Raw genomic sequence first — 57671 nt, 5'->3', positions numbered from 1 at the left:
TACACCGCAGCACGTCAAAAATACGACGGGTTCCAATGAATTCGGAACCGAGCTCGTTGTAGAAACAGATTCTGCAATTAAGTCTACTCACTACGGACAAAAAACGCAGGGGAAAGTCGTGCAAGTCCGTGGCTATGGAGAGAAGGCGCCAATTAAGATCCCTTCCAACGGCTTTGTCATTTCTGTCCACGGCAAGAAAGGTCTGGATCGCTTTAAGTCAGTAAATGTCGGAGATGCAGTTTCATTGAATCTATCAATCGATGACAAATGGAAAGATTCCGAGTTCATGATGGCGAGCGGACCAATGCTGGTAAAAGACGGAAAGCGTCATATTACAATGGACACAAATAACTGGCGTGCAACGGCTAGAACAGCCAGAACCGCGATCGCCATCAGTAAAGATAAGAAGCAGGTTCATTTGGTGACTGTAGATTCACGTTCAGGCTACAGTAATGGCATGACATTAACACAGTTCGCCAACTACCTGGTTTCTCAAGGGTACGACCGCGCATTGAATTTTGACGGCGGCGGATCCACGACGATGGGCATCCGTAATTACGGCAGCAATCAAGTGGTCCTGGCCAACCGTACTTCAAATGCGAGTCAGCGCAATATCTCTGCAATTGTAGAAGCAGTGAGCACCGCGCCGACCGGTGAACCGGCTATTGTCAGTGTATCACGTTCGAAAATTGGTGATATGCTGGTTGGCGCAACGGCAGATTTTAAAATTAATCATGTGCTGGATGCCCACTACAATCCTATTACACCGATCGCGTCTCAGGCGAAAACGACTTCCACTAAAGGAACTGTCGAAGGTACAGGTCTGACTTATAAAGCAGTAAAAGCAGGCGATGACCGAATCATTGTGAATTACGGTACCGCAAAGCAATCATTCCCTGTTAAAGTGGTTGCAGAGCCGGCTAGACTGACGGTGAAATCATCTGCCACAAGCGTTAAGCCTGGAGGTAAGATTAATTTTACAGCTACACCGGCTGACGCAGCGGGCAAACCGATCATCTATAATGCCAATCAATTAACTTGGAGTGTGACAGGTGATATCGGATCTGTTACAGCAAATGGCATCTTCACTGCCAGCAAGGCTGGCAAGGGCCAGGTTAATGCAACGCTTGGAACCAAAACGATTGCAGTGCCGGTCGAAGTGAAGTCCAATGCGACAACTAATCCAACGCCTAATCCGACACCGCCGTCAGGTAATGAAAAGCCGGACGTAACAAAACTATTTAAAGACGTACCATTATCGTACGCTTATGCAACAGAGATCTATTATTTACGCGACCAGAGTGTCATTAACGGAGACATCGACGGCAAATTTAATCCCGGCGATACGTTATCCAGAGAGCATGCAGCTGTCATTTTAAGCCGTGCTTTTAACTTGGAACCGACAGAAAATGCGAAACACAGCTTCAGTGATGTGCCGAAAAGCCATCGTTATTATAATGAAATCAATGCCATCGCAAATGCGAATATAGTAGGCGGCCATGCAAATGGAACTTTTGATCCGAAAGGCGAGCTTACCCGTTCTCAAATGGCAATGATTTTGGTAAAAGCTTATAAGCTGGAAGGGGAGTCTGCCAAGAAATTTAACGACGTATCCCCTCAGCACGGTGCATATAAACAGATTCATATTCTGGCGAACCACGGAATTACAACGGGGAATGAAAAAGGGAAATTCATGCCTGGTCTTCCGGTCAACCGTGCACAATTCAGTGCCTTCCTTTATAGAAGCATGAATTTGTAAATGAAGTATGAAGCCTCTAGATCAATGGGATATATGTTGATTTGGAGGCTTCTCTTTCATTTGGATACAATAAAAAAGAAGGCTCTGCTATACTTAAAGCAAATGATCTGAAAAGGATGTATGAAAGTGAAAATAGGAATCGTAGGCAACTATGGGAATGACAATAACGGAGATGAAGCAATTTTACTGAGCATCATTACTCAAGTGAAGAAAGTGTTCCAGGTTCCAAGCGACGTCATTACGGTGTTCAGTAATAATCCGAAACAAACAGCGAAACGCTATCAGGTGATGAGTGCACCGCTATATTATAAAAAGGGCAATGCGGTGAAAACATTCGGTGCGACTTATATGAACAACAGGAAAGTCGTGAAGACATTTGATCTTCTCATTATCGGCGGCGGCGGGATTCTGATGGATCTGTATAAGCGGGAAGCACCTTTATACGGATCGTATGCGATGATGGCGAAAAATGCCGGTGTGCCTTATGTCATTTATGGCTGCGGCGCCGGTCCGCTGAGCAGCGATTTAGGGAAATGGTTTATTCGGTATATGAGCAGGCATGCGCACAGCATTTCCGTGCGCGATCCGGAATCTGCAGATTTATTGAAGTCTGTAGGTGTAAAGAAAGAAGTACAGGTAATCGGAGATCCGGCATTTTCTTTGAAAAGAGAACGGAAAGAGTCATCGGAGAAACCGATAAAAATCGGGGTAACCGCAGTTCCGTATTATCATGGCGGCTATTGGCCGGAGAGTAAAGAAGAAATCTATCAACAGTATATAGAAGGAATGGCCAGGAATCTTGACGCGCTCGCTGCTGCACGTCCGGTTGAGATTACTTTTTTTGCTACAAAATTCCCGCAGGACGCGGACGTAACGAAGGATATTCAAGCTTTAATGAAGGAAGCCGATCATACAACCGTCATCGACCAAAATCTCCTGCCTGATGATTTGCTGGATATTACGGCATCTCAGGACTTGGTGATCGGGACAAGACTGCATTCACTAATCTTAGCGACATGTACGGCAACACCGGTAATCGCGGTCTGCTACCATCACAAAGTGACGGACTTCATGAAGCTTGCGAATTTGGGGAATGTGGCGGTTCCGATCGGAGACATGCATCAATCGGATGAACACTTCACCAAGGCATACGAATATTTAGCGGGAGACTGGAAGAAAACTTGTGAAGAGACGGCGCAACTTTCTGAGAAATTATATGAAGAAGCAATGAGCGGTACACGTCAATTTACCGAAGCAATCAAAAAAAACGTATGAAACTGAAATTCAGTTTCATACGTTTTTTCTTTACTCAAAATCCCAGCATGGAGCGCACTTCATTTATATAAGTCTGACTGACGGGAAGTTCTGTGCCGTCTACCAATGTAATGACGAGGTTGGAAGAAAAATCCCTTGAAATTTTTTCAATACCGTTCATGTTGATAATATAAGAGCGGTGGATCCGTAAAAAGAATCTTGGCAGACGGAGCTGCAGGTCTTTTAAAGTAAAACTAATATTATAATGATCGGCATTCGTATAGAACCAAGTTTTTTTATGCAGGCTCTCCACATATGTTACCTGTTCTATAGGAATCGGATACCATTCATCTTCCCGTTTGCCGGTCAAAAATTGAAGCTGATCCCTCTTCAGCACATGGAAGTTCGGCGGGAGGATAATGATCAGTGCACCCGGTTCCCCTTTGACATCAATGGGGTAGCCCATCCCGAAATAAGACATTCCGTAAAGTGTATTATCCATTACTACCTCTACTTTACGTCTTTCTTTAATCGTCACTTCTGCAATGCTGCCTGCCTGGATATCCTGTCCTTCTTTTAAATGAATGTCATGCATGCCTGGATCATAATAGATGTAACGATCCTTGATCGCGATCGCAATAGAGGCATCTTTAGGCACCCAATCATCTAAAATCGTTGCGTATTGATTCAGAATTTTCTTTGGGATATCAACATTTTCCATAGATTCACATAAACCCCTTTGTTTATAGTTTCAACCCATTCTCTTTCCTTTTCATCCATTCTACCATTCTTTCATCCGCTAAAAAAGCCTTTTTGTCGAAATGAACTGACAATTCTGATGCGCTGTTATATAGTAATACATAACGAAGATAACTGTTATGAAACAGTTGTAACGGTTACACGTTTAAAAAAGGGGAAGGTGTGAAGAATATGTCAACAAGACAAGAACAAATTGCACAACTGGAGAAAAGCTGGGCTGAGGATAGCCGTTGGAAAGGGATCAAACGCAACTATACTGCTGAGGACGTCGTAAAGCTTCGCGGATCACTGCTGATTCAAAATACACTGGCTGAAAAAGGAGCTGCACGCCTTTGGAAATCTCTTCATGAAGAAGATTTCGTCAATGCACTGGGGGCTTTGACAGGGAATCAGGCAGTACAGCAGGTTAAAGCCGGTCTGCAGGCAATTTATCTGAGCGGATGGCAAGTTGCGGCTGATGCAAACCTTGCAGGACAAATGTATCCTGACCAAAGTTTATATCCGGCAAACTCTGTACCTGCAGTTGTTAAACGCATCAACCAGGCACTTCAGCGTGCTGACCAGATCGACCATGCAGAAGGCCGTGAAGACGGATTTGACTGGTTCGCACCGATCGTAGCGGATATGGAAGCTGGTTTTGGGGGACCGCTTAACGTATTCGAATTAATGAAAGGCATGATCGAATCAGGTGCTGCAGGTGTTCACTTGGAAGACCAATTGGCTTCTGAAAAGAAATGCGGACACTTGGGCGGTAAAGTACTTCTTCCGACTCAAAACGCAGTCCGCAACCTGTCTGCTGCACGTTTAGCTGCTGACGTACTGGGTGTTGATACAGTAATCATCGCTCGTACAGATGCTGATGCTGCTGATATGGTTACTAGCGATATCGATCCAGTAGATGCAGAGTTCTTGACGGGAGAGCGTACGCCTGAAGGATTCTATAAATCTAAGCCGGGTATCAAACAAGCAATCGCACGCGGACTTGCTTATGCAGAATACGCTGACCTGGTATGGTGTGAAACTTCTCACCCGTCACTTGAAGAAGCACAGGAATTCGCAGATGCAATCCACGCGAAGTTCCCTGAAAAAATGTTGGCATACAACTGTTCACCTTCATTCAACTGGAAAGCGAACCTGGATGATGCAACAATTGAAAAGTATCAGGTTGAGCTTGGTAAAATGGGATACAAGTTCCAGTTCGTTACACTTGCAGGTTTCCACACATTGAACCACAGCATGTTCGAATTGGCACACGGCTACAAAACTCGCGGCATGGGCGCTTACTCAGAGCTTCAGCAGGCGGAGTTTGATAATGAAGTAAAAGGCTACACAGCTACTCGTCACCAGCGCGAAGTGGGCACGGGCTACTTTGACGAAGTTGCACAAGTAATCTCTGAAGGTCAATCTTCAACAACTGCTATGTCTGGTTCTACTGAAACAGCACAGTTTTAATTGACTGAAGGAACCGCCGAATGTGACTTTGGGGAATTTCACGTTCGTTTAAATAAAAGGGGTATTTATATGATAACGGGGTCACCTCATCTTCCAGTAGATGTCGTGAGAGGGGGAGGGAATTGGATGCGAGTCCAATTCTCTTCTTTTAATTCGTTTGAAAAATTCTGTTAGTTTGCTATTATTAAAGGCAGGTACTTGATGAGGAGGAACTAGATGATGAGAAATGAAGAAATGCTGTTAATCCCGGGGCCGACGCCCGTAGTAGATTCCATTTATGATGCAATGACGAGAGAAACACGATCGCATACAGATCCGCGTTTCGTCCAGATCTATAAACATACGATTGACCAGACTCGAAAAGTTTTCAATACCGGCGGAGAAGTCTTCGTCGTAGCGGGCTCAGGCACGATTGCAATGGAAATGGCCATCGTCAACACGATTGCAGAAGGAGAAAAACTCCTCGTGGTTAGTCAGGGCTATTTTGGTGACCGTTTTATTAAGCTGGGACAGGCTTTCGGTATTGCAGTCGAGGTATTGCAGTCGGAATGGGGACAGCAGGTTTCTCCTGAAGAGATTGATCGAAAACTGGGAGAAGGGAATTACAAGGCCGTTACGGTCACGCATGCTGACACTTCTACTGGTGTAGCAGCTGACTTGGAAGCGATCGTACCGGTCATCAAGAAGCACGGCGCGTTAGTAATTGTCGACGGTGTCTGTGCGACAACGGCGATGGATGAAGATATGAGCAGGGAATATGGCGGAGCGGGCAATACACTGGATATTGTCTTAACGGGATCACAAAAAGCGATCGGCGTGCCTCCGGGTCTCGCGCTCGTTGCCTTTAATCAGTCTGCTTTGGACGCGCGTGCGGCAATGAAAAGAGTGCAGGCGTATTACTGTGATATCTATAACTGGATTCCTGTTATGCATGACCCGTCTAAATATTTTGCGACACCTGCCGTGAATCTGATTTATGGGTTGGAAGAAGGGCTGCGCATCGTACTAGACGAAGGCATGGAAGAGCGCATCAAGCGCCATAAAGCATTCGGCCGTGCAGTGCGACAAAGTTTGGCTGTGTATGGCATGAAAGCACTGGCATCTGAAGAAGTGGCAGCACCGACATTAAGCTGTATTCAATATCCGGAAGGCGTGGACGATGCGAAATTCCGTGCAGCCATGGCGGATAAGGGCACGATCCTTTCCGGTTCATTGGCACATCTGGCAGGCAAAGCGTTCCGTATCGGGCATATGGGTAACACCACTGCGGATATGCTGGAGAAAGCCGTCATGCAGATTGGCGAGACGCTGAATGAAATGGGGCACACAGTGGATATCGCCAAGGCCCAGCAAGTGTTTGCGAATGAAATCAGTCAGGTAACTGCATGAGAAAAAGCCGGAAAGGGAGAAAAAATCTCTCTTCCGGATTTTTTTGTAATTCAGCTTTCATTGCCAGAGAATCTTAAGGCAGTTTAAAGATAGGTAATTGGGTAGAAGACCGTTCCCCTGCGTTCCAGGCGGACGCGTGTCTTACGGGCCCGCGGTGAGCCAAGCGAACAGCGAAGGGTTCGCTTTGCCGTATTTCTGCGCTCTTTGCAGAAATTAAGGCAATACAGAGTTCCTTCTGCACGCTATTTTCGCTTCGCTCCCTTTATTTGTCTCACCTGTCGGGCTGATCCTCCCCGAGTGGTATTAGCCGCGGGCTCACACGAAGTGAGTCATGCAACCGTTGCCGCAGGACGCGGCGTACTTAGGTTGCCTTCCACTCCGGTACACTGGCTGGTGTTTTAATACTATTTGTGCAAGAAGGTAGTATGAGCATAATATCTGAGACTATTACGATAGGTAAGGCGTTTCATGCAATACTTAGCATTCTGCAAAGGCTTAGATTTTTGTGATCAATGCGTTTGCTAAGTAGAGACGAAACTACGCCAACTTAACTCACACTCTGCCAAAAAGCAGCATGACATACATTCTCCACGCCAGCGAAGGCGCAACTGCGGGGTAGGCCGTTGTGATGAGACTGGTGGCACGCTCTTTGCCAGTAGGCTCATCACCTAAGGCAATCCCCCAGCGCCGGAGCGAGCTTAAACTGCAAACACACACTCCATTTAATCTACCTGCAAAGTCGAGCAACGGAAACTACGCCAACTATGTCGAAGGACCTTGATTAGGGTAACTTTTCATTTCATAAAAAAACTCTCAAGCAGAGGCTTGAGAGGGAAACTGAATTAGTTTTTGCTGTAATACTGGTGAAGACCAGTGTAGATCGCATCTGCGTAAATGTCTGCATACTTGTCGCTTGTCAGTTTTGCATAATCAGCTGAATTCGTCAGGAATCCAAGCTCAACAAGAACTGCCGCCACGTTGTTGTTGCGAATAACATAGAAACGATTATTCTTCACACCGCGGTCGACCATATTGGCTTTCTGCACAATATTGCGCTGAATGAAAGTAGCTAAATCACGGCTTTCTGTCGCATTCGGGTTTGCGGAAGAATCATAATAGGTTTCAGCACCGCTTGCAGAAGAACCTGCAGAGTTGACGTGAATGGCGACAAACGCTTCGGCGTAATTCTTTTTCGCAAATTCCGTTCTTGCTTCCAATGAATAATACTTATCAGTTGAACGTGTCATCAAAACTTTAGCGCCGGCATTTTTCAGCTTCGCTTCCAGCTTCTTTGAAACTTTTAAGGTAATTGCTTTTTCTGTTTGACCGTTCTTGCCGGTACCAGGGTCATGTCCGCCATGTCCTGCATCTACGACAATGACCCGGTCACGCAATGGGTTGCCAGTTTGATTCAAGAGTTTCAAATAAGACTTGTGTACATAGCCCACTTTGCCATCGTAATTGATTTTTGCCCAGTATCCGGAAACAGATAAGACTTGTACTTTTTTTCCGGTACTCAGCTTATCGATTGTTGCAGCACTTGAATTACCTGCTGAACGAACGTTAAGATTGTTTACTGTTACTTTACCCATTAATTTAGCCGTCGGGGCAGGGTCAGGCTTGCTGACAGGGGGAGCCGGTTCGCTTGGCTTCGATTCTTCCAAATTGCCTGTAGTATAATTTTCGCTGATATAGCCAACCTTGCCATTCAGGCTCACTTTCAACCAAGTACCTGTGCTTCCTGTTACTTCAACAACCACTCCGTTAGCCAGAGTACCGATGATAGAAGAGGTAGCTGATGGAGATGAACGAACATTTAAAGGATCTTTGTCATTGCCAGTATCCACTTTTACATATCGGACACTGGATTGCTGATCCGGTGTTTTTACTGTTAAAGCGAATTGCTTATCCATTGCACGTGCAATGAAAAGGGCAAATTGAGAACGTGTTAATTTGTCGCTTGGCAGGAACTTTTTATTGTCGCCCTGTGTGATGCCCGCGTAGTACAGGCCGTTGATGCGTTCTACATATTTGTGTTTGGTTACATCTGTTAATACTAAAGGTTTCTGACTGGTTACCTTTTCTGATAAATTGAATGCTTCAGAGAGAGCGTATGCCATTTCGTCGCGTTTGATTTCTTCATTCGGATTGAAGCGGCTGCCATCTGAGAACTGAAAATATCCTTTTTGAATCGCGATGTTTGCAAATTTGTATTGCTCATCGCTGGGATCTAAACCGTCAATCTTCATGTCTTCTTTGACTGGTGTATTTTGCTCGCCTTTCGCAATAACCAGCATTTTTGCAACGTGAGCACGTTTTAAGTTATCTTTTGGATTAAATTTAGCAGATTGATTAACAATTCCTTTTTCGGCTATGTAATGAACCTCTTTAAAATATTCGCGTTCGGCGGGTACGTCGGAAAACTTGAAACTTGCCAAGGACTGAAGAGGTGAGAGAACTAAGATGGTAAGTAGCAGCACGGTTGTTGCTGCCCATTTAAACTGATTCATGGAATCCTCCTTAAATATACTAGCTTGATAGACTCAGTGTAACAGCGGTGGAAAATAATTACTAGATGTTTTCGACAGTGTTCGGAAAATAGTAACTTTGCCCGGGATGTTTCGTCTTAATTAGACAAAACCGAATGTCCTCTAATAGAACATCCGGCGTGTTACTTACTTATTAATACGATCAATGAATTTGTTCAATTGTGCAGCAGTCACTTTATCTTCTAAACCGAATGTGCCGTCTCCATAACCAGTTGTGATGTTGTGATGATAGAGAATGTTGATATATTCAGTTGCCCAGTGGCCAGCAGGAACATCTTTAAAGTTTGCCTGCGCAGATCCGTGAAGGTCGAAAGCTTGTACTAAAACTTTCGCCATTTGAGCACGGGTCAATTCGCCGTCCGGCATGAAATTACCTTGGTCGCCTGAGAAGATATTCGCTTCTGCAACCGCTGCGATTGCAGCATAGTTTGGATTTGATTCATCGACATCATTAAATGTTACGTTTGCTGAAGCTGTATCGAGCTGGAGCGTCTCGGCAAGTTCTTTCGCGACTTCAGCGCGGCTTGCGTAAACTACTTCTTTCACAGGAGCTGCAGCAGCAACCATTTTCTCGTCATCGAAACTTGCTACCCGGCGTGCGCCGATATAACGGCTGCCCCAGTAGTATGGATCGTTCAATGAAGTGACCGTGACGCCTTTACTTGTAGAAGCGTGGATAAAGTTATTCGAACCGGCGTATACACCAACGTGGGAAACACCGCGTCCTGTCGTATTGAAGAAAACTAAATCTCCAACTTGCAGATTGTTTTTTGAAACGGAAGTACCTGTAGAGAATTGCTGTCCCGTTGTGCGTGGAACAGAATGCCCTTCTTTTTTAAATACATATTGTATGTAACCTGAGCAGTCAAATCCCGATGGAGTCGTTCCTCCATAAACATACGGAGTTCCCATATGTGTGCGCAAAGAGCTGATTAGTGACGTAGATGAGTTTGCAGAAGCAAATTCTGGTGCAAGTGAAAAGAAAAGTAGACTCGCAAAAACCAGAGACAAAAGACGTTTCATGCTATTCTCGTATTCCCCTTTCGCACAATCAACTGTTGTGCTTTGTAATCTACGAATATATTAGCACGGATAAACGTGTTTTTTGTTACATTTACATTACAAGAGCATTACATATGAGAGAGTAGTTGAAATGTTAGTAGATTCCCGCCTGGCGTTTTCATGTAAATAGAAGAAGCAGAAAAGTGTCAATGATGATCATAACTCTCTTACTGCCTCAGTTGTGGTATAATCATTCAACGAATAAAAGAGCTGATATCCGGTCAAACGGAAAGCGACAAAGGATGAGTATTTAGTGAAGAAAGCAGTAATATTTAGCAATATGTATCCATCTGCAGAACATCTTACATATGGGATTTTTGTGAAAAACCAAGTTGAACTATTACAAAACAACGGTTTTGATGTCAAAGTCATCGCCATTCATGAACCGGGGAAAGGTCCGATTGAAAAGATTTCCAAATATATCTCCTGGGGATTACAATCCTTCACCTACTTACTCACAAATAAAAAGAAGATTGGTATTACGCACGCGCATTACGCGTTTCCGACAGGGATTCTTTCATATATAGGCAAGAAACTATTCGGCCTTCCTTATATTGTGACTGTCCACGGCGGAGATCTGGATAAGATGGCGAAAAAAAGCAGCCGGATTGCAGGCTTTACCCGGATAATATTGGAAGAAGCTTCACATATCATCACAGTCGGTGAAAAGTTACGGCAGGATGTAATTGAAGATTACGGAATTGCACCTTCCAACGTAGAGGTCATGAGCATGGGCGTGGACACGAATATCTTTAAGCCGATGGGTCGGGAAGAGGCACGTCTTCTCTTGAATGTTCCGTTGAATGAACATGTCCTGATTTTTGTAGGAAATGTTATAGAATCGAAAGGCGTAATGGAACTGCTGGAAGCCTATCGGCAAGTGAAAGCATCTCATCCAGATCTCCTTCTTTATATAATAGGCTCTCAAAAAGATCAGCGTTTCACTGAAACAGTTACGCAGAAAATTCAAGAGACAGGAGCTGCAGGTATCGAGTTTAAAGAACCTGTCAGCCAGACTGAACTCGCTAAATGGATGTCTGCGGCCGATATACTGGCCCTCCCTTCTTATCATGAAGGATTCGGTTTGGTCGTACTCGAAGCATTGGCTTCAGGCGCTAAAGTAGTAGCAACGAATGTTGGCGGACTTCCCTATCTGCTGCAGGACGGGGCGGGTATTCTGGTCGAACCGCGCAGCGCGGATTCATTGGCGGAAGGTCTCGATCAAGCGCTTTCCAATGAAGTGACCCGGGCGCAGCAGGAAGTCATACAGCAGGCAGTCCAGCAACATTCCTTTGAGGTGATCGTCAAGAGACTGAATGATATCTACTCACGGTACGGGAAGGGATTCTGATATGAGCAAATTATTTAAGATTATCGGAGCTGTGGCGATTATTAATATTGTCGCCAGACTGTTTGGCTTCGGGCGGGAAATGGTGATTGGTTTCCAGTACGGTACCAGTAAAGTCGCCGATGCGATTGCAACAGCCTATACGATTCCGAACTTTATTTACTTAGTGCTTGGCGGCGCATTGACGACAGCTTTCATTTCCGTCTATCACTCTTCTAAAATGGATAAAGAGCTGTACGTCCGTAAGGCATTCACGACAGTTGTCCTGTCCGCCGTGCTGATTACTGGGCTGATTCTTTTGTTGACTGATCCGATTCTGCATCTGTTTTTCAAAGATCTGAGCGAAGAAGACTATGCGCTGACGAAAAAGTTGTTTTTCTGGATGATGCCGTCTTCTATTCTTCTGGTGATGTCCACGTGGATGAGTGGTTTATTAAATATCAATGACCGCTTTCAGATGTCGAGCCTGGCAATTCTTCTTTATAATGCCGCGTTCGTCATCATCGGTGTGCTGCTTACCGGATGGATCGGGCCTCAATCTTACGGAGCCGGCGCAATGATCAGTGCCGTTCTGATGGCCTTGTTTTTATATTGGGGAATTAAGAGGGCAGACCTGTCATCGCTGAAGCCGTCGTTCGGCATGACGCCGGATATTAAAAAGCTATGGTGGCTCGCATTGCCAATATTATTTGGTGGTGCTTCGTTGCAGTTTTACTTTATTATTCATCGATTTGCAGCAGGAGGACTGGGAGAAGGGGCGATTTCCTCTGTCAACTATGCATCAAAGCTGGCCAGTTTTCCTCAGGCCATTTTGATGACCGCCGTTACGACAGTTATCTATCCGATGCTCGCTAAAAAGGAAGGCGAAGGGGACACGCAGACGATTAAGATGCTCTATAAAAAGGGTATGCTCTATATGGTTACGCTGCTGGTGCCTGCCAGCGCCTTCTGTTATTTTTTTGCTGAGCCGCTCGTCCGCCTGATCTTCGGCTATAGAAACTTTGGGGAAGAAGATATTATGCTCGTAGTGCCAGTTTTTAAAATATTTGCGATCTCCATGTTCTTCCTGGCCGCGAATACGTATGTGACACGTTTTTATTATGCCAAAGGAAACTCTATCATGCCAATCATTTTCAGCTTGATCAGCGTGTTTGGAATAAATATTGCAATCATATTCGCGTTTGTGGACCAGCTTGGTACGCAGGCAATTGCTTACGGCACGGTCATAAGTGCAGCAGTAAACTTTGCTTTACTCGCTGGTTATGCAAGATTTAAATGGAAGTTATAAAAAAGAGCTGTCCTGGAAGACGACATTCCAAGGCAGCTTTTTCTAATGAATTCCGTTCGATGGAACAAGACGCCGTGCCGAAAAAGAATGGGATCGCACCAAACGCCCGCGCCTCCGCACCAAATAGCGTTTGTCAAAAAAATATCCGAAAAGTCAGATGAAGATGACTTTCCGGATATTTTATTGTCAGAGCATAAAGAAGTTTTCTTCGCCGATTTTCTCGAATAACCCGCTGCGTTTGAACAAATTCACTTTACTCTGAGGTACTTTTTTGAAGATAAGACGCTTATTCAGCCTCTTTGCTTCATCGAGCAAAGCAGAAAGCGCCGCTTCGCCTGTTGCGTCTAGTGCAGTCAGGTTCTTCATATCCAGAATAATGACAGACTGTTCGATTTCCAGCAGCTTGGGATAGCGGTCTTCAAAATTTTTGGCGGTTCCGAAAAATAAGGGGCCGGAAAGTTTGTATTTAATCAGTTCACTTCCCGAAACAGCCCCTAACTTGAATATTTCAACCTCTGTCAACTTGCTCTCTTTAATATCCAGCGCACCGCTCATTTTTCGAAGGAATGACAGCGCCGCGAGCAGAATGCCGACTTCTACGGCAATCGTCAAGTTCAGGAAGATTGTCAGGAGAAATGTTGTCAATAAAACGAGGGAATCTCCTGAACGCAGCGAGACGATTTGCACGAATGCTTTTCTTGCGCTCATATTCCAGGCGACATACATCAGAATCGGTGCCATGGCGGCTAACGGAATATAGGATGCATAAGGTGCGAATACGAGCAAAAATGCCAAGACGAATAAACTTTGGATGATACCGGACACCGGACTGACCGCACCTGACCGGATATTGGTGGCGGTACGGGCGATGGCACCTGTTGCCGGTATCCCGCCGAACAGCGGAGTCACCATGTTCGCGATGCCCTGACCAAACAGCTCTCTTTTTGAGTCATGTTTCGGCACATCGCTTTTCATTCCGTCTGCTACAACTGCTGACAATAGCGATTCGATGGCACCAAGCGCCGCGATGATAAGAGCAGGCTGCCACAAGGCAACGAGTTTAGATAAAGTGATTTCAGGAAAGTGGAAACTGGGCAGATGCTGTGGAATTCCGCCGAATGAAGTCCCGATTGTTTCGACTTTTCCGGGAAAAAATAGAATAGAACAAATTGTCGGGATTAATAAGGCCACTAATAACAACGGAATTCTTGGTGCAATCTTCGGCAAAATAAAAATGACCAGCAAACCAATAACTGCTGTTAAAATACTGAATATGTTCACGGTGTCAGAATTTCTTGCGATTTCGATCATGCTTTCATGGAAGAACTCTTTCTTTTCAACACCTGTCAGACCGAAAAAGTTCTGAAACTGTCCAGTGAAGATAATGACGGCAATTCCGGTAGTAAAACCAATCGTCACGGACCTGGGCACGAAATGAATTAAATTACTGACACCGAGGAACCCCATAATAACCAGGAAAATACCTGCTAAAAATCCGGCGATCAATAGATCCTCGTAACCATACTGCAGAACAATTGCCAATAAAATTGGAATGAACGCGCCCGTCGGTCCTGCAATCTGAAAGCGCGAGCCTCCAAACAGCGCGACGAGCAGTCCGGCAATGATGGTTGTGTATAATCCATACTCCGGCTTGACGCCCGAGGCAATTGCAAAAGCCATCCCAAGTGGAATGGCTACAATTCCAACAGTAATTCCTGCAATTAAATCCTGCCGGAACCCTGCTGCATTATATTGAAGATAGCGCTGGTCTTTGAACATAATTGTTCACTTCTTCCACTTATAGTATATTTCTTACAATTCTAATTATATCGCAGTCTATTTGATTATACAAGGAGTGTATAATTATAGAGACGGTTTTTCTTCTTGAAAGTATGGAGCTATTTATGCTTATTTGTATCGGTGCATGTACAACATGATATGCATTGGAAGTTGGCGTTGTTCTCGTTTCTCGATTTTGCAGGAGGTTTGAATGGGGTATGTGTTTGCAGTTTAAATCCGCTTCGGCGCTGGGGGATTGCCTTACGCTGTGAGCCAGCTGGCAAAGACCACGCCAGTTGTCTCACAGCACCGGCTAACCCCGCAGTTGCGCCTTCGCTGGTGTGGGGAATGTATGACATGCTGCATTTTTACAGAGTGTGAGCTAAGTTAGTTTTGTTCCCGTTTCTCGACTATGCAAATGCATTGATCACAAAAATCTTAGCCTCTTTAGAATGATAAGTAATGCATGAAAACAGTACTTATTATAACAATCTAAGACGGTATGCTCATATTGTCACTCACATAAAAAGTTCTGAAACATCAGCCTAGTGTACCGGAGTGGAAGGCAACCTAAGTACACCGCGTCCTGCGGCAACGGTTGCATGACTCACTTCGTGTGAGCCCGCGGCTAAAAGCACTCGGGGAGGATCAGCCCGATAGGATGAGACAACTAAAGGGAGCGAAGCGAAGGAAGATGGTAGAAGGCACCCTGTATTGCCTTAATTTTTGCAAAGAGCGCAAAAATTAAGGCAAAGCGAACCCTTCGCTGTTCGCTTGGCTCACCGCGGGCCCGCAAGACACGCGTCCGCCTGGAACGCAGGGAAACGGTATCTTTTCACTTACAATTATTACCACTACAGAGAATAGCATCAAATCAAGTGTATAAATAAACCCCTCGAAAAATTGATTAAAAGGTATTTTAATGTTAAAATATATACATACAGTTCGAAAAGGAGAGATGAATGATGGAGCGATTACAAGACAAAGTAGCATTCATTACTGGCGGGGCGTCCGGCATGGGCGAAATGATGGTGAAGCAGTTCGTAGCTGAAGGTGCAAAAGTTATCGCAGCGGATATTAACGAAACAGCTTTGGAAGAAAAGTGGGGCGGGCAAGACAACATTTTTACAATTAAACTAAACGTTACGGAAGATGCAGAATGGAAAGACGCAATGAAAAAGGCAGTCGATCACTTCGGCAAACTGGACATCCTTGTCAACAACGCAGGCATCTCTACCGAAAAAGCGGTGGATCAAATCACAATTGAAGACTGGCGCAAACTGTCCGATATCAACAGCTTCGGCGCGTTTCTTGGCATGAAGCATGCGGCAGGCTATATGACTGAAGCGAAAAAAGGATCCATCGTGAATATATCATCGTATACAGCTTTAATTGGAATGGGCTTAAATCCATATACGGCTTCAAAAGGTGCGGTACGTGCCATTTCGAAAGCGGCTGCGGCTGAATATGGTCAAAACGGGATCCGTGTCAATGCGATTTTCCCGGGTGTTATCGAAACTCCAATGACACAAGGTTTGGAAGAATCCAAGGAATTATTAGGAATGCTCATTAAGATGACACCGTTAGAACGTCTTGGGCAGCCCGAAGACGTCAGCAATGCAGTGTTATTCTTAGCATCAGACGAATCTGCTTACATTACAGGTGCAGAACTTGTTATTGACGGCGGTTATTCTGCAAGATAATCAATCTCCAGATAAAAAAGCGGACATCCCTGTAAGGCATTGCACTCAGGGATGTCCGCTTTTCTGTTATTTAATATCTTTAAATCGCTTATAGCCAAGGAAGCGCTGGTTCCAATAAGGAGATTCAACAGATGAAATTTCAATTCCGTTATTTCCTGCATGGATGAATTTACCGTTCCCTAAGTTAATTCCAATATGGGAAATTCCTGGACGATATGTATTTTCGAAAAATAGCAGATCGCCTTCGACAGGATCTTTAATGAATATGGAGCGATCATGCATGCCGATTGTATCTAATCTCGGAACTTTTACGCCCGCCTGATTGAAGACGTAATAGATGAATCCGCTGCAGTCAAATCCCGATGGCGTTACGCCGGCCCAAACATACGGAATACCTTGAAGAGGCATCGCTTTATTTACGATTTTATTCGACAATGCAGTAGAAGGCGCCGCAGTATTCGTCCCTGCAGAAGGCTTCGTTGATGCAACAGGCTTGTCCACTGAAGGAGCTTTTCCGCTATGCAATGAGTTAATGGAGGATACGGTCTTCGCATTTGCTGCTTTATTTTCGACAATTAATTTCTGGTTTGCTTTAATGGAATCTGTTGCAAGTGCATTTAAACTTTTCAACTCGTTTACGGTCAGCTTATGCTGATTAGCAACTTTCCAAAGAGTATCTCCGGGCTGGACTGTATACGTCTTTGTCGAAGCGTCTGCGCTGCCTGCGGAAATACTTGCCGCAAGTGCGATAGAAGCAATAGTTGCTAGAACTGTTTTCTTCATTCTGATTATCCCCTTTTGAAATATCTTTAGCTATTTCTACTAAGTTAGCAACTTACTAAATTCAACCAATAAACCTAGTATACCGAAGAAAAATTTGAAAATATACATAACTAAAGACTGATATTAAATGATTTTTAGTAGGTATAATTACTTTTTGGCAATTTTCACTATAAATTTGCGCGAAAATTGCTATAATAGAATTATTCACGATGTGTCAAAATACTATAACTTTATAGTGAAAAGGTGGTGCATTTTTGCAGAAACATGACGATATGACTCAAACCTTGCAAAAAATTGATGCAATACGCAAACAGCAAGAACAAGTATTCAAGATGGCTAAATACTACGCAGTAAGTGAAGAGACGATCAATAGTTTATTGGAGCAGATTTGCTTTGAAGTTTCGCATATTATGAAATGTCAGCGAGTCAGTATTTGGCTTTTCAATGAAGATCGCACGTGTCTCCTCCCGCAAAACGCCTATAATGAAGAAACAAAAGAGCACTACATCGATCGTGATTTTTGCATAGAGGAATTTCCTCTTTATTTTGAAGCAATTCAAAGTCAGCGGACGCTGGCTGCGGATGATGTCGGAAGCTGCCCTGCGACTAAAGAAATAGCGGAGAAGTATTTCAAATCTCCTGATCAGTTCGCCTCTTTGCTGGATGCCTGCATTATCCTCGGTTCAGGAATCGGCGGATTGCTCTGCTGCGAATCGAGAGAACGCCGCGAGTGGAATTCATTTGACCGCATGGTAGTATCAAGTATTGCGGATATGCTTTCTTTCCTTTTCGATCGCTTAAGCCGGATTGACTTTGAAGAGAATCTGCACCGCCTTGCTTTCGTTGATCCATTGACGGAGATGGAGAACTATAATGCATTTCTGGCTAAAACAGAAGCCCGTATTGCAGAAGTGGATAAGGGCCAAGAAGGTATTTTTGTCTATATGAATATCGATCAATTCATTGAAATCCACAGTGTGCTGGGTCCGGAACTGGCAGACAAAATCATTCGTGTAGTTGCTGATCGTTTTCTGCTGCATTTTGAAAAGCCGTATCATGCTGCGAGAATTGCATTTGATCACTTTGTTATTTTCATACCATACGGCGAAGGTGGAACGATATTTAAAAGGAAGATGGACAAGCTTATCGAGAAACTGCGGGAGCCGATCCTTGTCGCCAGCCAGGAGGTCTATCTAACCGTCAGTTACGGTGTCGCGTATTATCCCAAAGACGTTCTGACACCGATCGAAGGAGTACAGGCCGCCCGTTTTGCGCTCGAAACGAGCAAGCGCCAGTCTTCGAGAAAAAGCGTTGGTGTCTATAATGCCGATACCCATCAGCATATGAAGCAGACTATGATGTCCGAAATGAACTTGCGCAGAGGTCTGGATATGAATGAATTCAGACTCTTCTATCAGCCGCAAGTGTTATGTGAAACGGGCGAAGTGATCGGGTTTGAAGCGTTGATCCGCTGGCAGCATCCTGAACTGGGATTGATTTATCCTGCTGACTTCATCGAATTGGCGGAATCAACCGGATTTATTATATCTATTGGTGAATGGGTCATCCGCCAAGCGCTCGTGCAGCTGAAGCAATTCAAAGAATTAGGGCTGCATGATTTGACCGTTTCCATTAATTTATCGCCAAGGCATTTCCTGCAGCAGAGTCTGCCTGTTTATTTGGATACATGCATTCAAGAGGCACAGATCAATCCTCGAAATCTGCTGCTGGAAATAACGGAAAGCGTCGCGATGGAACGGCATGAAATTGTGCAGCAGCGAATTCATGAGCTTGCTGAGAAAGGCTTCTCCATTGCGATAGATGATTTTGGTACAGGATACTCTGCTTTTATTTATCTGCAGTCGTTCCCGATCAAACAGCTGAAAATTGACCGTTCATTCATTATGAATATCGCCCATAATGATAAAAGTCGTGCAATTGTCAATGCGATTATCCAGCTGGGCAAGACACTGGAGATCCGTACTGTAGCAGAAGGTATTGAAACAGAGGAACAATGGGACATCCTGAAAAGGAAAAACTGTGATGAACTGCAAGGTTTCTACTTCGCGAGACCTCTGAATGAAGCGGATATGCAGTCCCTGCTGACACAGATGCAAACGAAGCCGCAGCTGAGCCTGCCTGTAGTCAGTGTGTAAAAAAGGCCTTAAAAATCCACTATCGGATTTTTAAGGCTTTTGATTGTTTAAGAGCGTCCTATCGGCCAATCAAATGGAATCGATCCGGGAGGCGAGTGCTTAATAATATCAATCATTGGTATAGTATAAGCGAATAGAATCAAGGCGATGGTGATGCCAATCCACAAGTACCAGTTCTCCAGGATTTTCGGTGTTTTTTCAGCATCCATATCTTCTTCAGCGATCGGATAGTCTTCATAACCGCGCGGGGCGAAGAATGCCAGCTGAATAAAAATGTATACCATCAATATAATACCGGCGAATAAAATGATACCGCCTACCGCTTGTGCCACTTGATAGCTGATCCAAGTAGCAACCTGATCTCCGCCTGCATATTCAGAGAAGTTCGAACGGCGCGGACCGCCAAGCAGACCTTGAATGTGCATAGAAGTAGACATAATCATCATACCGACTGTCCAGATAATCGTTTGAATGATCCCTAATTTATTTAATTTAGGAGTCAGACGGCGGCCGGTCAAATGCGGAACCAGCCAGTAGGCAATACCGAAATACGTCAAGATGACAGTAGTTGCAACTGTTAAATGGAAGTGACCTGTAATCCAGATCGTGTTGTGCACAAGAGAGTTCATTTGGTGAGACGCGTTTATGATACCGCCGGCCCCGCCTGGAATGAACGCAACCATACCGACAAACGGCGCGAAGAAACGAACATCGCCCCAAGGAAGATTCTTGAACCATCCGAATAAAGAAGTGTAGCCTTTATTTCTGCCCGTTGTTTCAAAAGTTGCAAATAAAGAGAATGCAGTCATTAAGGAAGGAATGACTACCATGAAAGTCAAAACAACCTGAATGAACTTCCAAGTAGGGTCAATCCCCGGCTCAGTTAATTGGTGGTGGAAACCTACAGGAATCGAGAACATCAGCAGCAAGATGAACGCCAGTCTTGCCAATGAATCACTGAATAGTTTTCCGCCGATAATTTTCGGCAGCACTGCATACCAAGCCATATAAGCCGGAAGCAGCCAGAAATAAACAAGCGGGTGACCGAAATACCAAAATAGAGTACGAGTCAGCAAGACGTTGACTGTCGCCACGTAACCGAGTGACCAAGGCAAGATCAGGACGACTACAGAGTAAGCGACACCCAGTGATGCGACAACCCACATGATCATGTTAATGACAACCATGAACGCAAGCAAAGGAGACTTTTCACCTTTATGTGCTTTCTTCCATACATATAATTGACGGAAGTTTACGATAGCGGCGATCCAGCTGCCTATAATAACAAGTGCTAACCCAATATAGAAAACAGGATGTGCACGAAGAGGTGTATAGAATGTATATAATACGGAAGCTTCTCCTGTTAAGATCATCCATGCAGCCAAAACGGTACCGACCAGCATGACCCAGAATGATACCCAGCCCCACATAATCTGTTTATCAGAAATTCCTACAGTTTTCCCCATGAGAGAGAACTGGAATCCAATAATAAAGAAGGTCGTTAACACAAGGCCGAGAACTACGCCGTGTGTGGTTAAGATTGTATAGTAATCAATGTTAAACGGTAACTTGTATTTTCCTGAACGTACCAAAGTCTGGAGCAGTCCCATCATGCCGCCGACTAACAGCGAGACAAACGTGACATACATGAAGGACATATATAATCTTGATTCTTTTTTTGAGAATTTGAATAGTTCCATTGGTTAGTACACCTCCACTGTGCCGAACATTAAGTGGTGACCGATACCGCAATATTCATTGCAGACTACGGTGAATTCACCATCGTTTTTCATAACTGTTTCAAGCCGGCTGATATGTCCGGGCTCTACCATCATATTGACGTTCGTTCCGGCAACCTGGAAGCCGTGAACTACATCCTTGCTTGTAATCTGGAACAGAACAGTGGAACCTTTTGGCACTCGAATCGTCTTAGTAGGGCTGCCGTCCTCTTCTTTACCAAAGTCGTAGTTGAAAGCGGAAGCGACCATATTCACAACATATTTGCCATCGGCTACTTCAGTCAGACCAAGATTATCGGGCTGGAATGCTTCATTCGCTTCCACGTTTTGGGGATCAATTATTTCTATATGACTTTGCGGGTGAGTTCCTTTCCAGAACGCTGCAAAGCCGATGATGATTAAGAATAAGACCAATGACCCTAAACCAAACGCGAGCCATACTTTTTCAAATTTATGCAGATGCATAGTATTTCCTCCTCAAATGCTTTTGATTATCTAGATAAGAATAGACCGTAACTTGCGAACCACATGACCAGAATAGCAACGCCGACAATCATTACCATGATCAGCGTGCCTTTTAAATTCACATCTTCCTTCGTTTGTTTTTTCGAAGATACATCTTTTTTGCTCAATGCAGCCACCTCCTTGCTGAAGATTTAATCTTACGTTTATCTTAATCCTGGACGGTGAATAAAGAATTAGGGAAAACCCTATGATTTCCAAACCTCATCAAAAGTTCACAATATGTTCAACCACTTAACATCTATTTGACATACAAAAAGGCCTGCATTTATGCTTTAGACAGGCAGATGTATTGTCACATTACATAGTCAACTGCCTATCGTTTTCTGTCGAAGAGGTTTTTAAAAAGGGAAGCAGGGGAATGATAACTCAGACAAGTATTCTGCGTGAGGTAATTCTTGACCAGAAGTTTATTTAAAACTAAAATAAATAAGTAAAACTTAGGAAAGCCGGTGTATGTTTGATGGAAAATTTACAATGGATTACAGTAAGCAGCCCTGAAGAAGGCGCAAAAGAAGTCTACAGTATAATAGAAGAAGAGCTCCGCAATAACCGCCTGCAGGTTCTGGGACTGGCAACAGGCAGCACGATGATCCCGGTTTATGAGGAATGGACTGATTCAAATCTGGATTTTTCACAAGTGACAGCATTCAATCTGGATGAATATGTCGGCATCGATGCAGATAATCCGAACAGCTATGCTTATTTTATGAAAGAGCATTTATTCAATAAGAAGCAATTCAAAGAAACACATATACCAAACGGGATGGCGGACGATCTGGACAAAGAGTGCCAGCGTTATGAAGAGGAGCTGAACGCACACCCTCTTGATATTCAGCTGCTCGGAGTAGGGGAGAACGGCCACATCGCCTTCAACGAACCCGGCACATCGCCGGAGTCCGTGACGCATGTCGCGACACTCACGGATTCTACCCTGGGCGTCAACAGCCAGTACTTCGAAAACGACGATAAAATCCCGAACATTGCCTTGACGATGGGAATCTCTTCTATCATGAAGTCAAAAAAACTCATAATGGTCGCATTCGGCGAGAAAAAACGCGCGGCAATGGAAAAGCTCAAGTCCGGCGAAGTCACCACCGACTGGCCGATTACTAAATTATTGCGCCACAATGATGTAGTAGTCATTACAGATCTGAAAGTTGACTGACTACCATAATAAAACTGCCTCTTTCACATTTATTTGTGAAAGAGGCAGTTTTTTGTTTGTTTGTAGAAGGGATGTTGTAAGTGGATAATATACCGTTCCCCTGCGTTTCAGGCGGTCGCTTTCGGAAGGGCCTTCGGTGAGCCAAGCGAACAGCGAAGGGTTCGCTTTGCCGTATTTTTGCGCTCTTTGCAGAAATTAAGGCAATACATGGTTCCTTCTGCACAATATTTTCGTTCGCTCCCTTTAGTTGTCTCATCCTATCGGGCTGATCCTTCCCGAGTCGCCGCCTTCCACTCCGGTACACTAGTTTAGTTATAAACATATTTTAAGTAGTTTATCTTTGAAAAGTTCTGGTGTTTTCAATAATGAAGTTTCAGTTAATGCCCTAGCAGTGTAATTCTTTTAACAGCGTTAAGCTGAAATTTGCACAGTGTGGGACTAAGCAGTTCAACTCTCTATGAATTTTAAAGTATACTATTTATCTGACATTATGATTTTAAACATACGTCAAAGACTCTAACTTTGTTGAATACTGTCAGATATGTAGTAGTAGAAATTATGTAATAGTATTAAACAATTTGCCAGTGTACCGAAGTGCAGGGCGGCGACTCCCGGAGGATTAGCGTGACAGGTGAGACCCTGGACTGAGCGTAGCGAAGGAAGCGGCTCACCGCACGCCCTCGGGAACGCGTCCGCCCGGAACGCAGGGAAACGGTATCCTTTCTGCTCGCTCAATCTTTATCCCGGGAAACAGTCTTTCCGCATACAGTAAAATGTAAAAAAATGAATGTAATATTGCAAAGTGTTTCAAAAGTAACAGATATTACGTCTTCGACATAATTCTGTTACATAACTGTAATATAACTAGAGTTTGATAAATGATAAAGTTAATTCAACATAAGAGGTTAGCAAGTTACTAAAAAATACATATAATTATCGGAGGAACACATGAAGTTATTGAAGAAAACGTTTTCAGTTTTGGCAATGTCTATTTTATTACTCGTCGCTCCTTTCGCTGGACAAGCAGATGCATCTGCACATGCTACCAACATTACAAAAACTGCAACAAGCCTTACAGGAATCAAGTACCGTTACGGCGGCACAACAAAAGCCGGCTTTGACTGCTCAGGTTACGTCGGTTATGTATTTGCACAAAACGGACTGAAAGTAGCACGCACGTCAGGCGGCATGTACGCATCTGGACAAGCAGTGAAGAAATCCAACCTCACATCGGGTGATCTAGTATTCTTTAATACTGGCGGCCGCGGTGTATCGCACGTAGGTATTTATGTAGGGAACGGAAAATTCGCACATGCTTCCACATCTAAAGGGGTACGCGTAGACAAATTAAACGACCCATATTACTGGGGCAAGCGCTATGTTGGTGCGAAACGCATTGCAGGCGTGAACGCGGTAGCAGCTAAATAAAACAAACTACAGTTGGTCTTCCATTAAGGGAGGCCGATTTTTTTTGTCCTGTTATATATAGTTAACGCGCCAAACTCAAGCCAAGCCGAATCAAAATAACGGTCATACGCGCGAAACACAGCCTCAACCGAGCGTAACATAGATGCAACCGAACGAAAACCTCGTGCCAACGCGCCAAACCATCCGGCAGCCGCACCATTCAGCATAACAACAAAAAAAGAAGCTGCCCGGCAGTTATAAACTGTTCGGGCAGCTTCTGTCTATTCATTAGTTTGTAGAATCCTGCGGTACACGGATTGTCCAGCGTGAGAAGTCCGGCTCATCCTTTTTGATCAGTTCCGTCGGATAAATGAATGTCCACGGAGTCGTGCTGTTTGCTTTCACTGAAAGGGGAGGATCCAATTCAAATGTTCCCCGCGCTACCAATTCGCCGGTTGCGTCGATTAACTCTAATGGAAGCTTTTCGATATTGATCTGCTTCGAGTGACCGTTACGGACGAAGACAGAAGCGGCAATATTGCCGTCATCCTGTTTCTGAATTTGGAAGCCGGCGATGTTTACTTCACGCGGTTTCAATTTAGGAAGACCTGCTACCACTTCAGCCAGTGCTTCTTTTTGTTCTGCTGGAAGCTGTTCTTCCCATGAAGGAGCCAGTTCCAGTTGGTGCGGCATCATAGAATGCACATTGAACGCAAGTTTCCAGTTCTTAGAAGGGATTTCTTCTGCAAGCTGATCTTTCTGTTCAAATACGAATACCCATGGACGCGCACTGCGGGCCGGTATTTCGCCGAGTTCATTCAAATCAAATTCAGCGGAAGCTGCCGTGTTGCCGTCTTCATCTATCAACAGCAATTCGATAGAGCCTACCGTGATTGCCTGATCGAGTGAAGAACGGAAGAATGATTTGACGAGCCAGCTGTCATTTGCCGGCTCATAGTCTATATCAATTCCTGACAATGAAATTTGGTTCGGTTTTAATGGCTCCAGTTCATTTGCAAGGAAGCGAAAAACGTACTCCTGCTCCTGTGTCAGCGTCCATTCAGGATGAAGAGAAAGAGTTGTTTCGATATCTTCATTACCAGAAGCGTTTCCTGCATTTTCTAGAATTTCATTGGATTCCACTGTACTATCTAACCCGGTTTTGTCTGTCTTTTTAAATAGGTTGAAGAGTTTCATCGGGAAACCTCCTGTTCTTGTGTGTGTAATTGTTTCATGAATGCGATGATTTCGGACGCGATGTCACGGCGCAGACGCTGATAGTGCTTGGCGAATAACTGCAGGCCTTCGCGCTGATAAATACGCATCGGATCTTCTTGTCCGTATGAACGCAGTCCGATTCCTTCTTTAAGACGTGTCATGACTTCCAAATGCTTGACCCACATTGTATCGAGGTAGCCCAGCATGACTTGCGGAAGCAGTTGACTCACTTGTTCATTATCAGTGAATGTGTCGATAAATGCAAACAACTCTTCCATTCCTTCGTCATACTGCTTGAGAATATCAGCAGTCCTATCCAAGGAAGCCGGCAATTCGACAGGAGTCAGAAGCAGTGCATTCATCGTCCGCTCAATGCGGTCGAAATCCCAGTTATCTGCAACTTCATTATCAGGACAGCTGTCGAGCACGGCAAATTCAACAGTTTCCGAAAGCATTGTCTTCAGCTTCTCGAAAATATCATTTCCTTCGAGCACGCGGTTACGCAATGAATAGATTACTTCCCGCTGATCGTTGATGACGTCATCGAGTTTCAGATTGTATTCACGCATGGAGAAGTGGGCTCCCTCAACGATTCGCTGCGTGCGCTCAGTCAGCTCATGCACTTCAGGATTCTCCACTTTGCCAGTTTCATCGGTACGTACTTTGGTCAGGAACTTTTCCAGCTCTTCCGGAGAGAAACGGATGTACATCTCATCTTCCAATGAAAGATAGAATTGGCTTTCGCCGTGGTCTCCTTGACGGCCTGAACGTCCCCGCAGCTGATTATCCACCCGGCGGCTCTCGTGTTTTTCCGTGCCGAGTACAAACAGACCACCGTTTTCTTCCACGCCTTCACCGAGCACGATATCGGTACCGCGCCCCGCCATATTCGTAGCAACCGTAATATGTCCGTGCTGTCCCGCCTGTGAAATCAATTCCACTTCCTGTTCGACACTTTTCGCGTTCAACAGGTGGAAAGACAGACCTTTTTCTCTTAAGTGTTTGGCAACTTCCTCGGACTGCAGAATTGAAGTAGTACCGACGAGAACGGGCTGGCCTGTTGCGTGGCGTGCTTCGACTTCTTTTGCCACTGCTTTGTATTTTTCTTCAATCGTCCTGTAGACGAAGTCAGGTGAATCAATTCGCGCGCGCGGACGGTTAGTCGGAATTTGAATAACTTCCATATTGTACACTTCGCGGAATTCTTTATCCTGCGTCTTCGCTGTACCAGTCATGCCGCATAATCTTCTATACATACGGAAATAGTTTTGAATGGTAATTTGTGCCTGTGCTTTATTTTCATCCGTAATTTCGACGCCTTCTTTGGCTTCAATCGCCTGGTGCAGACCGTCAGATAAAGTACGGCCTTCCATAATACGTCCGGTGAACATATCGACCAATTCGATTTTTCCATCACGTACAATATAATCCACATCGCGTTTGAAGATGACGTATGCGCGGACGGCCTGGATAACGTAATGGTAAAGCGTTTGGTGATCCAGATCATACAAGTTGTCGATGCCGAATGCTTTCTCAACTTTTTCGATACCCTGCTCCGTCAATGAAGTCGCTTTTGTCGCATCGTCAAATTCGAAGTCTTCATCTTTTTTGAATCGCTTCGCAAGGCGTGCCGCAATATGATGCAAATCTGCATCCGCCTGCATTTTACCTGCTACGATCAATGGCGTTTTAGCTTCGTCGATCAGTACGCTGTCGACTTCATCGATAATAGCGAAATGATACGGCCGCTGCACTTTCTGCGAAGGATGCTGCACCATATTATCGCGCAGATAATCGAAACCGAATTCTGTTCCGACGCCGTATGTGATGTCCGATTGATAGGCCGCCTGTTTTTCAGGCCCCTGCATCATCGGGACGTTTAATCCGACAGTCAGGCCGAGAAAACGGTGGATCTGTCCAATCTGCTCATAGTCACGCTTCGCCAAGTAATCGTTGACCGTAATGACGTGAACGCCTTTTCCTTCCAGTGCCCGTACATAAGAGGGCAGGGAAGCGACAAGTGTTTTCCCTTCACCTGTCGGCATTTCGGCAATATTACCTTCTGTCAAAACAGCTCCGCCAATTAATTGGACATCGAAATGACGCATGCCAAGAACGCGCTTGGAAGCTTCGCGTACGACTGCGAATGCGTCAGGCATGATCTTTTCGATCGTTGCGCCGCCTTCCAGCTGCTCCTTAAATTGATCCGTCATACCCGATAAATCATCGTCTGACATGGCAATGTATTTAGGCTCAAGTGAGTTGATCTGCTCCACGATTTTGCGGTATTTACGCAGCTGGCGCTCACTCGTCCCAGTTTTTCGCTTAAAGATATTCAACATAAGTTAGACGCTCCTTTAATAAACCTCTATCTGAATGAGAGATTCCTATTCATTTTACCAAAAAGCCGTGCAAAAGACTATCTTTGAATAAAGCCTTCAGCAAAAGCGGTGAATGGCCAGTGAAGTTTGGGAATAGACAGCAAGAGAGGGAACTTCTTTCATCTAATAAGCGTCATAGTAGACACATAGAAACAGGCCGCCGCTCGCTGTATTTTACATTGCACGTTAGTTTGCAAGCGAGCTGTCAAGGGAAAGAGAACGGTAAGTACACTAAGTAGTGAAATCTAGCAGTAACCGTGCTATAATAAAATGCAATATGAACTTTATTGCTGATCGGGGAGGAAAGACATGTTATTCATCGCAATGGCTGCGGCTTTCATCGCTGCCGTCATACTTACACCACTTGTCATCAAACTCGCTTTTCGTATCGGTGCGGTTGACCGTCCCAATTATCGGAAAGTCCATGCGAGAATTATGCCTCGGATTGGTGGATTGGCTATTTTCGGTGCGTTTATTATTGGATATGCAATTTTATTGCCGCAAGACGAACATGTGAATGAAATCGGCTTTTTAGTCGGTGCATTATTGATCGTCATGATTGGCTTTTTAGATGATATGCTGGAAATAACAGCAAAGGCAAAGGCTTCGGGCCAGCTGGTTGCTGCGTTAGTTGTCGTCCTGTGGGGCGGCCTGCAAATCGAATTCATTAACTTACCATTGCTCGGACAGCTGGACTTCGGCTACATGAGTATTCCAATTACAGTTATCTGGATCATCGGCATCACGAATGCAATTAATCTGATTGACGGTCTCGATGGGCTGGCAGCAGGCGTTTCAACCATTGCGCTCATTGCGATTACTGTAATGGCAGCGATGATGGGGAACTTCTTCGTTGCAGCCACAGCATCTATATTGGCAGCCAGTTCGCTTGGATTCCTGATCTACAACTTTCATCCGGCGAAAATTTTTATGGGCGATACCGGCTCGTTATTCCTCGGTTTCATGATATCGGTACTCGCACTTCTCGGTTTTAAGAACGTCACAGTCGTATCTTTAGTGTTCCCGATCATCATGCTGGGTGTTCCGATTTCTGATACATTCTTCGCAATCGTCAGACGCGTTCGAATGAAGCAGTCAATCACAGCAGCGGATAAATCGCATTTGCATCACTGTCTCCTGCGAGCCGGTTTTTCACATAGACAAGCTGTATTGACGATATACGGAATCGCCATTTTGTTTGGATCGGCAGCTGTCCTGTTCTCGCAGGCGACCGTGTGGGGTGCATTACTGCTTCTGCTCGTCATGCTGATTGTCATTGAACTATTCGTTGAGTTAATTGGACTGGCAGGCGCGAACTACCGCCCGCTGTTGAATCTGGTCCGCATGATTGGTAAATAAGCAAGTAGACAAGCTTTCATCCGCATATATGGCGGCTGGGAGCTTTTTTATATGGCTCAAAAAAGCGTCTCGCTCATAAAACTTCCACAAGTGATCATACTAGTTCTGCAGGCGCTCATAGGCTCTGCGCTCGCGCTCCTACTGTCCCGCTTTGTGATCATAAATCTGCCGCCCGCGCTCATACGGCATTCTGGAATGATCATAGACGTTCAAGCAATATAAAAAAACGAGTGACGAAAACCACTTGGTTTCCATCACTCGTTTCTAGTAATATGAATTATTGATGTGCGACCTCGGAAGGTGTAGATGCCTGGTTTGTATCGAGCTCCGTCAGGGAAGAGGAGTCCGGGATGAGACCCAGGTGAGATTTTAAGATTTGTTTCGTATCTTCTAAATCCTGTTCATCCAGCTTGTAATAATAAACACCCGTAGACCAGTCATCATAACCGTTCAGGCTGAGTGTATCGACTTCCGGCATTCCGCTTTTGACGTATTCAATGAAAGAAAGCATCTGCTTTGACGTCATGTCTGTCTTCATATTATCGCCAAGTGCGCTGATCACATCGCCGTATTTCGTGATGGACTTGACAGAAGTTGCTTCCTTGATCATGGCCTGCAGAATCATCTGCTGGCGCTTGCCGCGTTCGATGTCACTGTCAAGTTTACGTGTCCGTGCTAAAGCGAGTGCATGGCGTCCGTCCAGACGCTGCATACCCGGCATTAAGTGGATGGCGTTTTTATCGTTTTCGTCTTTTTCAATTCGTTCATACGGTACTTCAACTTCGACTCCGCCCAGTGCATCCACTACATCGATGAATGCATTGAAGTTCATCTTGACGTAATAGTTGATCGGAATATCGAAAAGTTCTTCCACTGCATCAATGGAAGCGGCTGTGCCTCCGTAAGCATGCGCATGTGTGATTTTGTCTTTATAATTGACTTTTGGAATAAATACATACGAGTCACGGGGAATGCTGACGAGCTTTACACTTTTCTGCTTCGGATTCAAAGTGGCCAGTATCAAGGCATCGGAACGTCCGTGTTCTTCATTTTCTTTGCGGGCATCACTTTCATCCACCCCGACAAGCAGAATGGATACTTTATCTTTCGCCGGCTCCACACGCAGTTCTTTCGGTGTATCTTTCTCGGCAAGCGGTTCATAGGAACGGTCCAGGACATCTACTGTCTGGTTATGCAGTTTCGCGGCATACGCGGCACCCACTCCCACTACAGCAAGAAATAGGAATAAAAATATTTTTAAGAAGAGCCTGGTTTTTGATGAGGACTTCTTCTTTTTTTTATAATCTTTTCTTTTCATTATATACCTCCAAAGTGTACGGCGGGAAAAGCCGTCAGTGGCAAATCAAGCAAAAAACAGCCGGAAAGAAACACCTGTTCATCTTTAGTTACACCTTCTGCTATTATACCTGGTTTTTCAACAAACGTATAGTATTCAAACAGCAAATTCCAAAAACTTGTGACGGACCGCAGCCATTTCCGCCTGGCCGTTTGTCAGCTCCATCATCCAGTCTCTGAAAATCATTTCTTCTTCGACAGGAACATATAAAAACAATTGGACGTCCTCTTCATAGACGATCTCTTCTAAAGGGTAGTCAGACTGCCGGACTTCATTCTCGACTTTACCGAGCCATGTATAGTCTATGGAAGTTTTAATGAGTGCATGCAATTTTCGTTCGACAGCGCCTGTTGCGGCAATGCCTTCGGATGCAGCTTTTCCGTAAGCGCGGATTAATCCTCCGCCGCCGAGCTTGATGCCTCCGAAATAGCGTGTCACGACAATGACGGTATCTTTGAGATGCTGTTTTTTTAGAACCTCCAAGATTGGAACGCCGGCGGTCCCGGAAGGTTCCCCGTCGTCATTCGCTTTTTGGATCTGGTCATGTTCACCTATTATATAAGCCGAACAATTATGCGTAGCGGAATGATGCCGTTTCTTGATTTCCTGAATAAATTCCAAAGCTTCTTCTTCTGTCTCTGCCCGTTTGACAAATGAAAGAAAACGCGATTTTTGAATCACGAATTCACTTTCTCCAAAAAGATTGACGGTTTTATAATTCGCTCGCATTTGTCGTACCCCCTGCATTTGTAATATACTTATAATACTTTTACAGCATCTAGATGCTATACTGTATATGAGTGTATAAGTATTTAGGCTAAACTGCAATGCTGCTCACTTTGCTCATTTTTACATAGACAGGTGCGGGAGGGAGTAATTTTGAACGAGAAGGCGATTGACATCCATCAGATGGAGAAAATCTTTGGAAATATGGTACATGTAATGGATCAGTCAAAAAATGACATATTTCTAATCAGTGAGCAAAGCCGAAAAAGTTTTGAAGAGATGCAAAGGGAATTAGCTGAAGTGAAAGACAGCATTTCGCATGTCATCACAGAAGGCGATTATTTGGAAGATATGTCACGCCACTCTAGAAAACGCTTAGCGAACGTGTCGAAGAATTTTACTAATTACAGCGAAGACGAAGTGAAACAGGCCTATAGCATAGCAAATGATTTGCTTGTACGCGTCTCCATCAATAAAATGGAGGAAAAGCAAATGCGCGAACGACGTGATGAACTGGAACGCCGGCTTGCACTTCTGCTTTCTACAATTGAAAGGGCTGATCAACTTGTTAATCAAGTAACCACTGTGATTACTTACTTAACATCCGATTTGAAAAATGTAAGTGCGGCACTTGAAACGGCCCGTCACAAGCAGGACTTTGCCATTCAAATTATCCAAGCACAGGAAGAAGAACGTAAAAGACTGTCACGTGATATACATGACGGCCCGGCGCAGATGCTGGCGAATGTCTTGATGCGGTCAGGGTTAATCGAAAAAACATTCGTTCAAAAAGGTCCGGACAATGCACTGCGGGAACTATCCCAATTAAAAGAATCAGTCAGAGGGGCTTTATCTGAAGTACGCCGTATTATTTATGATCTGCGTCCCATGGCGTTGGATGACTTAGGACTTGTCCCAACATTGAAAAAGTATCTATCCACAATTAGTGAATATGAGGCTCCGCTCACCATTCATTTTCATAGCAGCGGTTCTGAAAGAAGATTTGATTCTAATTTTGAAGTAGGAATTTTCCGGATGATTCAGGAATCTGTGAATAACTGCATCAAGCATGCGAAAACAGATGAAATCTGGGTGAAAATTGAATGGATGCGTGATACTGTAAATATACTCGTGAAAGATCAGGGCTGCGGCTTTGATACGAATGAAGTAAAAGAAAAATCATTTGGTTTAATTGGAATGCAGGAACGTGTGGATTTGCTAAAGGGAGAAATGACAGTGAACTCGAATATTGGAGAAGGCACATCAATTCTTTTCCGAATCCCATTAGATGAATAATGATAAGTAAGGTATAGACTTGGAGGAACAGGAAATGGAAATAACAAAAATTTTAATTGTAGATGATCATCAATTATTCCGTGAAGGCGTGAAACGAATCTTGGATTTTGAAGAGTCGTTCGACGTAGTGGCGGAAGGGGACGACGGAAACGAAGTGCTTGGACTTTACGAGCAGAACAAACCGGATGTTGTATTAATGGATATCAATATGCCGCGCATGAACGGCGTGGATGCAACAGAGTTATTGGTGAAAGAACACCCGGATGCGAAGGTCATTATGCTGTCGATCCACGATGATGAGTCGTACGTGACACATGCGCTGAAAACAGGCGCTCTTGGCTATATGCTGAAAGAAATGGATGCAGATGCAATTGTGCAGGCGATTAAAGTGGTCGCTGCCGGCGGCTCTTATCTTCATCCGAAAGTAACGCATAACTTAGTATCCGAGTTCCGCCGTTTGAGCGAGAGAGAGCACAAAGGCTCTTTCCAGCAAAACGACATCCGCCGTCCGCTTCATTTGCTGACGAAGCGTGAATGTGAAGTACTGCAGCTGCTGACAGACGGACAAAGCAACCGGACAATTGGTGAGACACTTTTCATTTCAGAGAAAACAGTCAAAAACCACGTCTCCAGCATTCTGCAGAAGATGAGCGTAAACGACCGTACACAAGCAGTAGTCACAGCCATCAAAAACGGCTGGGTAGAAGTAAAATAAATAAAAAAACGAGAAAGGTCTTTTGCGAAAAAGGCCTTTCAGTTTGTAGATTAACAAGTTTAGTGGTTAGGGCTTTGTGGGCAATAAGTTTTGTCGATATAGGATGGCAGTAGGGGATTTGCGCTTCAGCCGGTACGCTTTCCGGAGGGCCCGCGGTAAGCCGACTTGGTCGCAAGCTCCCCAAAGTCGTCTTACCTGTCGGGCTGATCCTCCCGGAGTCGACCGGCTTACGCTCCAATCCTTATAAAATGTGCAATGTTACTTGGTCTGCTCATTGAATTTATTGCGTGAACTTATTGTTGACCACGATAATTTTATGAGTACTCCAATACAAAATCCTTTGCTTGCAGAATCCACAAGGCTATGAGAAAAGGACTTCTTCATACAAAGTCTTGAAAACAAAGCCAGTTGACCGTAGTGCAGGGCGGCGAAAAGCAAAGATGTGCTCCCAACGCTACGCTTATGCTCGCAAAAGCCGTTCTTCGTTACGGCTCTTCCTGCGGGATTCAGCGCGAGTGATGAGACCCTGGACGGAGCGCCAGCGGAGGAAGCGGATCCGCGCCCCACGGAAAGCGTCCGCCTGGAACGCAGGGAAACGGTATCTTAACCACCTACTCACTTTCTCACTAATTCTTGTCTACAAACTGAAAGGTCTTTTGCAGAAAAAAGGCCCTTTTCTCCGTTCAGGAGGCAGCAATGAAAAAACAATTAGCAGCAGCATCCATCGCCCTAGCGCTAGTATTGGGTGCGTGTAATAAAGCAGAAGAAACGAACCCGAATGATGTGGAAAACGGCGAAGCAGCTCCGGGCAGCGGAGCGATTGATCATGGTGTCGACGATAAAAAAGTCGGCTTCAGCATGTCAGGCGACCAAGTCGAAGAAGCGGCAGATGTGCCAAAAGAGGAAAAAGAAAGCATTCTTTCAGCATTCGACCACTATATCGAAACGCTGAATAATAAAGACGTGGACGGCTATCTTGCTACACTTTCCACAAAAGGCTATGACGAGGCAGAAGAGCGTAAAGCAATGGAAGAAATGCTCGAAACTACAGACATTCAGCGTGAAGCGGACAATAAAACTATCGTAAAATATGCCGAGGAAGAAGCACAGGTATTTTCGACTTTGAAAACAACGCTGATCGACACGGCAAGCGGTGCGGAAAACATTGCAGACGGACGCCAAGTAACCGTCTTCCATAAAGAAGACGGCGCATGGAAAGTATTCTCGATCCACTTCATTGGAGACGATCCGGCGAAGTAAAGTAGAAGGCTGTTGCGGATAGTCATGCAGATGACTGCCTGCAGCAGCCTCTTTTTTATCCTGGCAACTCCAACAAAAATTCCCACCTGAAACTTGCTTGCTTTTCCTGCGTGTACAGATTATAATCGGTATACGAACACTAGTTCTTACAGGAGGCGAAGCACATGCCTTTAATCCCCACGGAAGCATTGCCCTATTTAGAAAATCATATTTACCTGCCTATGCTGCTGACAATTCTTGAAAGAGACCGGCAGCTTGTAGAGCAAATGCCTTTCAAATTAAAAAGCCCTTACCTCAACTTAGTGGACGACACGATGAACGCTGTCAGTGCAGATCTCCAGAAAACTGCGATTTACTTACGCCGGCATAAAATGAAAGTCATCCGCAGATCAACAGATGAATTATTCACTGAATACCTATTTCTGCATGACGGCTACGAAGATTACCGGCGTTATTTGAATGTGCGGCTTCGAAACCGTTCTGAAGAACTCCTGAATCAGTATCTCAGGAAATTGGGGAGTCAGAATGTTTCGGCTCCATGACCATCGAATAGGAACTGCGCAATTCCTCCTGTGCATTATCAAACCGCTGAGAGAGCACATGAGACAATGTCACTTGGCGATACACGGTATTCATTGACGTATTCAACAGCAATTTTGCATTCGTCTTCAGCACGAGAGACACTCCGTCTTTATGCGGGTGGGCATCTTTGACCGCGTGAAAGGCAATCCATGTATTCTGGTGCAGTGATGGTGATAATAAAGGGAAAAACAATAACGGTTTATTATGTGAGTGAGTTAGCATGATGGGTGGTTTATGCCGTTTCTTCAAATCTTTTTTGGAGCTTTCAATGATCGCTTCGAGGTTGGTGCGGTAATGAGCGCAGGAGTCTCGCATGATTTCCAGCGGAGTCTTTTCGACGAAGAACGTTCGGTTGCTTTCAATGACTTGCGTGAAAAAAGGATTAGGATGTTTTCCGCTCAGTAATGCGAAAGTATGAAACGTCACGATATAAGAAGATAAAATCTGTTCATGAACCATAGCATTCCCTCCAGTTTTTATAGGCCGATATACGTATGATCTCATTATATGACAGAAAAATCAAAAATCAACAAGAAAAGTAGAGAAACAAGTAATAAGGTGTATCTTTTTTACTGATTGTGCCCAATGATATACGAGCGAAACGATCCACACTTCAATTAAAAATCCTGCAAAGTCGAGAAACGAAACCCGCACATATTAAATCCACACACTGCCAACATGCACGTGACAGGTTGTCAAGCACATGTTTTGATGAAGAGCCAAGAAGAAAGTGCAAAAAATGCGGAAGAGAAACAAAAGAAGAGCGATAACAATGGTTGAAAGAGCAAGCTGGAGAGCAAGAGAGTTTACCCTTAATGGGCTAGTATTACGGTTTACTTGAGAATATTATTTTATTGCTGGAGATAAAAATGGTTGATCTATATTTATCGCTAGACCAAGTGACAAAAAATAGTTACTCTCTTATCACAGAAAAGTCCGTGCTATTCTTAAAAAATACATACAAGCAGTACACACGACGTACACAGGAGTCTTCTATACTAGGTTTACATGGTCCAGTTGGAGGTGTAGAAGAATGAAGCCATATTAGTATCCATGTCCCATAGTGAAAGAGGGCGTGGATAGATGCGGAGAGGAAAACCATGAAAAGAAATCTATTGTTAGTTGAAGATGACTTGCTGATGCGTGAGTTTATCACGGATTATTTCAAGAAGGAACAATGGGACGTGTATGAAGCCGGAAATGGTAAACTTGCACTCAAGATTTTTGAAAGACATTCCATTGATCTGATTGTGCTGGACATTATGATGCCTGAACTTGATGGGTTTTCAGTATGCAGGCAGATTCGCAGGAATTCAAATGTTCCAATTATCATGATCACAGCTAGGGCAGATGATGAAGATCAATTGAAAGGGTTCGAGCTTGGTGCGGACGAATATGTCACAAAGCCTTTTAGCCCAAGAGTATTAGTAGCTCGTGCGACTACACTGTTGAAACGAACGGAAGGTACGATCGGTCAAGAGGGAAATCTACTCACCTTTGGCAGGCTGGTGGTCAATAGAATGGCCCATACTGTTTCCTTGGAGGGAAAACCGATATCTTTGGCACCAAAAGAATACGAGTTACTTCTTTATCTTACCAGGCATTATGGAAAAGTGTTGTCACGTGATTCTATTCTGAATGCTGTGTGGGGCTATGATTATGAAGGTGATTTGCGAACGGTAGACACCCATATTAAAAAATTGAGAGCGAAGCTTGGTGCAGAGGGCCGATATATCTGTACAGTCATCCGTGCAGGATACAAGTTCGAGTTGGAAGGATGAGGAGACAGGGGGTCGTCCTTAAACTTTTTGCTGTCACGACTAGTTTGATCTTGATTGTATTTTCAATTGTCATGATTGCAGAAGGACTTTTTTTCGAGCGGTTTTACCGAACGTCCAAAATCCATACTCTAGAGCAGAATATAAGTCGCTTTGAGGAACAATACGACCAAGTAGAACACGATCATCTGAAGTTTTCACGGTTACTCGGTGCATTTATGAATGAGACCGATACGAGTACTTCACTCTTAAATCAAAGGTTTGACCAGATAATTTTCAATCCTTATTTTTTAGTGCTGCAAACAGACCATAAGATCGTCACTGTTCCTTTGCCTACGGACGGAATGGAACATGACGCGCTTCCAAAGGGAATTCAAATTGGCGATCCATTGGTAATAGACGGTATTTTTATGGACGAAGATGATACCGTCATGCAACCTATTACTATTCAGAAGGATCAAACGGAACTCACAAAGGGGTTAACACGGGTGCAAGGGAAGATTATCGATCTGATGGTACCTGAGCATCGCTCATATAACCCCCTCTATCAGGATACGCTGATCGACGAAGCTCTCCAGGAATGGATGCCCAAGTTAGAGCACTATCAATCCCGCTTGCAAGAAGGGGCGGCTGTTCATTTGGAATGGGTAGATAATTGGAGTGGTGTTCCATATGCGATTGTAATTCAACCGCTAGCAACTGATGAGCCTACTGCTCGTTATTTATTTGTCATGACTTCTCTACAACCAGTTGGGGAAGCAGTCGATATACTTAAGAAATACTTTGTCTATTTGGCACCTATGATTCTAGGGCTCGTTACTATTTTGTCGATGATTTATTCCAGAATTGTAACTCGTCCATTAGTTACACTCAATCATGCTGCTGCACGTATTGCTAACCTGGATTTCACTGGAGGCCCTGGAGTTGACTCGAAAGATGAATTCGGAGAGCTGTCCCATAATCTTAATGTGATGTCTCAGAATCTGGACACAGCCTTACAGAAACTGACTAATACAAATGATAAGTTGCAAGCGGAGATAGAAGAAAAACAACGGTCAGAACAACTTCGGAAAGAACTGATTGCTAATATATCGCATGAATTAAAAACTCCATTAGGCATTGTGAGAGGATTCGCGGAAGGATTGCAGGATGGAGTAGCGAATGACAAAAAAGAACGGTATCTGGATCACATTGTAAATGAGACAGATCGGATGAATGCATTAATCATGGATATGCTGGAGCTCTCCAAATTTGAGGCCGAGGCGATTCAATTAACATGTTCAAACTTCTCTATGACAAAACTGGTTCGAAATTTAGTGGATTCGTTCTCTCATCAAATGAAAAGCAGGCGCATTCAGTACAAGTTGAATCATCAAGAGGAACAATACGTCACGGCAGATTCCAGAAGAATCGAACAGGTCATTCTGAATTTAATGAGCAATGCCATACGTCATGCAGTGGAAAACAGCGTCATCACAATTACCATCGATCGGGATTCTTCCGGAAAGATACTTACAGTCATTGAAAACACGGGGTCGCCGATTGCTGAGAACGATTTAAGCAGAGTATGGGACCAATTCTACCGAATTGAGCGCTCTCGAGATCGGAAATCTGGAGGCACGGGTCTGGGACTATCTATAGTCAAACACATCCTGGAGCTCCATCATAGTGAGTTTGGTGTGATGAATACGAATAACGGAGTCGCATTTTCTTTTACTTTATATGAAAGCGGAGGAGAACTACATGAATAACAAAAAATACGGCTATATCGTTTCAGTATTATTCGTGCTTCTTATGACGAGTGGTTGTGCCTCGGGAAAAGAACCTGACGCATCGGATACCATCCATGCGAAGCCATCTGAAACCAATCAAGGCAGTCCTACGAAAGTAGAAGATGCTAATACAGATCCTCAGAAGGAAGTACTCATCATTATTGATCAGACGCCAAAACCGACTGAGGGCAATAGTTTCGATTTCGTCGTGAAGCAGGTACCGGAAGGATTTACGCTAGCTGAAATGGAGTGGAATTCCAAGAAACACCGTATCGTCAATACGGTTCTAGAAGCCAAAGCACATGGTGCTAATGGGGAAGACGGATTTTACATTAGTGGAAACGGACAATTTTCAGGATTTATCTATCCAGACACGATGAGAGGGGATGAAGGAGAAGTTGTCTTCCGATTCACCAATTCGAAAGGTAAAGAAGTAAAGTGGAAAAAGAACTTGACGTTGATGTTTCTAGAAAAAGAGGAGAATGCAGCAGATGGTGTTATTGCTGACGATAAAGAGGCCGTGAAAGCGGAGCCTATGAAGGAAATTCTCGTCATTATTGACCAGACACCAAAACCGACTGAGGGCAATAGTTTCGATTTCGTCGTGAAGCAGGTACCGGAAGGATTTACGCTAGCTGAAATGGAGTGGAATTCCGAGAAACACCGGATTGCCGATACTGTCCAAACAGCAAGGGAGCACGGGGCGAATGGAGAAGACGGCTTTTACATTAGTGGAAACGGGCAGTTTTCAGGGTTCATCTACCCGGATACGATGAAGGGTGAGCAAGGGGAGGTTGTTTTTCTATTCACTGATGGCAAAGGAAAAAAGGTAAAGTGGAAGAAGAATGTAATATTGAATCCCTCAGCAACTTCTCAGAAAGAGAGTAAAAAGGAAGTTGTCGCTGAAAATCCACAAGAGACGCTTGAGATCTATATGCAGGCTATTGCGAGTCAGAATGCCGAAGCAATTGTCGGGTTATATGGAGGGAGCTATCAAGGGCTCAGGAACATATTTCCTGAAACTGATGCCAATGATAATTATGAATTAATTAAACAGTATCTGGAACTAGGGCCTAAAATATCATTAGAAACGATTTTGAGCAGGACCGAAGTAAGCAAAGGCGTGTATACGTTTGTAGTAGCATTCAAAAATGAAGATGGCACGAGATTCCAGACAAGGGAGTTCGACACGATTACTGCTACTTTTACGTATACAGTTAAAAAGGTCAATGGCAAACTGAAAGTGATGGAACTATCCCCCTACCAAGCTTAAGTTGTGATTCATCAAAAAGAATCTGAAATATAAATGACATCATCAAAAAGGATGATGTCATTTACAAGGAGATTATAACAGTCTAATATTCTTTTACATTAACCATATTTTCTGCAATTAGTTTAAAATCTTTTTCACTTATCTCGAAATGGCCAAGTCGAAAAGAATAACCCCAGTACTTTGTGCTTTTAATAAATGAAAGTTGTGAAATTAATGGACGAATTGACGTTTCTTTACAAGAAATAAAACCAATATTTCTACGGAAAGGTATGAAATCACCCATCTCTACCTGGTAAACATTATCATCAATCACCTTTCCAATAGCAGTGAATTTTTGATGCAGAGTTCTTTCTTTAAAAGTCACCTTTGGAGAATAATAAATAATCCAATCACCAGTGCTCATCTTTTTTAAAGGAGCTTGTTTACCATGACAAAGTTGAGCAAACTCACCCTGAACTGCATCCATCACATGGTCTCGTGAAGCAACGCCAATCCAATATCTTTTATTATGCATCAGAGTTAACACCCACAACTATCAGAAATGTTGACGCCTTGAGAAGAGTCTGAAACAGGGAAGTTCATTTCTTTCCATGCTGCAATCCCACCAGTCAACTCTTTCACTCTATATCCATCTTCTAATAAAAACTTTGCAACTTTGGCTGCAGTGTTACACCAGACATCCCAACAGTAAACAATAATTTCCTTTTCTTTTGGTATTTCATGTAAACGATATTGCAACTCTTGTTGAGGGATAACATTAGCATCCTTAATTGTTAAACTTCTAACGTGAATTGGGCCATTTCTAACATCAATCAAAAAGTATTTATCTGGATTCATTTGTGTTGATTTTAAATAATCCATAGGGCTAATTGTTGCTTCCAAACGTGCATTAAAATAATCAAGCGCGTGCATAAATTTGTTACCTCCCATTTTGTAATGTACTCCAAATTTTAACAAGCATATCCTTTAGCAGTTTTCTTTCCTGATGATTTAAAGGCGCTAAAACTTCTAGTTCCGTATTGAGTAAAAACTCCCAACGTGATTCTAATACATCATTACCTTTTGATGTAAGCAAAAGGCTATAGGACCTTCTATCATTAGGATTCCTTGTCCTCTCCACGAATCCTGAGTTTTCTAAATGATCGATATGACTTACCATTGTCGTCCGATCAATTTGCAGTTTTTCAGAAATGTCTTTTTGTGATGAGTAAGGATTTCCTTCGATAAATAGAAGTACTCCATATTGTCTAGAGTTAATACCATATGCAGCAAGTCCTTCAGCGAACTTGGTTTCCAACTGCTGAACAACCTTTCCAAGTAAAAAGCCATATGATTGGTTCCATTTCTCCAAAATTAATATTCACCTCCAACGATAGTCAGTCGATTATATAATCAGTTTAGCTGATCAATAATTTTATTTCAAGCCTTTTGTTCTTAAAATAAAAATAATGTAGTGAGTTCCTGCATGATTATAGGGAGGGCTGCAACAATGAAGAAATATAATTAGCAGTTTCAGTTGGTGAAAAAGTTTACTTAAATAAATAGGTGTGATTGTCGGTATGATACGCAAAGATATAGTTAACACAATATCGGTCGCGTGTAGTAGTTATTCTATATATTTAACCGAAAAAAACTGCCTGCCCTTATTAAAAGGCAGACAGCATCAGTTTACGACTGGAATTCAATCGCCGCGGCACCGAGCGTTTTCGCAGCAGCAAGCATCGCTGTTTCATCAAAATCAAAACGCGGATGGTGATGAGGATAGGCATTTTCAGGTTTTGCACCTGTAAAGAAGAAGGTTCCCGGAACTTTTTCCAGATAGTACGAAAAATCTTCTCCGCCCATCTGCGGCTTCATTTCTTCTACGCCGCGCAGGCCGGGAATCGTTTCTGCCACAGATTTAAGAAACTCTGTCTCTTTTTCGTGATTGACGACTGCAGGATAGCCGCGGGAGTAGTCGACTGTAATTTCACAATTATTCAAGACAGCCGTGCCTTGTACAACCCGGTGAATTTCCTCTTCCATCAGATCCCGGAGTTCCGGCGTGAATGTCCGGACCGTTCCCGTCATTACCGCCTGATCCGCAATGACGTTAAAGGCATTGTCTGAAATGAATGAGCCGACCGAAAGCACGGCGGATTCAATTGGATCCACACGCCTTGAAACAATCTGCTGCAGGTTCATGATTAACTGTGCGCCGATAACGATGGCATCTTTTGTTTGATGAGGAGCAGCACCGTGCCCGCCGGCCCCCTGGATTGTAATATGGAATTTGTCAGGTGCAGCCATGACCGGACCCGAAGCATAATAAATGACGCCCGACTCGTACAGCGACCATAAATGGGTGCCGAAAATCACGTCGACGCCGTCAAGACAGCCGTCTTCTATCATGGAGACAGCGCCGCCCGGAGCAAGTTCTTCTGCATGCTGATGAATAAAAACATATTCGCCTGAAAGATCTTCCCGCATTTCATGCATGGCCTTCGCCAGCTGCAGAAGGGCCGCAGTATGTCCGTCATGTCCGCAGGCATGCATCACACCGGGCACTTGAGAAGCGTAGGATGTTTCTTTTTGATCCTGAATCGGCAGTGCATCGAAATCTGCACGCAGCGCGACCGTTTTGCCGGGCTTCCCGCCTTTCACTTTCGCGATCAGTCCATTGCCGCCCACGCCTGTGCGCACCTCAATGCCCAATTTATTATAAAAATCCGCCAGATAGGCAGCAGTCTTTTCTTCTTTGAACGAAACCTCTGGGTTCATATGCAAATAGCGGCGAATTTCCACCATATCACCGTAGGATTTTTCTAGTTTCTCAAACAGCAGTTCTTTCATGATCATTCTCCTTTCTCTTGCCGATTGGTCCAGTCTGTATAGTGTTCATTATAGCAAGGAGGCGGAAGGCAAGCAAACCAAGGAATTGAAAGATTCAGACAGCACAAAAAAGAGACTTGACGCGTATGTGTCAAATCTCTTCGCTGCTTTCATTCAAATTTCATCAGTCGGTGTAGTATAGGTGGCGGTGTAGGGAGCACTTGTGAAAATATGCAGCGCAGCGCCGCCTTGATCTTTGAAATCACCGGGATTGGAAAGCTGATAGCCGGGTGAATTGTGCCAGAGGTCGTAATGACGTTTGTCGCTCCACTCCGTCAGAACAATATACGTATCTGAACCGATCGGACGCAGCAGTCTGAAAGCCTGGAAACCGGGCATGTTTACTAATTGATCGCCGGTCATTTTGTACGTATGCTCAAAAATCGGTTTCCCTTCATCAGTGACTGCGACATTATCCATTGCAAAATAGCCGTCGTGCGTAAGATCTCCTGCGGTTCCGACGACTTCATATTTTCTCGGCGTCTGGAAAACAGACTTGCCGTTTGTTTCATGCAGCAGAAGCGTGCTGCCGCCTCCATTCATTAAGATAATAGATTCATCAACGTACTGGTCCCGTACTTTTTCCATAAAATCCATCGTTCCGGTTGTCATATAAATATACATAAATCATTTCCTCCTTTGACTAGTAACAGTGTTGTGAGCATATGCGTGAAGATATCTGTCCTGTTATGTATTGTATATAGTAATTAATTCCCCTAAATACTTCAAATCAAACACGGAGTGAGTCTGTTATCGAAGAATGATTGTCTAAAAAATGACGAAGTGCCGCTCGCGGTAAGCACAAAATTATGACAAAGGGGCAATTCGCTATACATTGACTTGTCAACGGTTTATGATGATTAACGGATAATAATTTACTGATTGAATAACGTAAAATAACGGAAAGAGGGTTCGGTGAATATGACAGCGTTTAATGATACATTGCTTCGTGCTGCCAGAGGAGAAAAGATTGAGCATACTCCGGTATGGTTCATGCGCCAGGCGGGACGTTCGCAGCCGGAATATCGTAAAATCAAAGAAAAGTACTCCTTAGAGGAAATCACACATCAGCCTGAGTTATGTGCGTACGTAACGAAGCTGCCGGTGGATCAGTATGATGTCGATGCAGCCATTCTGTATAAAGATATTGTGACGCCATTAGTGGGAATCGGTGTGGATGTAAAGATTAAATCAGGCGTGGGACCTGTCATCTCGAATCCGATCCGCTCTGCTCAGGATATCGAAAATCTGGGAGAGTTTTCTGCGGAAGAGCAAGTGCCGTATGTATTGGACACGATCAAACTTCTTACACAGGAGCAGCTGAATGTGCCGCTGATCGGTTTTGCGGGCGCTCCGTTCACGCTTGCGAGCTATATGATTGAAGGCGGACCGTCGAAAAGCTATAACCTGACGAAATCTTTCATGGTATCTAAACCTGAAGCCTGGTTTGCATTGATGGATAAACTTGCGGATATGACGATTACGTATATCCAGGCGCAAGTGGCGGCGGGAGCCAAAGCGGTACAAATCTTTGATTCGTGGGTGGGAGCGCTCAACGTCTCGGACTACCGGATTTTCATTAAGCCGACGATGACGAAAATCTTCACTGAGCTTCGCAAATTACACGTTCCTTTGATTACATTCGGTGTAGGCGCAAGCCATCTGGCGAATGAATGGCATGATCTGCCTGTTGATGTGGTGGGACTGGACTGGCGTTTATCGGTTAAAGAAGCAGGGGAACGCGGATTGACAAAGACGCTTCAAGGAAACTTGGATCCGTCTATGCTGCTTGCAGACTGGCCGGTGATTGAAGAGCGCGCGAAAATCATCGTGGAGCAAGGCGTCGAACACGGCAGCCATATCTTTAACTTGGGGCACGGGGTATTCCCGGAAGTGAATCCGGCAACACTGAAGCGGCTGACAGCTTTCGTTCATGAGTACAGTGCGCAATTGCGGGCAAAATAAAATCAAATTTTTGAGGTGATACAGATGACAAAGAAGAAAATGGGCTTACTTGTAATGGCTTACGGCACACCGAATTCATATGAAGACATAGAATCTTACTATACGCATATCCGCAGAGGCCGTCCGCCGGCACCTGAACAACTGGAAGATTTACGCAGCCGTTATGAAGCAATCGGCGGGATATCTCCGCTGGCACGCATTACGGAAGATCAGGCGAATGCGCTTGGCAGTCATTTGAATGAAGTGCAAAGCGATATCGAGTTCCATGTGTATATCGGCTTGAAGCATATTGCACCGTTCATTGAAGATGCAGTCCAGAAAATGCACAATGACGGAATCGAAGAAGCTGTGTCGATTGTTCTGGCACCTCATTTCTCCACATTCTCTGTGAAATCCTATAATGGCCGCGCGAAAGAAGAAGCGGACAAGCACGGGATTCGTCTGACATCAGTGGAAAGCTGGTATAAGCAGCCGAAATTTATTGAGTACTGGGCGAATCAGCTGCGCCAGACTTATGATGCGATGGACGAAGCGGAACGCGAAAATACATGCTTGATTGTATCAGCGCACTCACTGCCCGAAAAGATTTTGGCGAACGGCGATCCATATGCCGACCAGCTGAAAGAAACAGCAGAAATGATTACAGAGGCAGCAGGCGTAAAAACATACGCGCTCGGCTGGCAGAGTGAAGGGCAAACGGGCGAACCTTGGCTCGGGCCTGATGTACAGGATTTGACGCGTGAATTATTCGAAACAAAAGGCTATCAATCATTTGTCTACACACCGGTTGGTTTCGTGTCGGACCACTTGGAAGTGCTGTATGACAATGATTACGAATGTAAAATAGTTTGTGATGAAATCGGCGCAGCGTATCACAGACCGGCCATGCCGAATACGGATGCTTTATTCGTAGATGCGATGGCGGATGCGGTGCTCGATAAATTGAACGAAGCGAATTAAATGCAGCAGGATCGGAGTGACGGAGGACATGAGTGAACGAAAAAAAGCAGTCATCATCGGTGGAGGCATTACAGGACTCTCAGCGGCTTATTATATGCAGAAGGCAGCTGAAGAACAAGGATATTCTCTTGATATTACCTTGATTGAAGCGTCAACTGAACTGGGCGGGAAAATCCAGACAGTCCGTCGAGACGGCTATATTATCGAACGCGGTCCCGACTCCTTTCTGATCCGTAAGAAAAGTGTTGATCAGCTGGCGGAGGATCTTGGCATTGCTGATCAGCTCGTGCGAAATGCGACAGGGCAGGCCTATATTTTACTGCAGGATGAAATGCATCCGATTCCTGCAGGGGCGGTAATGGGCATACCGACAGAAATCAAACCTTTCATTACGTCGGGGCTGTTCAGTCTGACGGGCAAACTGCGTGCGGCAGGGGATTTTGTGCTGCCAAGGTCTGAAGTGACGGGCGATCAGTCGCTGGGCCACTTTTTTCGCCGCCGCTTCGGGACAGAAGTAGTGGAAAATCTCATTGAGCCGCTGCTGTCGGGAGTTTACGCCGGCGACATCGATCAAATGAGCCTCGAATCGACATTCCCGCAATTCTATGAAGTGGAAAAAAAGCATCGAAGCCTGATTGTAGGCATGAAAAAAACAACACCTAAGCAGCTGCCGCAAAAAAACAGCCACAGTTCCAAAAAGGCCGGGGCGTTCCATACGTTCCGAAATGGACTGGAATCGGTAGTAGAGGCGCTTGAAGAACAGCTGGCTGATGTGGAAATTTTGAAAGGCACACGTGTGACGAAGCTGGACAAGCAAGACGGCCGGGCCATTTTGAAGATGAGCGATCAGCAGCAGCTGGAAGCGGACGCCGTCATTTTAGCCACGAGTCATTCCGTTGCGAGTCAGCTATTCGAGCCGTACGGTTTATTGAAGGAACTCGGTACGATCCCGACGACTTCTGTCGCCACGGTAGCACTCGGTTTTCCAAAGGTAGCAATGAAACGTGAAATAGACGGCACGGGATTCCTTGTGCCGCGCAGCAGTAATTATTCGATTACCGCGTGCACACTCGTTGACCGCAAATGGCCGACTACAACGCCGGATGATAAAGTATTAATCCGCGCGTTTGTCGGACGCCTCGGGGAAGAAGCGATCGTTGATTTGCCGGACAGCGAAATCGAGAAAATTGTCTTGGAGGATCTGCGCCAAATTCTTGACCTGGAAGGACAGCCGGAATTCTGTGTGATCACACGCTGGAAAGATGACCGGCCCCAGTATCGGGTCGGACATAAAGAGAAAATAATTCGCGCACGGCAGGAACTTCAGACGCAGTTCCCGATGGTACAGCTGGCGGGGGCGTCTTATGACGGCGTCGGCTTGCCGGATTGTATCGATCAGGGAGTCGAGGCGATGGAGAATGTACTGTCGCAGCTTTTTACTGAATAAGAACCAGGCTGTCCGGCAAGTCATTGAATGATGACTTGCCGGACAGCCTTTTTTGTTTGGACATTTTCTGGTTTTTTGGCCGGATGATCATTGGATTGTGTCAGGTGATCATAGTCCGTGCTAGAATGATCATACAGAGTGGCCGTGCGCTCATTGGGGTCTGCGGAGTGATCATGGACGCCGGCGCTGTGATCATGCTGCCCCGCAGGTGATCATAGCCTGTGCTAAATGTGCGGTGGACCAGCGGATTGGCTCGCAGAACGGGGTGAATGGCGCGCGATGACGCCGGTAACGCGCGGCAAACGCAGCCTTTGGTTCGCGGCAGCGGCTTTTAGGTGCGGTTGAATGAATGATTCGCGCGGCAGTGCACAGTTTTTCCGCGCAGACGTTAATTTTAGGCATAAAAAAAAGCGAATATCGAAATATCCGCCGAATGAAAGTTTTATTTATTTTACGTTGCAGTGATCACAGTGATTAGAGTAGCACTCGTGCTGCTCTTCGATGTCGTTTCCACATGTTACACAAACCTTCGCCGGCAAGTTTCTGAAAAACTCTACAATACTTTCTACCATAATATATACATCCCCTTTGGTTGTTGTTGTATAACTCCTTGCTATATTCATAGTGTATTATAACAGGGTGTAAAAGTCAACACTCGCCATAAATTTCTGTTAAACTGGATTCAGGCCTTTCGTGACGCGCTTCAGTGAGGTTTTAGAAGTTCTGAATTGTGAGAATTCATTAAAAATAAATGTGACAAAATTGTGAGGAGTGTGTAAATATGAAGTTTATCGATAATAAAGGTATCACAGATCCGCGGATTAACCTGGCGATTGAGGAATATGTGCTGCAGACGATGGATGTGGACAAGGATTCGTACTTGCTGTTCTATATCAACGAACCGTCCATCATTATCGGCAAGAATCAGAACACAATTGAAGAAATCAATACAGAGTTTGTGGACAGCGAAGGAATCCATGTGGTGCGCAGGCTGTCCGGCGGCGGGGCGGTGTACCATGACCACGGCAACCTGAATTTCAGTTTTATTACGAAAGACGACGGCGAGTCCTTCCGTAATTTCAAGAAGTTTACGGAGCCTGTAACAGATGCGCTGGCGAAAATGGGCGTTAAAGCGGAATTGCAGGGGCGCAATGATATTCTGATCGACGGCCGGAAAATTTCCGGCAATGCACAGTTTGCAACGGGCGGCCGGATGTTCAGTCATGGAACTTTGCTGTTTGATACAGACATGGAAGGCGTCGTCAACTCGCTGAAAGTGAAGAAAGATAAAATTGAGTCAAAGGGCATTAAGTCCATCCGCAGCCGTGTAGCGAATATTTCGGAGTTCTTGGAAGAGCCGATTTCAATTGAGCAGTTCAGACAGGAAATCCTCAACTCGATGTTCGACGGCGAAGAACATATTGAATACCGTGAACTGACGGATGAAGACTGGAATAAAATTAATGAGCTATCGGCGGAACGCTATGGCAACTGGGACTGGAATTACGGACGCTCACCGAAATTCAATGTCCAGCAGTCGAAACGTTTTCCTGTCGGCGGCATCGATGTGCGTTTGCATGTGGAAAAAGGAATCATTGAAAATATGCATATTTACGGTGACTTTTTCGGCGTCGGGGAAGTGAAGGAGATTGAACAGAAATTAATTGGCGTGAAGTACGAACGTCAGGCGATTACAGAAGCTCTGGAATCAATGGATGTCGAGAAGATTTTAGGCGGTATTCAGCTGGACGAGTTTGTCGGTTTGATTTATTAAGGAGAACAGGAGCGCGTGTCTTTCGGGGCATGCGCTTTTTTCGAGTAAGGGTCTGAATTTATCCGGACGGCTAAATACGCTATACTTATAGCAACAGGAAAGTGGGGGATTGCGGTGAAACATCGGATTTTTATTGTGGAAGATGATCAGAAAATTGCACAGCTGCTGGCGGGGACGCTCGAGAAATATCAGTATGAAGTGGCCATTATAGAAGATTTCGATAGAGTGGTGGAGGAAGTCACAGCGTATAATCCGCATTTGGTGCTGCTCGATATTAACCTGCCGATTTACGACGGCTACTACTGGTGCCGCCAGCTTCGGCAGCATACGATGTGTCCGATCATTTTCATTTCGGCGCGGTCGGGTGATATGGATCAGGTATTTGCGCTGGAAAATGGCGGAGATGACTTCATTACGAAACCGTTTCATTATGAAATTGTGCTGGCTAAAATTAAAAGTCATTTGCGGCGGTCGGTGGGGGAATATTCGCCGAATCAATCGGAACGAATCATTGTGTCCGGTGATTTGACATTATACATAGAGCGGATGGCGCTGCAAAAGGGCGACGAAGAGATTCCGCTGCAGAAAAAGGAATGTGTCATTCTGGAATTATTGATGGGCGAGTCGCCGAAAGTGGTTTCGCGGGAGCGGCTGCTGGAAGAATTATGGGATGACCAGTCGTTTGTCGATGAAAACACCCTCAACGTCAATATGGCGCGGGTGCGCAAAAAACTGTCGGATTACGATGTGAGCTCGTGGATTGAAACAGTCCGCGGCGCAGGCTATCGATTTGTACCGGAGTCTGAAGCGTAATGAAAGCGGTTATGCTGTTCGTTAAAGAACATGTCCCGTTCATGCTGTTTCAGGTAGGACTGGTACTGTTCATTTTGCTGCTGTTCTGGCTGGATGGTTTTAGGAATCCGAACACCGCCATTTATTCAGTGGCGATGAGTATGCTGCTGACCGCTTTTTATTTGACGGGAAAATTTATTATGCGGCGGTCGTTCTATGCAGCAATTGTAGACAAGCCGCAGAAGATGGAAGATGCGCTCATCCGGCATGTACTGACGCCGGAAAACCGTAAGACGACGGAATTCACGCGCGAATTGTACCGCCTGTATCAGCATGAAGTCCAGAATCTGTATAATGTTCAGCACCGCCACTTGCATTTCGTGAATCAGTGGGTGCATCAAATGAAAACGCCGATTTCGGTCATTAATTTGCTGCTGCAGGAAGAGGAAGTGGACAAGAAAAGTGTTGGGCAGGAAGTCGAAAGGATCCGTTCGGGTCTCGAAATCGTCCTGGTGAATGCACGGCTTGAAACGTTTGAGGACGATATGCAGATCGAGCGACTGCCGTTAAGGACTTTATTGCAGGAAATGCTGAATGAAAATAAGCGGCTGTTCATTGCGAACGGTTTATTTCCAGTACTGAATGTAGACGAGCAGCTGACGGTCGCGACCGATCATAAATGGATCAAATTCATGCTCAATCAATTCATCACAAATGCGGTAAAATATACGTTTGAAAAAGGCAAGAAAATCTATGTAACGGCCAATCAGCGAACGGACGGCCTGCTGCTCGAGATTACGGATGAAGGAATAGGCATTCCCGCGTCCGATCTGCACCGGGTGACGAAGGCGTTCTTCACGGGAGAAAATGGCCGGCTGTCCGGTGAATCTACCGGGATGGGTCTTTATATTGCGTCAGAAGTCTGTCAGCGTTTAGGCCATGAACTGACGATCTCATCGAAGCAGGGGGAAGGCACGACGGTGGCCCTATTATTTACAGACGGAGAGGCGGGTGAACAGCCGAATGAACGGTCAAACTAGGAAACCGGTCGTTAAGATGGAGGAAGTCACGAAAATTTACGAAGGCAAAGTGATGCACCGCGCGCTGAATCAACTGGATTTCGACGTGCAGGAAGGCGAATTTGTCGCGATTATGGGACCTTCCGGGAGCGGCAAGACGACGTTGCTGAATTTGCTGATGGCGACGGATATTCCGACGTACGGCAGAATCCTCATTGGCGGCGTCGAACCCGAAACACTCAGTCAAAATGAAATTGCGCTGTTCAGAAGGCGCCAGATCGGCTTTGTTTTTCAGGAAATCAATTTGCTGCAAATGCTGACAGTGGAGGAAAACTTAGTGCTGCCGCTGACGCTCGACGGTCTGCCGGTTAATGAAATGAAAGCGAAAGTAGAGGATATGGCGCGCAAACTGCGTCTGGAAGACATTTTGGAGCGCCGTCCGGATGAATTATCTGGCGGACAGGCGCAGCGCACTGCAATTGGACGCGCGCTGATTCACCAGCCGAGCATTGTCCTGGCGGATGAGCCGACAGGAAACCTGGATTCGAAATCGGCAAAAGACGTGCTCGAGCTGCTTGAACATATTAATCAGCATGAAAAAACGACAATCATCATGGTGACACATGATCCGATCGCCGCAAGTTATTGCGACCGTGTGCTGTTCATCAAAGACGGCGAATTTTTCAATGAAATTTATAAAGACGAACGCCGTCAGACTTTTTTCCAGCGCATTCTGAATGTGCTGTCATTACTTGGAGGCAATGTAAATGACTTTTCGTCAGTTCGCTTACCGTAATGTCGTCCGGAACCGGCGGGTGTACGCAGCATTTTTCATGGCCAGTGTGTTTTCGGTCATGGTGTTTTTCCTGTATTCGATGCTGCTGTTCCACCCGTCGATTGAAAATACGTTTTTGAAAGAAATTTCAGCACTTGGAATGGGAATTGCCGAATTAGTCCTGTTCATCTTCACGCTGTTTTTCCTGTTCTATTCGATGCGGGCCTTTCTGCAGGCGCGATCGAAAGAGTTCGGGGTACTGTTATTGCTCGGCATGGCGAAACGGCAGCTACACCGGCTCATTTTCATTGAGACCATGCTTCTCGGTTTCGCTTCGATTTTAACGGGAATTTTCATTGGCTTTATGTTCTCGAAATTCTTTTTCATGATTGTGAAAGCGATTGTGCAGATTCCGGTGCTGCCCCTCTATTTATCGTGGAAACCATTTGGACTGACGATGGGGGCGTTCCTCAGTTTGTTCGCCATCATTTCCTATATTGCGCCGGTATTCATTCAGCAGGGGAAAATTTCCGATCTGTTGCACGGTGATACGGCAGTCCAGTCGGTTTATGCGTATTCAAAAAGCCGCGGCATTTTCGGCGTGATTTTGCTGGTGCTGGCTTATGCGATGGCCGCTTTCGTTTCACGCTCGAGCATCCTGAGCCTGTTTTTCCTGTTGCCGCCGCTCATTACGTTTGGCACGTACTTCTTCTTTACAGATACACTGCCGCTCATTTTACATACGCTGCGCAGCCGCAAGAATATTTTCTGGCGTGATTTCTGGATGATTTCCATCTCAGAAAGCATCGTGCGTCTGAAAGAAAATGCGCGGATGTTTTTCATTGTCACGATTGTCTCGACGATTGCTTTTATGTCCGTCGGAATCCTGGCTTCCTTGACGTCATTCGCCTCTCAGTACAGGGAAGTGAATCCGCTCGGGCTAGTATACAAAAGTCTGCCGCATAATGAATTTGAACACCGCCATATCGCGCAGCTGACAAGTGAACTGGAGCAGGAAAATTTGGATTACTTTGCTGTGCGTTTCCGGGTTCTCGAACAGCAGTCTTCCTATACGCAGAACAGCGTCAATATCGTACGGCTGGCGGATCTTAATGAGCTCGCCGCTTCATTCGGCCAGCAACCGCTTCAGCTGGAGCAGGGGCATGCGATGTTCCTGCCGGCGAGTGCATCCGCTGCCGGGCAGCTGTCGAATACCACCGTCAGTACAAAGCTTGCGGAAAGCAATCTGCTGCTCGATGTCGAAGGCGTATATCCGTATAAATTATTCCCGCCCAACGCGATGGGACTCAACACCATCGTGCTCAATCATCTGGATTTTGACCGGGTGGAAGAGCAGACGAAAGGCTCGGCTTTATCCTTTACGTATTACGCATTCAATGTGAATGAATGGCAGAAGACGAAAGATATCGGATTGTCGATCAATGCCCAGGTGCTGGCGGGGCTGATGCTGGATGACCGGGACCCGGTGCGTTTTGAGTTTGAGAATCCGGGGTTGAATTATTCTCATATCCGGATGACGTTCTCGCTGCTGCTGTTCATTGGACTGTTGCTGGCGGGCGTATTTTTCCTCGCATCCGGCAGCTTTATCTATTTCCGGCTGTACACGTCACTCAGCCACGACCGCAGGCAGTATGCGGTGCTGCAGCGAATCGGCATGACGGACCGCGAGTTCAAGAAGATCGTCAACCGCCAGTTGATCCCCCAGTTTTTCTTTCCGTGGGGCGTGTCGTTCATCCATAGCGTTTTCGCCTTCCTGTCACTGCAGGTGATCTGGGAGGCGCTGGCGGAGATTTCGATAGTGAAGGAGTTAACATTGGTGCTGGCGGGCTTTGCGCTGATGCAGGTGCTCTACTTCTACCTCATCCGCTGGCGCTATATTTCACATATCAAGGCACCTACTTCTTAAGTGGGTGTTTTTTTCGTCAATGAAAGCTGTAATGGAGTAGGCTGCTGGGTTCTCGTTGCTCGACTTGGCAGGTAGTTTGAATGGGGTGTAAATTTGTAGTTTAAACCCGCTTCGGCGCTGGGGGATTGCCTTACGCCATGAGCCAGCTGGCGAAGAGCGTGCCAGTTGTCTCATGGCAACGGCCGACCCCGCAGTTGCGCCTACGCTGGTATTGGGAGTGTATGCCATGTTGCATTTTCTCAGAGTGCGAGTTTTGTGGGTGTGGTTCTCGTTGCTCGACTTTGCGGGAGATTGGAATGGGGTGTGAATTTGCAGTTTAAACTCGCTTCGGCGCTGGGGGATTGCCTTACGCCATGAGCCAGCTGGCGAAGAGCGTGCCAGTTGTCTCATGGCAACGGCCGACCCCGCAGTTGCGCCTACGCTAGTGTTGGGAGTGTATGCCATGTTGCTTTATTGCAGAGTGTGAATTTAGTTGGCATGGTTTTTGTTTCACGATTAAGCAAATGTATTGATCACAAGAATCTTCGCTTTTGCAGAATACTAAGTATTGAATGAAAAACCTTACCTATCGTAATAGTCTCAGACATTATGCTCCTACCACTTACTCACATAAAAAGTATTGAAACATCAACCAGTGTACCGAAGCGGAAAGCGTCCGCCTGCAGCGAAGGGGAACGGTACCTTTCTGCAAAGCAATCTATTAACTACGCACTCAATTCCCTTAATTCAATATAATCCGACACCAAAACTACAAAACTTTCAGTATTCGGTTGCGCCACGATTGTTTTATCAGTATAATGAATGAAATACTGAATGGTTACTCATTCATTACATAGGAGATGAAACGATGAATTTAGTTACTAGCGTACACCAGACAGCCCAGACAAAACCCGATAAAGCCGCCTATCACTTCATGGGCAAAGACACGACTTATGCAGAATTCGACATGCAAGTTTCGATGTTTGCTTCCTCACTGAAAAACTTAGGAGTCAATGAAGGGGACAAAGTGGCCTTTTTATTAGGAAACACGCCTCATTACCTAATCTCCCTTTACGCAACCATGCGCATCGGAGCGACTGCTGTGCCGATTAATCCGCTGTATACACCTGATGAAATCTCCTTCATTCTGGAAAACAGTGATGCCAAAGCTGTCATTGCGATCGATCAGCTATTGCCGCTGGTAGAAGTGGCAAGCCAGGCGTTCCCGACCATTGAACACTATATAGTCTGCGAAATGAGCCCGGATGCAGGCGAGAAAATTCAAGCACTGCCCGATTCCGTTAAGACAAAAGTGAAACCGTTTACATTGCTGATGAAAAATGCAACTCCTTTGACAGAGATGTTTGAAGCTGACGAAGATGAAACCGCTATCATTCTATACACATCGGGAACTACCGGACATCCGAAAGGCGCAATGCTGACACACAAGAACATTTACTCTAATGCGCGTGACGTCGGTAACTATCTGGGATTCGATGAAAGTGATAAAATTGTTGCGACTCTGCCTTTATTCCACGTATTCGCATTGACAGTAGTAGCGAACGCACCGTTAGTGAAAGGTGCAACCATTTTACTTGAGCCGCGTTTCAGCCCGGGGGAAATCTTCCAATTGATCCGCGAGCAGAAAGCGACGGTCTTTGCCGGCGTGCCAACCATGTACAATTTCCTGTATCAGTACCCAGAGGGCAAAACGGAAGACTTCGAAACGATTCGACTGTCGATTTCCGGGGGATCCTCACTGCCCGTTTCATTGCTTCATGAGTTTGAAGAAAAATTCCAAGTCCGCGTTTCTGAAGGCTATGGATTATCGGAAGCGTCGCCGGTTACATGCTTCAACCCGCTGGACCGTGACCGTGTACCGGGATCCATCGGAATGAATATCATGAATGTTGAAAACAGAGTCGTCGATGAAAACGGCGAGGAAGTTGCTGACAATGAAGTCGGCGAATTGATTGTCCGCGGACCAAACGTCATGAAGGGCTATTATAAGCTGCCGGAAGAAACGGCGGTCGCAATCCGTGACGGCTGGCTGTACACAGGCGATCTTGCACGGCGCGATGAAAACGGTTACTTTTATATCGTGGACCGCAAAAAAGATATGGTCATCGTAGGGGGCTTCAATGTGTATCCGCGTGAAGTGGAAGAGGTATTGTTCAGCCACCGCGATATTATCGAAGCGGCCGTTATAGGCGTGCCGGATGTGAACTTTGGTGAAGAGGTACAGGCTTATGTTGTGCTGAAAGAAGGTTCAGAGGCGACAGAAGAATCGTTGCAGGCATTCTGTGCGAAGCGTCTGGTGAAGTACAAGGTGCCGAAGTCCATTGAATTCCTTGATGAATTGCCGAAAAATACGACAGGGAAAATTCTTCGCCGTTCATTGAAAGATCAGGTGAAACATTAAGGCTTTTCTCCAATAGGCTCATAGCGCAAGGCAATCCCCCAGCGCCGCAGCGTGTTTAAACTGCACGAAACGTCTATTTTCCATATGCAAAAGAGCGAGTGCCTGTTTGATGTGCACCCGCTCTTTTTTTGTTCTGTCGTATCTTGTAATTTCGTGCAAAATAACCGATAGTAAAGAGAAAAAGCTAGCAAGGGGATGATGGCGTTGAATGTGCAGAAGAAATTTATCGTGATTTTCACGTTAATGATGATACTGATTCTGGGAATGAGTGCGACAGGAATATTCAGTACCTATAAATTAAATCAGAATACGACGATAATTAATAAAGAAATATTGCCGAAAGAGCAGCAGATCGCGCAACTAAATTTGCAGGTCCAGCAAGTGATGGCACAAGCGCAGCGGCATATTTTATCCGAAAAAGAAGAATTCAAAAAGAAGTACTCGGAAGATATTGTAGCGGAGCGCGTAGAAATTGAAGAGGAACTGCAAATCTACGATCAGCTTTTGATGGCGCCTGCTGAAAATGCGTTATTTCAGCCGGTGGAAGAAGAGTGGGGCATATTCTACAGTCAAATTGAAGAAATTTTGCGTCTGAGCAATACGGGGAATGAAGACGAAGCGGTCGTGCAGTCTTATGATGCCATTTTGACAATTTCGTCCATCGAAGAACAGCTTGCCGAACTCGCAACGCTGCACGAAAAAGAACTGCAGTCAATCGAACAGCAGGGCGATCAGCTTTACACAACGCTGATTTGGATATTGCTTGCCGGCACGTTGCTGGCTATACTTATTTCATTAGTCGGGATCCGCTATTTGCTGCGGACCATTAAAACGCCGATTGTTCAGCTGTCGGATCAGGTGGCACTGATGGCGCAAGGGGATTTGACGGTTCCCGCAGTCCAAGTGCAGTCGGATGATGAAATTGGGAAACTGACAGTGCATTTCAATGATATGACGAAAAGTCTGCATTCATTGGTTACGGATCTGCATAGGCATGTGGAAACATTGGCTGAGAACTCGATTCAGTTTGCGGAAAGTGCCAATCAAACGTCTGCGGCGTCCGATCAGATCACCGATTCGATCATCGACGTCTCGCATAATGCAACCGAGCAAATGAATGACGCGAAGAAGAGCAGTCAGATTGTAGATGAAATCGCTGCAAATATCGGGCAGACCGTCCACAGCATCCAGCGGGTTTCCGCGTTGTCGATTGAAACGGCAGATATCACGCAGCGTGGAATGGAAATGATGGATTCTACCGTTCAAAAGATGGATGACATCCAGCAGTCGACAGAGCAGACAGGGCAGGCCGTTCATTCATTGCAGAATAAATCGGCGGAAATCGGCAAAATCGTCGCGCTGATCACGGGCATTGCAGAGCAGACGAATCTTCTGGCATTGAACGCGGCAATCGAGGCCGCGCGGGCAGGAGAGCATGGCAAAGGGTTTGCGGTCGTGGCCGATGAAGTGCGGAACCTTGCATCGAGCTCCGGAAAAGCAGCGGAAGATATCACACTTTTAATCGGAGAAATTCAGCGCGAAGTCGGCGGCGCCATGAACGCGATGGATACGTCTTCCGCATTTGTGCAGGACGGCATCACGATTATTAATGAGTCTGGAGACAACTTCCGTCAAATTTCGAATCAAATCCGGGAAGTTTCGCAGCAGTCTGTTGAAATCGCGAGCCTGAGTGAAGAAATTCATCAGGCGATTCAGCAGGTGAAAGCCTTGTCGGATGACGCGGCGCATATGTCGGAGAAAATGGAAGACAGCGCGCAGGATATCGTGGCGGCGGCTGAAGAGCAGAATGCGTCGATGGCGGAAATGTCGCATACGTCGAATGTGCTGAGTGATATGGCGGAAAAACTGCAGAAAATGATTGCGGTGTTTAAGATTTAATTGGATG

At 45.2% G+C, this 57671-nt stretch carries 47 protein-coding genes (1 of these 47 cut by a window edge); 28 read left to right on the top strand and 19 right to left on the bottom strand.

Going from position 1 to position 57671, the window contains the following annotated elements; all coding sequences use genetic code 11:
- Positions 1-1759, top strand: the 3' portion of a protein-coding gene (locus NCCP2331_RS05315) for a phosphodiester glycosidase family protein (protein ID WP_251669067.1). 518 nt of this gene lie to the left of the window's left edge; only the last 1759 of its 2277 coding nucleotides appear in the window; its start codon lies beyond the left edge, outside the window; the stop codon is at positions 1757-1759.
- 126 nt (positions 1760-1885) lie between these two features.
- Positions 1886-3034, top strand: coding sequence for a polysaccharide pyruvyl transferase family protein (locus NCCP2331_RS05310; protein WP_251669066.1), 1149 nt, complete (start codon positions 1886-1888; stop codon positions 3032-3034).
- A gap of 34 nt (positions 3035-3068) precedes the next feature.
- On the opposite strand, the gene NCCP2331_RS05305 is transcribed toward NCCP2331_RS05310, so the two are convergent.
- Positions 3069-3734, bottom strand: coding sequence for a LytTR family DNA-binding domain-containing protein (locus NCCP2331_RS05305; protein WP_153722083.1), 666 nt, complete (start codon positions 3732-3734; stop codon positions 3069-3071).
- A 209-nt stretch (positions 3735-3943) separates the two neighbouring features.
- On the opposite strand from NCCP2331_RS05305, the gene aceA reads away from it, so the two are divergent.
- Both aceA and NCCP2331_RS05295 read left to right on the top strand, forming a co-directional pair.
- On the top strand, positions 3944-5224 hold the full coding sequence (gene aceA / locus NCCP2331_RS05300) for an isocitrate lyase (protein WP_251669065.1): 1281 nt from the start codon (positions 3944-3946) through the stop codon (positions 5222-5224).
- A gap of 219 nt (positions 5225-5443) precedes the next feature.
- Positions 5444-6613, top strand: coding sequence for a pyridoxal-phosphate-dependent aminotransferase family protein (locus NCCP2331_RS05295; RefSeq protein ID WP_251669102.1), 1170 nt, complete (start codon positions 5444-5446; stop codon positions 6611-6613).
- Between the two features lie 842 nt (positions 6614-7455).
- On the opposite strand, the gene NCCP2331_RS05290 is transcribed toward NCCP2331_RS05295, so the two are convergent.
- Both NCCP2331_RS05290 and NCCP2331_RS05285 read right to left on the bottom strand, forming a co-directional pair.
- Positions 7456-9123 (bottom strand): N-acetylmuramoyl-L-alanine amidase, encoded by a 1668-nt coding sequence (locus tag NCCP2331_RS05290; RefSeq protein WP_251669064.1) that lies wholly within the window; start codon positions 9121-9123, stop codon positions 7456-7458.
- 165 nt (positions 9124-9288) lie between these two features.
- Positions 9289-10185, bottom strand: a complete 897-nt coding sequence (locus NCCP2331_RS05285) for a C40 family peptidase (RefSeq protein ID WP_153722086.1) — start codon at positions 10183-10185, stop codon at positions 9289-9291.
- 292 nt (positions 10186-10477) lie between these two features.
- Here NCCP2331_RS05285 and NCCP2331_RS05280 point away from each other — a divergent pair, with 292 nt between their 5' ends.
- Both NCCP2331_RS05280 and murJ read left to right on the top strand, forming a co-directional pair.
- Positions 10478-11575: a glycosyltransferase gene (locus NCCP2331_RS05280; protein ID WP_251669063.1), complete on the top strand. Its 1098-nt coding sequence runs from the start codon at positions 10478-10480 to the stop codon at positions 11573-11575.
- Between the two features lies 1 nt (position 11576).
- Positions 11577-12860: a murein biosynthesis integral membrane protein MurJ gene (murJ, locus tag NCCP2331_RS05275; RefSeq protein ID WP_251669061.1), complete on the top strand. Its 1284-nt coding sequence runs from the start codon at positions 11577-11579 to the stop codon at positions 12858-12860.
- Positions 12861-13046: 186 nt separating this feature from the next.
- Here the strand turns inward: murJ and NCCP2331_RS05270 are convergent, their stop codons facing one another.
- Positions 13047-14639, bottom strand: a complete 1593-nt coding sequence (locus NCCP2331_RS05270) for a SulP family inorganic anion transporter (RefSeq protein ID WP_251669060.1) — start codon at positions 14637-14639, stop codon at positions 13047-13049.
- A 965-nt stretch (positions 14640-15604) separates the two neighbouring features.
- Here NCCP2331_RS05270 and NCCP2331_RS05265 point away from each other — a divergent pair.
- Entirely contained in the window at positions 15605-16342 is a 738-nt protein-coding gene (locus NCCP2331_RS05265) for an SDR family NAD(P)-dependent oxidoreductase (RefSeq protein ID WP_251669100.1), read from the top strand.
- Positions 16343-16408: 66 nt separating this feature from the next.
- On the opposite strand, the gene NCCP2331_RS05260 is transcribed toward NCCP2331_RS05265, so the two are convergent.
- On the bottom strand, positions 16409-17125 hold the full coding sequence (locus NCCP2331_RS05260) for a C40 family peptidase (RefSeq protein WP_251669059.1): 717 nt from the start codon (positions 17123-17125) through the stop codon (positions 16409-16411).
- 254 nt (positions 17126-17379) lie between these two features.
- Here NCCP2331_RS05260 and NCCP2331_RS05255 point away from each other — a divergent pair, with 254 nt between their 5' ends.
- Positions 17380-19281 (top strand): sensor domain-containing phosphodiesterase, encoded by a 1902-nt coding sequence (locus NCCP2331_RS05255; RefSeq protein WP_251669057.1) that lies wholly within the window; start codon positions 17380-17382, stop codon positions 19279-19281.
- A 47-nt stretch (positions 19282-19328) separates the two neighbouring features.
- Here the strand turns inward: NCCP2331_RS05255 and NCCP2331_RS05250 are convergent, their stop codons facing one another.
- From NCCP2331_RS05250 to NCCP2331_RS05240, 3 genes are read right to left on the bottom strand one after another with little or no spacing between them, the layout of a single operon-like run.
- On the bottom strand, positions 19329-20981 hold the full coding sequence (locus NCCP2331_RS05250) for a b(o/a)3-type cytochrome-c oxidase subunit 1 (protein ID WP_251669055.1): 1653 nt from the start codon (positions 20979-20981) through the stop codon (positions 19329-19331).
- A gap of 3 nt (positions 20982-20984) precedes the next feature.
- Complete coding sequence (locus NCCP2331_RS05245; RefSeq protein WP_251669053.1) at positions 20985-21485, bottom strand: cytochrome c oxidase subunit II; 501 nt, start codon at positions 21483-21485, stop codon at positions 20985-20987.
- A gap of 26 nt (positions 21486-21511) precedes the next feature.
- The gene (locus NCCP2331_RS05240; protein ID WP_251669051.1) at positions 21512-21652 is read right to left on the bottom strand and encodes a cytochrome c oxidase subunit 2A; all 141 of its coding nucleotides are present in this window, start codon (positions 21650-21652) and stop codon (positions 21512-21514) included.
- Positions 21653-22005: 353 nt separating this feature from the next.
- Here NCCP2331_RS05240 and NCCP2331_RS05235 point away from each other — a divergent pair, with 353 nt between their 5' ends.
- Positions 22006-22710: a glucosamine-6-phosphate deaminase gene (locus NCCP2331_RS05235; RefSeq protein ID WP_251669049.1), complete on the top strand. Its 705-nt coding sequence runs from the start codon at positions 22006-22008 to the stop codon at positions 22708-22710.
- Positions 22711-23658: 948 nt separating this feature from the next.
- A complete protein-coding gene (locus NCCP2331_RS05230; protein ID WP_153722699.1) occupies positions 23659-24138 on the top strand; it encodes a C40 family peptidase in 480 nt (159 codons plus the stop codon).
- 267 nt (positions 24139-24405) lie between these two features.
- Here NCCP2331_RS05230 and NCCP2331_RS05225 read toward each other — a convergent pair whose 3' ends face one another.
- Both NCCP2331_RS05225 and secA2 read right to left on the bottom strand, forming a co-directional pair.
- Complete coding sequence (locus tag NCCP2331_RS05225; protein ID WP_153722698.1) at positions 24406-25314, bottom strand: accessory Sec system S-layer assembly protein; 909 nt, start codon at positions 25312-25314, stop codon at positions 24406-24408.
- Positions 25311-27677, bottom strand: a complete 2367-nt coding sequence (gene secA2, locus NCCP2331_RS05220) for an accessory Sec system translocase SecA2 (protein ID WP_153722697.1) — start codon at positions 27675-27677, stop codon at positions 25311-25313. The genes NCCP2331_RS05225 and secA2 overlap by 4 nt, the downstream gene beginning before the upstream one ends.
- Positions 27678-28025: 348 nt before the next feature.
- Here secA2 and NCCP2331_RS05215 point away from each other — a divergent pair, with 348 nt between their 5' ends.
- Positions 28026-29075: a glycosyltransferase family 4 protein gene (locus tag NCCP2331_RS05215; RefSeq protein ID WP_153722696.1), complete on the top strand. Its 1050-nt coding sequence runs from the start codon at positions 28026-28028 to the stop codon at positions 29073-29075.
- A gap of 277 nt (positions 29076-29352) precedes the next feature.
- Here NCCP2331_RS05215 and NCCP2331_RS05210 read toward each other — a convergent pair whose 3' ends face one another.
- Both NCCP2331_RS05210 and NCCP2331_RS05205 read right to left on the bottom strand, forming a co-directional pair.
- A complete protein-coding gene (locus NCCP2331_RS05210) occupies positions 29353-30393 on the bottom strand; it encodes an LCP family protein (RefSeq protein ID WP_194841159.1) in 1041 nt (346 codons plus the stop codon).
- A gap of 135 nt (positions 30394-30528) precedes the next feature.
- Complete coding sequence (locus tag NCCP2331_RS05205) at positions 30529-31161, bottom strand: YigZ family protein (RefSeq protein WP_153722694.1); 633 nt, start codon at positions 31159-31161, stop codon at positions 30529-30531.
- A gap of 147 nt (positions 31162-31308) precedes the next feature.
- Between NCCP2331_RS05205 and NCCP2331_RS05200 the strand changes: the two genes are divergently transcribed.
- The 4 genes from NCCP2331_RS05200 (at position 31309) to NCCP2331_RS05185 (ending at position 34971) form a co-directional block, all read left to right on the top strand.
- Positions 31309-32454, top strand: coding sequence for a sensor histidine kinase (locus tag NCCP2331_RS05200; RefSeq protein WP_376776799.1), 1146 nt, complete (start codon positions 31309-31311; stop codon positions 32452-32454).
- A gap of 40 nt (positions 32455-32494) precedes the next feature.
- Positions 32495-33169, top strand: a complete 675-nt coding sequence (locus tag NCCP2331_RS05195; RefSeq protein WP_153722713.1) for a response regulator — start codon at positions 32495-32497, stop codon at positions 33167-33169.
- A gap of 696 nt (positions 33170-33865) precedes the next feature.
- The gene (locus tag NCCP2331_RS05190) at positions 33866-34429 is read left to right on the top strand and encodes a nuclear transport factor 2 family protein (RefSeq protein ID WP_153722693.1); all 564 of its coding nucleotides are present in this window, start codon (positions 33866-33868) and stop codon (positions 34427-34429) included.
- A gap of 164 nt (positions 34430-34593) precedes the next feature.
- A complete protein-coding gene (locus tag NCCP2331_RS05185) occupies positions 34594-34971 on the top strand; it encodes a YhjD family protein (RefSeq protein ID WP_153722692.1) in 378 nt (125 codons plus the stop codon).
- On the opposite strand, the gene NCCP2331_RS05180 is transcribed toward NCCP2331_RS05185, so the two are convergent.
- Entirely contained in the window at positions 34934-35470 is a 537-nt protein-coding gene (locus tag NCCP2331_RS05180; RefSeq protein ID WP_194841157.1) for a competence protein ComK, read from the bottom strand. The genes NCCP2331_RS05185 and NCCP2331_RS05180 overlap by 38 nt on opposite strands.
- 641 nt (positions 35471-36111) lie before the next feature.
- On the opposite strand from NCCP2331_RS05180, the gene NCCP2331_RS05175 reads away from it, so the two are divergent.
- Genes NCCP2331_RS05175 through NCCP2331_RS05165 form a run of 3 tightly spaced genes read left to right on the top strand, consistent with a single transcriptional unit; the run spans position 36112 to position 39834 of the window.
- Positions 36112-36792, top strand: coding sequence for a response regulator transcription factor (locus tag NCCP2331_RS05175; protein ID WP_153722690.1), 681 nt, complete (start codon positions 36112-36114; stop codon positions 36790-36792).
- Positions 36789-38540 carry a sensor histidine kinase gene (locus NCCP2331_RS05170; protein ID WP_153722689.1) on the top strand — a complete coding sequence of 584 codons (1752 nt, stop codon included), beginning with the start codon at positions 36789-36791 and terminating at the stop codon, positions 38538-38540. Before NCCP2331_RS05175 ends, NCCP2331_RS05170 begins: the two co-directional genes overlap by 4 nt.
- Positions 38533-39834 (top strand): hypothetical protein, encoded by a 1302-nt coding sequence (locus NCCP2331_RS05165; RefSeq protein WP_251669046.1) that lies wholly within the window; start codon positions 38533-38535, stop codon positions 39832-39834. Before NCCP2331_RS05170 ends, NCCP2331_RS05165 begins: the two co-directional genes overlap by 8 nt.
- An 82-nt stretch (positions 39835-39916) precedes the next feature.
- Here the strand turns inward: NCCP2331_RS05165 and NCCP2331_RS05160 are convergent, their stop codons facing one another.
- The 5 genes from NCCP2331_RS05160 to NCCP2331_RS05140 form a co-directional block, all read right to left on the bottom strand.
- Positions 39917-40348 (bottom strand): EVE domain-containing protein, encoded by a 432-nt coding sequence (locus NCCP2331_RS05160; protein ID WP_153722688.1) that lies wholly within the window; start codon positions 40346-40348, stop codon positions 39917-39919.
- A gap of 5 nt (positions 40349-40353) precedes the next feature.
- Positions 40354-40764, bottom strand: a complete 411-nt coding sequence (locus NCCP2331_RS05155) for a rhodanese-like domain-containing protein (protein WP_228551096.1) — start codon at positions 40762-40764, stop codon at positions 40354-40356.
- Positions 40754-41185, bottom strand: coding sequence for a MarR family winged helix-turn-helix transcriptional regulator (locus tag NCCP2331_RS05150; RefSeq protein WP_153722687.1), 432 nt, complete (start codon positions 41183-41185; stop codon positions 40754-40756). Before NCCP2331_RS05150 ends, NCCP2331_RS05155 begins: the two co-directional genes overlap by 11 nt.
- 317 nt (positions 41186-41502) lie before the next feature.
- Positions 41503-42666, bottom strand: a complete 1164-nt coding sequence (locus NCCP2331_RS05145; protein WP_251669044.1) for a M20 family metallopeptidase — start codon at positions 42664-42666, stop codon at positions 41503-41505.
- 153 nt (positions 42667-42819) lie between these two features.
- Positions 42820-43329 (bottom strand): antibiotic biosynthesis monooxygenase family protein, encoded by a 510-nt coding sequence (locus NCCP2331_RS05140; RefSeq protein WP_251669042.1) that lies wholly within the window; start codon positions 43327-43329, stop codon positions 42820-42822.
- 297 nt (positions 43330-43626) lie between these two features.
- Here NCCP2331_RS05140 and hemE point away from each other — a divergent pair, with 297 nt between their 5' ends.
- From hemE to hemY, 3 genes are read left to right on the top strand one after another with little or no spacing between them, the layout of a single operon-like run.
- Positions 43627-44670, top strand: coding sequence for a uroporphyrinogen decarboxylase (hemE, locus tag NCCP2331_RS05135; RefSeq protein WP_251669040.1), 1044 nt, complete (start codon positions 43627-43629; stop codon positions 44668-44670).
- A gap of 24 nt (positions 44671-44694) precedes the next feature.
- Positions 44695-45630 carry a ferrochelatase gene (gene hemH, locus NCCP2331_RS05130; protein ID WP_251669038.1) on the top strand — a complete coding sequence of 312 codons (936 nt, stop codon included), beginning with the start codon at positions 44695-44697 and terminating at the stop codon, positions 45628-45630.
- 28 nt (positions 45631-45658) lie between these two features.
- Positions 45659-47077, top strand: coding sequence for a protoporphyrinogen oxidase (gene hemY, locus NCCP2331_RS05125; RefSeq protein WP_251669036.1), 1419 nt, complete (start codon positions 45659-45661; stop codon positions 47075-47077).
- Between the two features lie 446 nt (positions 47078-47523).
- Here hemY and yhfH read toward each other — a convergent pair whose 3' ends face one another.
- Positions 47524-47649, bottom strand: a complete 126-nt coding sequence (yhfH, locus tag NCCP2331_RS05120; RefSeq protein ID WP_153722681.1) for a protein YhfH — start codon at positions 47647-47649, stop codon at positions 47524-47526.
- A 209-nt stretch (positions 47650-47858) separates the two neighbouring features.
- Between yhfH and lplA the strand changes: the two genes are divergently transcribed.
- The 7 genes from lplA (at position 47859) to NCCP2331_RS05085 (ending at position 57664) form a co-directional block, all read left to right on the top strand.
- Positions 47859-48851, top strand: coding sequence for a lipoate--protein ligase (lplA, locus tag NCCP2331_RS05115; protein WP_251669034.1), 993 nt, complete (start codon positions 47859-47861; stop codon positions 48849-48851).
- Positions 48852-48965: 114 nt separating this feature from the next.
- Positions 48966-49664 carry a response regulator transcription factor gene (locus NCCP2331_RS05110; protein WP_153722679.1) on the top strand — a complete coding sequence of 233 codons (699 nt, stop codon included), beginning with the start codon at positions 48966-48968 and terminating at the stop codon, positions 49662-49664.
- Complete coding sequence (locus tag NCCP2331_RS05105) at positions 49664-50683, top strand: sensor histidine kinase (protein WP_251669032.1); 1020 nt, start codon at positions 49664-49666, stop codon at positions 50681-50683. The genes NCCP2331_RS05110 and NCCP2331_RS05105 overlap by 1 nt, the downstream gene beginning before the upstream one ends.
- Positions 50667-51458 carry an ABC transporter ATP-binding protein gene (locus NCCP2331_RS05100; RefSeq protein WP_251669030.1) on the top strand — a complete coding sequence of 264 codons (792 nt, stop codon included), beginning with the start codon at positions 50667-50669 and terminating at the stop codon, positions 51456-51458. The genes NCCP2331_RS05105 and NCCP2331_RS05100 overlap by 17 nt, the downstream gene beginning before the upstream one ends.
- Positions 51430-53364 carry an FtsX-like permease family protein gene (locus tag NCCP2331_RS05095; RefSeq protein ID WP_251669028.1) on the top strand — a complete coding sequence of 645 codons (1935 nt, stop codon included), beginning with the start codon at positions 51430-51432 and terminating at the stop codon, positions 53362-53364. The genes NCCP2331_RS05100 and NCCP2331_RS05095 overlap by 29 nt, the downstream gene beginning before the upstream one ends.
- An 847-nt stretch (positions 53365-54211) precedes the next feature.
- Positions 54212-55765 carry a fatty acid--CoA ligase family protein gene (locus NCCP2331_RS05090; protein WP_251669026.1) on the top strand — a complete coding sequence of 518 codons (1554 nt, stop codon included), beginning with the start codon at positions 54212-54214 and terminating at the stop codon, positions 55763-55765.
- A 210-nt stretch (positions 55766-55975) separates the two neighbouring features.
- Entirely contained in the window at positions 55976-57664 is a 1689-nt protein-coding gene (locus NCCP2331_RS05085) for a methyl-accepting chemotaxis protein (RefSeq protein WP_251669098.1), read from the top strand.
- The last annotated feature ends 7 nt before the right edge of the window (positions 57665-57671 follow it).

It is taken from the genome of Sporosarcina sp. NCCP-2331 (assembly GCF_023707945.1).
Lineage (GTDB): Bacteria > Bacillota > Bacilli > Bacillales_A > Planococcaceae > Sporosarcina > Sporosarcina cascadiensis.
Note: the sequence above shows the minus strand (reverse complement) of the source record. Positions and strands in the feature narration are given on the sequence as shown.

Bases quoted from the DNA above. Each gene is read 5' to 3' on its own strand.
- NCCP2331_RS05305 (WP_153722083.1), bottom strand. From the start codon at position 3,734: ATGGAAAATGTTGATATCCCAAAGAAAATTCTGAATCAATACGCAACG.
- aceA (WP_251669065.1), top strand. From the start codon at position 3,944: ATGTCAACAAGACAAGAACAAATTGCACAACTGGAGAAAAGCTGGGCT.
- NCCP2331_RS05295 (WP_251669102.1), top strand. From the start codon at position 5,444: ATGAGAAATGAAGAAATGCTGTTAATCCCGGGGCCGACGCCCGTAGTA.
- NCCP2331_RS05290 (WP_251669064.1), bottom strand. From the start codon at position 9,123: ATGAATCAGTTTAAATGGGCAGCAACAACCGTGCTGCTACTTACCATC.
- NCCP2331_RS05285 (WP_153722086.1), bottom strand. From the start codon at position 10,185: ATGAAACGTCTTTTGTCTCTGGTTTTTGCGAGTCTACTTTTCTTTTCA.
- murJ (WP_251669061.1), top strand. From the start codon at position 11,577: ATGAGCAAATTATTTAAGATTATCGGAGCTGTGGCGATTATTAATATT.
- NCCP2331_RS05270 (WP_251669060.1), bottom strand. From the start codon at position 14,639: ATGTTCAAAGACCAGCGCTATCTTCAATATAATGCAGCAGGGTTCCGG.
- NCCP2331_RS05265 (WP_251669100.1), top strand. From the start codon at position 15,605: ATGGAGCGATTACAAGACAAAGTAGCATTCATTACTGGCGGGGCGTCC.
- NCCP2331_RS05260 (WP_251669059.1), bottom strand. From the start codon at position 17,125: ATGAAGAAAACAGTTCTAGCAACTATTGCTTCTATCGCACTTGCGGCA.
- NCCP2331_RS05250 (WP_251669055.1), bottom strand. From the start codon at position 20,981: ATGGAACTATTCAAATTCTCAAAAAAAGAATCAAGATTATATATGTCC.
- NCCP2331_RS05245 (WP_251669053.1), bottom strand. From the start codon at position 21,485: ATGCATCTGCATAAATTTGAAAAAGTATGGCTCGCGTTTGGTTTAGGG.
- NCCP2331_RS05235 (WP_251669049.1), top strand. From the start codon at position 22,006: ATGGAAAATTTACAATGGATTACAGTAAGCAGCCCTGAAGAAGGCGCA.
- NCCP2331_RS05230 (WP_153722699.1), top strand. From the start codon at position 23,659: ATGAAGTTATTGAAGAAAACGTTTTCAGTTTTGGCAATGTCTATTTTA.
- NCCP2331_RS05225 (WP_153722698.1), bottom strand. From the start codon at position 25,314: ATGAAACTCTTCAACCTATTTAAAAAGACAGACAAAACCGGGTTAGAT.
- secA2 (WP_153722697.1), bottom strand. From the start codon at position 27,677: ATGTTGAATATCTTTAAGCGAAAAACTGGGACGAGTGAGCGCCAGCTG.
- NCCP2331_RS05215 (WP_153722696.1), top strand. From the start codon at position 28,026: ATGTTATTCATCGCAATGGCTGCGGCTTTCATCGCTGCCGTCATACTT.
- NCCP2331_RS05210 (WP_194841159.1), bottom strand. From the start codon at position 30,393: ATGAAAAGAAAAGATTATAAAAAAAAGAAGAAGTCCTCATCAAAAACC.
- NCCP2331_RS05205 (WP_153722694.1), bottom strand. From the start codon at position 31,161: ATGCGAGCGAATTATAAAACCGTCAATCTTTTTGGAGAAAGTGAATTC.
- NCCP2331_RS05190 (WP_153722693.1), top strand. From the start codon at position 33,866: ATGAAAAAACAATTAGCAGCAGCATCCATCGCCCTAGCGCTAGTATTG.
- NCCP2331_RS05185 (WP_153722692.1), top strand. From the start codon at position 34,594: ATGCCTTTAATCCCCACGGAAGCATTGCCCTATTTAGAAAATCATATT.
- NCCP2331_RS05180 (WP_194841157.1), bottom strand. From the start codon at position 35,470: ATGGTTCATGAACAGATTTTATCTTCTTATATCGTGACGTTTCATACT.
- NCCP2331_RS05175 (WP_153722690.1), top strand. From the start codon at position 36,112: ATGAAAAGAAATCTATTGTTAGTTGAAGATGACTTGCTGATGCGTGAG.
- NCCP2331_RS05170 (WP_153722689.1), top strand. From the start codon at position 36,789: ATGAGGAGACAGGGGGTCGTCCTTAAACTTTTTGCTGTCACGACTAGT.
- NCCP2331_RS05165 (WP_251669046.1), top strand. From the start codon at position 38,533: ATGAATAACAAAAAATACGGCTATATCGTTTCAGTATTATTCGTGCTT.
- NCCP2331_RS05160 (WP_153722688.1), bottom strand. From the start codon at position 40,348: ATGCATAATAAAAGATATTGGATTGGCGTTGCTTCACGAGACCATGTG.
- NCCP2331_RS05155 (WP_228551096.1), bottom strand. From the start codon at position 40,764: ATGGGAGGTAACAAATTTATGCACGCGCTTGATTATTTTAATGCACGT.
- NCCP2331_RS05145 (WP_251669044.1), bottom strand. From the start codon at position 42,666: ATGAAAGAACTGCTGTTTGAGAAACTAGAAAAATCCTACGGTGATATG.
- NCCP2331_RS05140 (WP_251669042.1), bottom strand. From the start codon at position 43,329: ATGTATATTTATATGACAACCGGAACGATGGATTTTATGGAAAAAGTA.
- hemE (WP_251669040.1), top strand. From the start codon at position 43,627: ATGACAGCGTTTAATGATACATTGCTTCGTGCTGCCAGAGGAGAAAAG.
- hemH (WP_251669038.1), top strand. From the start codon at position 44,695: ATGACAAAGAAGAAAATGGGCTTACTTGTAATGGCTTACGGCACACCG.
- hemY (WP_251669036.1), top strand. From the start codon at position 45,659: ATGAGTGAACGAAAAAAAGCAGTCATCATCGGTGGAGGCATTACAGGA.
- yhfH (WP_153722681.1), bottom strand. From the start codon at position 47,649: ATGGTAGAAAGTATTGTAGAGTTTTTCAGAAACTTGCCGGCGAAGGTT.
- lplA (WP_251669034.1), top strand. From the start codon at position 47,859: ATGAAGTTTATCGATAATAAAGGTATCACAGATCCGCGGATTAACCTG.
- NCCP2331_RS05105 (WP_251669032.1), top strand. From the start codon at position 49,664: ATGAAAGCGGTTATGCTGTTCGTTAAAGAACATGTCCCGTTCATGCTG.
- NCCP2331_RS05100 (WP_251669030.1), top strand. From the start codon at position 50,667: ATGAACGGTCAAACTAGGAAACCGGTCGTTAAGATGGAGGAAGTCACG.
- NCCP2331_RS05095 (WP_251669028.1), top strand. From the start codon at position 51,430: ATGACTTTTCGTCAGTTCGCTTACCGTAATGTCGTCCGGAACCGGCGG.
- NCCP2331_RS05090 (WP_251669026.1), top strand. From the start codon at position 54,212: ATGAATTTAGTTACTAGCGTACACCAGACAGCCCAGACAAAACCCGAT.